General features: G+C 73.9%; 40 protein-coding genes. 23 read left to right on the top strand and 17 right to left on the bottom strand.

The genetic code is table 11. The annotated features are described in order from the left end of the window. Positions 1–156 precede the first annotated feature (156 nt). Together RE027_RS16700 and RE027_RS16695 are read right to left on the bottom strand one after the other, a co-directional pair. Positions 157–1,431 (bottom strand): ABC transporter substrate-binding protein, encoded by a 1,275-nt coding sequence (locus RE027_RS16700; protein WP_368809416.1) that lies wholly within the window; start codon positions 1,429–1,431, stop codon positions 157–159. 157 nt (positions 1,432–1,588) lie between these two features. Next, positions 1,589–2,722: an L-talarate/galactarate dehydratase gene (locus tag RE027_RS16695; protein ID WP_368809414.1), complete on the bottom strand. Its 1,134-nt coding sequence runs from the start codon at positions 2,720–2,722 to the stop codon at positions 1,589–1,591. 186 nt (positions 2,723–2,908) lie between these two features. Between RE027_RS16695 and RE027_RS16690 the strand changes: the two genes are divergently transcribed. Together RE027_RS16690 and purU are read left to right on the top strand one after the other, a co-directional pair. After that, positions 2,909–3,784 (top strand): methylenetetrahydrofolate reductase, encoded by an 876-nt coding sequence (locus RE027_RS16690; RefSeq protein ID WP_368809413.1) that lies wholly within the window; start codon positions 2,909–2,911, stop codon positions 3,782–3,784. Continuing rightward, positions 3,781–4,656, top strand: a complete 876-nt coding sequence (gene purU / locus RE027_RS16685; protein ID WP_368809412.1) for a formyltetrahydrofolate deformylase — start codon at positions 3,781–3,783, stop codon at positions 4,654–4,656. The genes RE027_RS16690 and purU overlap by 4 nt, the downstream gene beginning before the upstream one ends. Before the next feature lie 96 nt (positions 4,657–4,752). Here purU and RE027_RS16680 read toward each other — a convergent pair whose 3' ends face one another. Together RE027_RS16680 and RE027_RS16675 are read right to left on the bottom strand one after the other, a co-directional pair. Further along, complete coding sequence (locus RE027_RS16680) at positions 4,753–6,816, bottom strand: bifunctional anthranilate synthase component I family protein/aminotransferase class IV (RefSeq protein ID WP_368809411.1); 2,064 nt, start codon at positions 6,814–6,816, stop codon at positions 4,753–4,755. Between the two features lie 7 nt (positions 6,817–6,823). After that, on the bottom strand, positions 6,824–7,543 hold the full coding sequence (locus RE027_RS16675; protein WP_368809410.1) for a FadR/GntR family transcriptional regulator: 720 nt from the start codon (positions 7,541–7,543) through the stop codon (positions 6,824–6,826). A 216-nt stretch (positions 7,544–7,759) separates the two neighbouring features. Here RE027_RS16675 and RE027_RS16670 point away from each other — a divergent pair, with 216 nt between their 5' ends. After that, positions 7,760–8,080: a putative quinol monooxygenase gene (locus RE027_RS16670; protein ID WP_368809409.1), complete on the top strand. Its 321-nt coding sequence runs from the start codon at positions 7,760–7,762 to the stop codon at positions 8,078–8,080. An 80-nt stretch (positions 8,081–8,160) separates the two neighbouring features. Next, positions 8,161–8,958 (top strand): IclR family transcriptional regulator, encoded by a 798-nt coding sequence (locus RE027_RS16665; protein ID WP_368809408.1) that lies wholly within the window; start codon positions 8,161–8,163, stop codon positions 8,956–8,958. A gap of 25 nt (positions 8,959–8,983) precedes the next feature. On the opposite strand, the gene RE027_RS16660 is transcribed toward RE027_RS16665, so the two are convergent. After that, on the bottom strand, positions 8,984–10,582 hold the full coding sequence (locus RE027_RS16660) for a GMC family oxidoreductase (protein ID WP_368809407.1): 1,599 nt from the start codon (positions 10,580–10,582) through the stop codon (positions 8,984–8,986). Then, entirely contained in the window at positions 10,579–11,193 is a 615-nt protein-coding gene (locus RE027_RS16655; protein WP_368809406.1) for a hypothetical protein, read from the bottom strand. Before RE027_RS16655 ends, RE027_RS16660 begins: the two co-directional genes overlap by 4 nt. A 109-nt stretch (positions 11,194–11,302) precedes the next feature. On the opposite strand from RE027_RS16655, the gene RE027_RS16650 reads away from it, so the two are divergent. Continuing rightward, positions 11,303–11,764 (top strand): GNAT family acetyltransferase, encoded by a 462-nt coding sequence (locus RE027_RS16650; protein WP_368809405.1) that lies wholly within the window; start codon positions 11,303–11,305, stop codon positions 11,762–11,764. A gap of 14 nt (positions 11,765–11,778) precedes the next feature. Here the strand turns inward: RE027_RS16650 and RE027_RS16645 are convergent, their stop codons facing one another. Further along, positions 11,779–12,705, bottom strand: a complete 927-nt coding sequence (locus RE027_RS16645) for a DUF5996 family protein (RefSeq protein ID WP_368809404.1) — start codon at positions 12,703–12,705, stop codon at positions 11,779–11,781. A gap of 129 nt (positions 12,706–12,834) precedes the next feature. Between RE027_RS16645 and RE027_RS16640 the strand changes: the two genes are divergently transcribed. The 5 genes from RE027_RS16640 to RE027_RS16620 all read left to right on the top strand — a co-directional run bounded on the left by RE027_RS16640 (position 12,835) and on the right by RE027_RS16620 (position 17,674). Beyond that, positions 12,835–13,182, top strand: a complete 348-nt coding sequence (locus RE027_RS16640) for a UBP-type zinc finger domain-containing protein (RefSeq protein WP_368809403.1) — start codon at positions 12,835–12,837, stop codon at positions 13,180–13,182. A gap of 111 nt (positions 13,183–13,293) precedes the next feature. Continuing rightward, on the top strand, positions 13,294–14,799 hold the full coding sequence (locus RE027_RS16635) for an MFS transporter (RefSeq protein ID WP_368809402.1): 1,506 nt from the start codon (positions 13,294–13,296) through the stop codon (positions 14,797–14,799). A gap of 107 nt (positions 14,800–14,906) precedes the next feature. After that, positions 14,907–15,074: a hypothetical protein gene (locus tag RE027_RS16630; RefSeq protein ID WP_368809401.1), complete on the top strand. Its 168-nt coding sequence runs from the start codon at positions 14,907–14,909 to the stop codon at positions 15,072–15,074. After that, complete coding sequence (locus RE027_RS16625; protein ID WP_368809400.1) at positions 15,071–16,240, top strand: PQQ-dependent sugar dehydrogenase; 1,170 nt, start codon at positions 15,071–15,073, stop codon at positions 16,238–16,240. Before RE027_RS16630 ends, RE027_RS16625 begins: the two co-directional genes overlap by 4 nt. A 252-nt stretch (positions 16,241–16,492) precedes the next feature. Beyond that, entirely contained in the window at positions 16,493–17,674 is a 1,182-nt protein-coding gene (locus RE027_RS16620; RefSeq protein WP_368809399.1) for a glycosyl hydrolase family 8, read from the top strand. Positions 17,675–17,713: 39 nt separating this feature from the next. On the opposite strand, the gene RE027_RS16615 is transcribed toward RE027_RS16620, so the two are convergent. Genes RE027_RS16615 through RE027_RS16595 form a run of 5 tightly spaced genes read right to left on the bottom strand, consistent with a single transcriptional unit; the run spans position 17,714 to position 22,949 of the window. Next, positions 17,714–18,763, bottom strand: a complete 1,050-nt coding sequence (locus RE027_RS16615; protein WP_368809398.1) for a siderophore-interacting protein — start codon at positions 18,761–18,763, stop codon at positions 17,714–17,716. After that, positions 18,760–19,686, bottom strand: coding sequence for an ABC transporter ATP-binding protein (locus tag RE027_RS16610; RefSeq protein ID WP_368809397.1), 927 nt, complete (start codon positions 19,684–19,686; stop codon positions 18,760–18,762). Before RE027_RS16610 ends, RE027_RS16615 begins: the two co-directional genes overlap by 4 nt. Then, complete coding sequence (locus RE027_RS16605; protein ID WP_368809396.1) at positions 19,683–20,759, bottom strand: FecCD family ABC transporter permease; 1,077 nt, start codon at positions 20,757–20,759, stop codon at positions 19,683–19,685. Before RE027_RS16605 ends, RE027_RS16610 begins: the two co-directional genes overlap by 4 nt. Then, complete coding sequence (locus RE027_RS16600) at positions 20,756–21,841, bottom strand: FecCD family ABC transporter permease (protein WP_368809395.1); 1,086 nt, start codon at positions 21,839–21,841, stop codon at positions 20,756–20,758. The genes RE027_RS16605 and RE027_RS16600 overlap by 4 nt, the downstream gene beginning before the upstream one ends. Positions 21,842–21,854: 13 nt before the next feature. Beyond that, positions 21,855–22,949 (bottom strand): iron-siderophore ABC transporter substrate-binding protein, encoded by a 1,095-nt coding sequence (locus RE027_RS16595; protein ID WP_368809393.1) that lies wholly within the window; start codon positions 22,947–22,949, stop codon positions 21,855–21,857. 205 nt (positions 22,950–23,154) lie between these two features. On the opposite strand from RE027_RS16595, the gene RE027_RS16590 reads away from it, so the two are divergent. The 3 genes from RE027_RS16590 to RE027_RS16580 are packed head-to-tail and all read left to right on the top strand — an operon-like array spanning position 23,155 to position 28,324. Next, on the top strand, positions 23,155–24,618 hold the full coding sequence (locus RE027_RS16590) for a pyridoxal phosphate-dependent decarboxylase family protein (protein ID WP_368809392.1): 1,464 nt from the start codon (positions 23,155–23,157) through the stop codon (positions 24,616–24,618). Continuing rightward, a complete protein-coding gene (locus tag RE027_RS16585; RefSeq protein WP_368809391.1) occupies positions 24,618–25,922 on the top strand; it encodes a lysine N(6)-hydroxylase/L-ornithine N(5)-oxygenase family protein in 1,305 nt (434 codons plus the stop codon). The genes RE027_RS16590 and RE027_RS16585 overlap by 1 nt, the downstream gene beginning before the upstream one ends. Next, positions 25,919–28,324 (top strand): GNAT family N-acetyltransferase, encoded by a 2,406-nt coding sequence (locus RE027_RS16580; protein WP_368809390.1) that lies wholly within the window; start codon positions 25,919–25,921, stop codon positions 28,322–28,324. The genes RE027_RS16585 and RE027_RS16580 overlap by 4 nt, the downstream gene beginning before the upstream one ends. Here the strand turns inward: RE027_RS16580 and RE027_RS16575 are convergent. Beyond that, entirely contained in the window at positions 28,236–29,252 is a 1,017-nt protein-coding gene (locus RE027_RS16575; RefSeq protein ID WP_368809389.1) for a hypothetical protein, read from the bottom strand. The genes RE027_RS16580 and RE027_RS16575 overlap by 89 nt on opposite strands. Before the next feature lie 88 nt (positions 29,253–29,340). On the opposite strand from RE027_RS16575, the gene RE027_RS16570 reads away from it, so the two are divergent. Next, a complete protein-coding gene (locus RE027_RS16570) occupies positions 29,341–29,988 on the top strand; it encodes a MerR family transcriptional regulator (RefSeq protein WP_368809388.1) in 648 nt (215 codons plus the stop codon). A gap of 46 nt (positions 29,989–30,034) precedes the next feature. Here RE027_RS16570 and RE027_RS16565 read toward each other — a convergent pair whose 3' ends face one another. Next, a complete protein-coding gene (locus RE027_RS16565) occupies positions 30,035–30,433 on the bottom strand; it encodes a helix-turn-helix domain-containing protein (RefSeq protein ID WP_368809387.1) in 399 nt (132 codons plus the stop codon). Between the two features lie 746 nt (positions 30,434–31,179). Here RE027_RS16565 and RE027_RS16560 point away from each other — a divergent pair. Beyond that, positions 31,180–31,869 (top strand): hypothetical protein, encoded by a 690-nt coding sequence (locus RE027_RS16560; protein WP_368809385.1) that lies wholly within the window; start codon positions 31,180–31,182, stop codon positions 31,867–31,869. Positions 31,870–31,916: 47 nt separating this feature from the next. Here RE027_RS16560 and RE027_RS16555 read toward each other — a convergent pair whose 3' ends face one another. Continuing rightward, the gene (locus RE027_RS16555; RefSeq protein ID WP_368809384.1) at positions 31,917–32,894 is read right to left on the bottom strand and encodes an NAD-dependent epimerase/dehydratase family protein; all 978 of its coding nucleotides are present in this window, start codon (positions 32,892–32,894) and stop codon (positions 31,917–31,919) included. Positions 32,895–33,107: 213 nt separating this feature from the next. On the opposite strand from RE027_RS16555, the gene RE027_RS16550 reads away from it, so the two are divergent. The 5 genes from RE027_RS16550 (at position 33,108) to RE027_RS16530 (ending at position 39,011) form a co-directional block, all read left to right on the top strand. Then, positions 33,108–33,875, top strand: coding sequence for an alpha/beta fold hydrolase (locus tag RE027_RS16550; RefSeq protein WP_368809383.1), 768 nt, complete (start codon positions 33,108–33,110; stop codon positions 33,873–33,875). 681 nt (positions 33,876–34,556) lie between these two features. Further along, positions 34,557–36,053: a sensor histidine kinase gene (locus RE027_RS16545; RefSeq protein ID WP_368809382.1), complete on the top strand. Its 1,497-nt coding sequence runs from the start codon at positions 34,557–34,559 to the stop codon at positions 36,051–36,053. Continuing rightward, on the top strand, positions 36,050–36,733 hold the full coding sequence (locus RE027_RS16540; RefSeq protein WP_368809381.1) for a response regulator: 684 nt from the start codon (positions 36,050–36,052) through the stop codon (positions 36,731–36,733). Before RE027_RS16545 ends, RE027_RS16540 begins: the two co-directional genes overlap by 4 nt. Positions 36,734–36,935: 202 nt before the next feature. Beyond that, positions 36,936–38,249 carry a TrkH family potassium uptake protein gene (locus tag RE027_RS16535; protein WP_368809417.1) on the top strand — a complete coding sequence of 438 codons (1,314 nt, stop codon included), beginning with the start codon at positions 36,936–36,938 and terminating at the stop codon, positions 38,247–38,249. A 54-nt stretch (positions 38,250–38,303) separates the two neighbouring features. After that, a complete protein-coding gene (locus tag RE027_RS16530; protein WP_368809380.1) occupies positions 38,304–39,011 on the top strand; it encodes a potassium channel family protein in 708 nt (235 codons plus the stop codon). On the opposite strand, the gene RE027_RS16525 is transcribed toward RE027_RS16530, so the two are convergent. Both RE027_RS16525 and RE027_RS16520 read right to left on the bottom strand, forming a co-directional pair. Next, positions 38,942–39,280 carry a dihydrofolate reductase family protein gene (locus RE027_RS16525; RefSeq protein WP_368809379.1) on the bottom strand — a complete coding sequence of 113 codons (339 nt, stop codon included), beginning with the start codon at positions 39,278–39,280 and terminating at the stop codon, positions 38,942–38,944. The two genes, RE027_RS16530 and RE027_RS16525, sit on opposite strands and share 70 nt — an antisense overlap. A gap of 217 nt (positions 39,281–39,497) precedes the next feature. After that, complete coding sequence (locus tag RE027_RS16520; RefSeq protein ID WP_368809378.1) at positions 39,498–40,247, bottom strand: MerR family transcriptional regulator; 750 nt, start codon at positions 40,245–40,247, stop codon at positions 39,498–39,500. Between the two features lie 171 nt (positions 40,248–40,418). Here RE027_RS16520 and RE027_RS16515 point away from each other — a divergent pair, with 171 nt between their 5' ends. From RE027_RS16515 to RE027_RS16505, 3 genes are all read left to right on the top strand, one after another. Next, a complete protein-coding gene (locus RE027_RS16515) occupies positions 40,419–40,793 on the top strand; it encodes an ArsR/SmtB family transcription factor (protein ID WP_368809376.1) in 375 nt (124 codons plus the stop codon). Next, complete coding sequence (locus RE027_RS16510; protein ID WP_368809375.1) at positions 40,790–41,326, top strand: SRPBCC family protein; 537 nt, start codon at positions 40,790–40,792, stop codon at positions 41,324–41,326. The genes RE027_RS16515 and RE027_RS16510 overlap by 4 nt, the downstream gene beginning before the upstream one ends. 439 nt (positions 41,327–41,765) lie before the next feature. Continuing rightward, positions 41,766–42,218, top strand: coding sequence for a hypothetical protein (locus RE027_RS16505; protein WP_368809374.1), 453 nt, complete (start codon positions 41,766–41,768; stop codon positions 42,216–42,218). Positions 42,219–42,449 lie beyond the last annotated feature (231 nt).

Genomic DNA, 42,449 nt, shown 5'->3' with positions numbered 1-42,449 from the left:
GCATAGCTCACAGCAGACATGGTTCAGGCCTCTTTCCCGGCAGGCACGTGCCGGACGATCCGAAGGAGAAGGGGTGGCGGTGGCCCGCGGGCTGCGGGCCGGGTGGAACCGCGGGCGCCGGACGGTGTGCCGGCCGGCGCCCGCGGAGCGTGCGGGTCAGCTGATCGCCGACTCCATCTCGGAGACCATGCTCCGGGCGGCGTCCTCGGGGCTCGACCGGTCGAAGGCCACGTCCAGCTCGTAGCGGTAGAGGATCTCCTGCAGGGTGCTGAAGCCCAGGGGCGGGACCGGCATGGGGTCGCCGAGCTCGGGCTGGATCTCCTCGATGAAGTCGGCGGCCACGGTGTCCGCCTCGCTGAGCTCGGGGACGACCGCCTCGCGCACCGACTGGTTGGCGGGCAGGCCGCGGTCGGCGAGGTTGAGCTTGCCGGCCTCCTCGCTGTTGACCATGAAGTCGATGAACTTCTTGACCTCCTCCGGGTGGTCGGTCCGGGCGGAGCCGGACATGAACATGGCCGACTTCTGGAAGAGCTGCGCGCCGCCCTCGGAGCCGTCGGTGCTCGGGAAGCGCAGCGGGACGAACTGGTTTCCGGACGCCGAGTTCAGGGCGCTCAGCTGGTTCGTCCACCACATGCTCATGGCGGACTTGTTGGTGCCGGCCAGCGACTGGTCCGGGCCCGGGTTCTGGTCCTCCGTGATCACGGAGGCCGGGGGCAGGGCTCCGTCCTCGACCAGCTGCTTCTGCAGGCTCAGGTACTCCGCCGCGTCGGCCTCCTCGAAGCCGAGCTCGCCCTCCGGGGTGGTCAGCTCCTTGCCCTGCTGGCGCAGCCACATCTGGAACCCGGCCGGCTCGTTCGGCGCGCTCGCGCCGTAGGCGTCCGTCTTCTCGGTGATCTCCGCGGCGGTGTCGGAGAAGTCCTGCCACGTCCACGTGCTGTCGTCCGGCAGCTCGACGCCGGCCTCCTCGAAGAGGGCCGGGTTGGCCATGATCGCCATGATGTTGACGCCGGTGGCCACGCCGAAGAGGCCCTCCTCGGTGCGGCCGCTCTCCACGACGTCCTCGTCGATCTCGCTCACGTCCACGTCGGAGAGGTCCAGCAGCGCGCCGTTGTCCGCGTACTCGCGGATGTACTTGTCGTCCATCTGGATGATGTCCGGGGCGTCGTTGGAGGCCGTCTGGGTGGCGAGCTTGTCCCAGTAGCCGGTGAAGTCGCCGTACTCGCCGGTCACCGTGATCCCGGGGTTCTGCTCCTCGAAGGCGTCGATGATCTCCTGGGTCTGCTGGTGGCGGGTGTCCGAGCCCCACCAGGCGAAGCGGAGTTCGACGTTGCCGTCGTCGGTGGCGCCGTCGGCGCTGCCGCAGCCGGTGAGGGCGAGGGCCGACACTGCGAGGGCCGTGACGGCCTTGGCGAGAGGTCCGGTTCTCTTCATGCTGTTCGTGTCTCCTGGGTCGGGTGCGAGTACTGGAAAGCGTTTTCCAGAGCGTAGCTGTGATACAGCTCACGGGTCAAGGGATGACATGAACTTCTTCGGGCGTGTTGCCGTCCGCGCCCGGACCGCGGGCTCCGGGCGCGGGGGCTGCCCCCCCCTAGGCGCTGCCGAAACCGATGGTCTCGGTGGTCCAGGCGCGGGCCTGCTCGCTCAGCGTGATGCCCAGACCGGGCCGTGCGGGGACCAGCATGCGACCGTCGCGGGTCTCGAGGCGCTCCTCGAAGAGCGGGTCGAGCCAGTCGAAGTGCTCCACCCACGGCTCGCGCGGATAGGCGGCGGCCAGGTGCAGGTGGATCTCCATGGCGAAGTGCGGCGCGAGGTCCAGGCCGCGCTGGTCGGCCAGTGCGGCCAGCCGCAGGAACTGGGTGATCCCGCCCACCCGCGGGGCGTCGGGCTGGATGATGTCGCAGGACCGCGCCTCGATGAGCCGCACGTGCTCGGCGACGGAGGCGAGCATCTCGCCGGTCGCGATCGGCGTGTCGAGCGCCGCGGTGAGCCGGGCGTGGCCCTCGGTGTCGTAGGCGTCCAGCGGCTCCTCGATCCAGGTCAGGCCGAACTCCTCGAGCCGCCGGCCCATGCGCAGGGCGGTCGCGCGGTCCCACTGCTGGTTGGCGTCGACCATCAGGGGCACCCCGGTCCCGATGTGCTCGCGCACCCCGGCCACGCGCCGCAGGTCCTCCGCGGAGTCGGGCAGCCCCACCTTGATCTTGATTCCCCCGATGCCCGCCTCGAGGGAGGCGCTGGCGCGGTCCTTGACCTCCTCCAGGGAGGCGTTCAGGAAGCCGCCGGAGGTGTTGTAGGTGCGCACCGAGTCCCGGTGGGCGCCCAGCAGCTTGGCCAGGGGGAGGCCCGCGCGCTTGGCCTTGAGGTCCCACAGCGCCACGTCGATCGCGGCCAGCGCCTGCGTGGCCACGCCGGAGCGCCCCACGGACGCGCCGGCCCACAGGAGCTTGTCGTGGACGCGGGCGATGTCGTTGGGATCCTCGCCGATCAGTCCCTCGGCCACCTCCTTGGCGTGCGCGTACTGGGCCGGGCCGCCTGCGCGCTTGGAGTAGCTGAAGCCCACCCCGGAGTGCCCCTGCTCGGTGGCGATCTCGGCGAAGAGGAAGACGACCTCGGTCATCGGCCGCTGCCGGCCGGTGAAGACCTTGGCGTCGGAGATCGGGGTGCTCAGCGGCAGCGTCGCGGTGGACAGCTGCACGTGGCGGACGGCGTCCGGGGTGTAGGTCATGGTGGGTCCTCACGGGTCGGGTGCTGGGTGGACAGAATGAATAGTACAAGTAGACAACTTGTATGACTAGAAGGGGGCACGGCCCGGAGGGTCTCTGTGCATACTGGGGGAGACCTGCCGAGCCGGTGCGGGCGCCCCGCCCGCGGGCATCCGGCGGGCGGGGCGCCGTGGAGAGGACGGGGACCGATGCCGATCAGCACGCCCACCGGGAGCCCGGCGGCCGTGGGGCTGCTCACGGGCTTCTCGCTGGAGATGACGGGCCGGGACGTCCCCGCCCTGCGCGAGGCCGCCCCGCAGATCCCCCGGGGCACCCGGATCAACGTCACCTTCCTGGGCCACGAGGACCCGGCGCTGCGCCTGGCCGCCGCCCGGGCGGTGCGCGAGCACGGGTTCGTGCCGGTGCCCCACATCTCCGCGCGGCGGCTGCGCTCCCCGGGGGAGCTCGAGGAGTTCCTGTCGGATCTCGCGGAGGCCGGTGCCGCCGAGCAGGTCCTCGTCGTGGGCGGGGACCCCGGGGCCCCGGAGGGCCCCTACGAGGACTCCCTCGCCGTCATCCGCACCGGGATGCTCCAGCGCCACGGTGTGCGCGGCGTGGGCATCGGCGGTTACCCGGAGGGCCACCCGGCGGTCGACGACGACGTCCTGTGGTCGGCCCTGGTGGCCAAGACGGCCGCCCTGCGCGAGCAGGGCCTCGAGCCCACGGTGATCACCCAGTTCGGCTTCGACATCCGCCCGGTGCTGGCGTGGCTGGCCGAGGCCCGCCGTCGCGGGGTCGACGCCCCGGTGCGGATCGGCGTGCCGGGCCCGGCAGGGGCCAGGCGCCTGCTCGGCTACGCACGCCGCTTCGGCGTGGCGACCTCGGCCGGGATCGTGCAGAAGTACGGCCTCTCCCTCACCCACCTGCTGGGCACCGCGGGCCCCGACCGCTTCCTGTGCGACCTCGCCGAGGGCTACGACGCCGGGGTCCACGGGCCGGTGCTGCTGCACTTCTACACCTTCGGCGGGCTGGGGGCCACGGCCGCGTGGATCCGGGAGTTCGGCGCGCACGGGGCGGCGTCATGAGGCCCGCGCCGCAGTCCATGCTGCTCCCGCACCACGCCAGCCTCGTGGTGCACGGCCGCGACCAGCCGGGCATCGTGGCCGTCGTGACCTCGGTGCTGGCCCGGCACGGGGCGAACATCGTCGCGCTCGACCAGCACTCGGACGACCCCGCGGGGGGCGCGTTCTTCCAGCGCACGGTCTTCCGCCTCGACAACTACGTGGCGTGCCACCCCGCCCTCGAGGCCGACCTCGGGGCGGCCCTCGCCGAGGGCTTCGAGCTGCAGTGGCGGCTCACCGACCTCGCCGTGCCCCGGCGCGTGGCGATCTTCGCCTCGAAGTCCGACCACTGCCTGCTCGACCTCATCTGGCGGCAGCGCCGCGGCGAGCTGCCCATGACCATCTCGATGGTCGTCTCCAACCACCCGGACATGGCCGAGGACGTCCGGGGCTTCGGCATCCCCTTCTTCTACGTGCCCACCGGGGACAGGGCCGCCGCCGAGGCGGAGCACCTGCGCCTCCTGCAGGGCAACGTCGACCTCGTGGTCCTCGCCCGCTACATGCAGATCCTGTCCTCCCCGTTCCTCGCCGGGGTGGGGGTCCCGGTGATCAACATCCACCACTCGTTCCTACCGGCCTTCATCGGCGCCGCGCCCTACCGGAAGGCCAAGGAGCGGGGCGTGAAGCTCATCGGCGCCACCGCCCACTACGTCACCGAGGACCTCGACGAGGGCCCGATCATCGAGCAGGACGTGGTGCGGGTCTCGCACCGGGACTCCGGCCGGGAGCTCGCCCGGCGCGGCGCGGACGTCGAGCGCCAGGTCCTCGCGCGCGCCGTGCTGTGGCACTGCCAGGACCGCGTCATCCGCCACGACCGCCAGACCATCGTCTTCTGAGCCGTTCCCCGGCGAGCCGTTCCCGCGACCGGTGGTCCGTGCCGGTGCTCCGCGCCGGTGGCGCCCGGCAGCAGGCGTCACCGGCCGGGCCGGGGCTCAGCCCAGGAGCCGGCGGAGGGAGTCCAGGACCGGGCCCGGCGCCCACCGGCCGATGCCGTCCACGGACCCGACGGGGTGCACGCCGGCGACCGAGTTGGTCACGAACACCTCCGTGGCGGCGGCGAGCTCCTCGAGGCGCAGCGGGCGCTCGTGCACGTCGGCCCCCGTCCGCCGCAGGGCCTCCAGCGCCCGGGCCCGCACCACCCCGGGCAGGATGCGCCCGTCCGCGGGCGGGGTCAGCACGGTGCCGCCCAGCACCGCGAAGACGTTGGCGCGCCCGGTCTCCAGGACCGTGCCGTCGGCGTCCACGAGCAGCGGATCGCAGCTGCGCGACCACAGCCCCGGCTCCGGTTCGTGGGCGAGCACCCGCCGGTCCGCCCACTTGTGCCCACCCAGGCCGCCGGGCAGCCGGACGGGGACCAGCCGCCACGGGGGCACCGGATCCGGCGGGAGGGCCGTGGCCGTCACCCGCACGTCCAGGGCGCCCTCCGGGGCGGGCACCGCCGTGATCCGCAGCCGGTGGGGACCGGCCAGCCGGGCGGCGTGCTCCCGCACCTCGTCGCGGACGGCCGGCGGCAGCTCCGCGCCGTAGCAGACGAGGCAGCTGGCGCCGAGGCGGCGGAGGTGGGCGTCGAGCTCGACGGGCCTGCCCCCGTCCACGCGCAGGGTGGTGAAGACGCCCTCGGCGGGCAGCGGGGCGTGGGACGGCAGCGCCGGCAGCTCGGGTGTGCCGTGGCGGTCCCAGTCCTGCCGCAGAGCGGCGTCCAGCTGGGCGCCGACGGCCTCGAGCAGCGGCACCGCCTTGACCAGGGTCTCGTGCGCCTCGTCCGCCGGGTCCGAGTCGGCCACGATCCCGCCGCCCACACCGAGGCGGACCCGGCCCCCGGTGAACTCGAACGTGCGGATCGCCACGTTGAGCACGAGCCCGCCCGGCCCGGCGCAGCCGACGGCGCCCGTGTAGACCTCGCGGCCGGCCGGCTCGAGCGCGTTGATGATCTCCATGGCCCGGATCTTGGGCGCGCCCGTGCAGGAGCCGGGCGGGAAGGTGGCCCGCAGCAGGTCGCCGTCGCCGAGGCCGGGGCGCAGCTGTCCCTGGACGTCCGCCACCAGGTGGTGCACCCCGGTGTGGGGCTCGACCCGGGGCACGGCCGGGGCCCGCACGGAGCCGGGCACGCACGCCCGGGAGAGGTCGTTGCGCATCAGGTCCACGATCATCACGTTCTCGGCGCGGTTCTTCGCCGAGGCGTGCAGGTCCGCCGGGTCGCTGGCGGCCGGCGCGGTGCCCTTGATGGGGGAGGTCAGCACGGTGCGCCCGGTGCGGCGCAGGAACAGCTCCGGGGACAGGCTGGCCACCGCACCGCCCGGCAGCCGCAGGAAGGCGGCGAAGCGCGGGGCCAGCCGCTCGTGCCCGGCGCAGAACAGGTCCAGGGGATCGCCCTCGAAACCGGCCTCGAGACCGCGGCAGATGTTGGCCTGGAAGATGTCGCCGTCCCGGATGTGGCCCAGCGCGGCGGCCACCGCAGCGGCGTGCCCGGCCGCGGAGGCGTCCGCGCGGAAGGGACCGCACCGGTAGGGCGCCGGGCCGCCCGGTCCGGCCAGGGCGTGGCGGACGACCTCGCGGGCGGCAGCGGTGCGGGCCGGGTCAGCCCCGGGCCACCGGTCGAGCACCCAGTCCCCGCGGCCGGCCCGGCGGCGCAGCACGTGGTCGTAGAAGCCCAGGTGGTGGTCCGGCAGCCGGGCCGGACGCGGCGGGGCCGCCGGGAGGAGCTCCAGCCGCCGGGACAGCTGGTAGCCCAGGTACCCGATCCAGCCCAGGCCGGTCGTCGGCGCCGCGCCGGAGATCTCCGTCGGCGCCGCGCCGGGCACGCCCGGCGGCACCGTGTCCAGGGCGGCGAAGGGGTCCTCGTCCTGGCTCAGCACGTGCACGGGCCGGAAGCCGATCAGCGCGTGACCGCCGTCCCAGTCCCCGAACAGCGCCACCAGCCCGGGCTGGTCCCGCAGGGCCCGCAGCATCCCGACCGGCGACACGGACGCGCCGGCGACCACCTCGTGCTCGCTCATCCCGCGCTCAGCCTTCGCTCGGGGCGGTCGTGCGGCGCACCGGGCTGCCGGCCTCGGCCTCCAGGCGCCACAGGGAGTTCGCCAGGTGCAGGCGCATGGCGGCCGACGCCGCGAGCGGGTCGCCGGCGCGGATCGCGTCCAGGACCGCCCGGTGCTCGGCCAGCACGCGGGCCGTGCGCCCGCCGCCGGTCCCGGCCGCGCCGTCGAGCCGGCGCGGCGGCATGGTGATCATGGCCGGCCCGAGGCCGGTCAGGGCGTCGACGTAGTAGGGGTTGTGGCTGGCCTCGGCCACGGTCCGGTGGAACTCGAAGTCGTGCTCCAGGGCGGCGGCCGGGTGGTCGGCGTCCTGCTCGGTGCGCAGCAGCGACTCCTCCATCCGCGCGAGCTGCTGCTCGTCCCGGGCGGTGGCGGCCAGGGCCGCGGCCTCGGACTCCACCCCCGTCCGGAACGCGAGCAGGCTGCGGCGGTCCCGGAGCGTCCGCACCGGCCGGCCCGCCGGTGCGGACGCCGCCGGAGGGGTCAGCGCGAAGCTTCCGCTGCCCCGCCGGGTGTGCACGAGACCCTCGGCCTGGAGCCGGGCGACGGCCTCCCGGACCACCGTCCGACTCACCCCGTGCTCGGCGATCAGGCTGCTCTCGCTGGGCAGGCGCTCGCCGGGGGCGATGCGCCCGTCGACGATGCGTGCCCGCAGGTCGTCCACGAGGGCGGCGGTGAGGTTGCGGCTCATGGGTCCATGATCGCATCCGGGCGGCAGTCCCTGCCGACCACGGACCGAACCCCCGGCGCGACCGTCCCGGCCACGCCGGTCCGGGCCCGCGGGACCCCGCCCGGCCACCCCGGTTATCGGTCCGCGATAACCTTCCTTGGCGGGCCGGGCCGCGGACCGCGACACTGGCCAGGAGGACCCCGGGTGCCCGGGGCGTCCGCCGAGAAGGGAGCAGGGATGATCTTCATCGTCGTCAAGTTCAAGGTGAAGCCGGAGTGGTCGGAGCGCTGGATCGACTTCTCGCGGGAGTTCACCGAGGCCACCCGCAACGAGCCGGGCAACCTCTGGTTCGACTGGTCCCGCAGCGTGGAGGACCCGAACGAGTTCGTGCTCGTCGAGGCGTTCCAGGACGACGGCGCCGGGCCGCACGTGAACAGCGAGCACTTCCGCACCTTCACGGCACAAGCGCCCCAGGCGCTCACGGAGACCCCGCAGATCATCAGCGAGCAGATCTCCGCCGAGGGCTGGAACCGGATGGGCGAGATCACGGTCGAGTGAGCCCCCTGCGGCGCCGACGGCCCGGGAGCGGCGCTCCCGGGCCATTGGCATGTGCAACCCCGCACGTGACAATGTGAGGCATGACCACACATGAGGCCGGGCTGGCCTCCGTCCAGAAGGCCTTCGCGCTGCTCGACGTCGTGGCGCGGGACTCCCGGGGCGCGACCGCCAAGGACATCAGCGCCGCGCTCGGGATCCCGCTGCCCTCGGTCTACCGGCTGCTGCAGACGCTCGTCGCCTCCGAGCACGTGGTCCACCTCCGGGACCAGCGCCGGTACGGGCTGGGCTACAAGGTGCACGCCCTCGACACCTCCCTGCGCCAGCAGGTCGGCACGCCCGTCACGGTCCGGCGCGCGGTGCGCGAGCTGCACGCGGCCGCCGACGCCGCCGCCTACTTCGCGGTCTACCGCGGGGACGCCATCGTGGTGGCGCACGTGGTCGACTCCCCGCACCGGCCGCGGCTCGACCCCCTCGACTTCGGGTTCACCGACGCCGCCCACGCCACGGCCTTCGGCAAGATCCTGCTCTCCCGGATGGACCACGACGAGGTGTCGGAGTACCTGGACCGCCACGGCATGCCGGGCCTGACGGAGCGCACGCTCCGCACCCCGGAGGCCCTGCAGCGCGAGCTCCGGCGGGTCCGCGCCGAGGGCATCGCCGTGGAGCGGGAGGAGTTCGTGCCGGGCGCGTCCTGCCTGGCCGCGCCCGTGGTCGACGCCGCGGGCCGCACCCTCGGGTCCGTGGCGGTGTCCCTGCGGCCCCCCGACTTCGAGCGGCGCCACCGGGTGATCGCCCCGGTGCTCCGGGACGCCGCCGACCGCGTCGGCCGGGCCCTGCGCGCGGGCGGGGGCTACCCGGCCGGCCCGGAGGCCGGCTGAGCAGCCCCGCAGCCCGGGGCGGCCGCTACAGGTGGCGGCCCGCCAGCTGCTGCGCGATGTACTCGGCCTGGCGGACGGCCAGCGCCACGATCGTCAGCGTGGGGTTGGCCGCCGCCCCGGTGGTGAACAGCGAGCCGTCCGAGACGAACAGGTTCGGCACGTCGTGGGTCTGGCCGAACGCGTTGGTCACCCCGTCCTCCGGCCGCTCGCTCATCCGGGCCGTGCCCATGTTGTGCGTGGCCGGGTACGGCGGGGTGTGGTGCGTGGAGACCGCGCCCACGGACTCGTAGAGCAGGGAGGCCTGCTGGTAGCCGTGGTTGCGCATCGCGACGTCGTTGGGGTGGTCGTCGAAGTGCACGTTGGGCACGGGCAGGCCCAGGTGGTCCGTGACGGCCGTGTTGAGCGTGACCCGGTTGGTCTCCTGCGGCATGTCCTCGCCCACCACCCACATCCCGGCCGTGTTCTCGTAGCCGTCCAGCAGGGCGGTGAAGTCCGGGCCCCAGGACCCGGGGTCCACGAAGCTCGCGAGGAACGCCGGGCCCAGGGAGATCGTCTCCATGTAGTACCCGCCGGCGAACCCCCGGTCGACGTCGTGCCGGGACTCGTCCGCGACGATCCCGGCCATCGTCTCGCCCCGGTACATGCGCACCGGGCGGTCGAACTGCGCGTAGACCGAGCCGGTGGTGTGCCGCATGTAGTTGCGGCCCAGCTGCCCCGACGAGTTCGCGAGCCCGTCCGGGAACAGCGGGGACCCGGAGAGCATCAGCAGCCGCGGCGTCTCGATCGCGTTGCAGGCCACGGCCACGACCCGGGCCTTCTGCCGCTGCACCTGCCCGTCCCCGTCCACGTAGACCACGCTGTCGACGAGGCCCTGCTCCGTGTGGGTGATCTGCACGGCGTGGCAGTCCGGGCGCAGGTCGAGGTGGCCGGTGCGCAGCGCCTTGGGGATCTCCGAGACGAGCGTCGACCACTTGGACCGGTTCTTGTCGCCCTGGAAGTTGAACCCGTCCTGGATCGAGGCCGGGCGCCCGTCGTACGGTTCCGCGTTCGTCCCGTAGGGGCCGGTCGCGTAGTGCCGGTAGCCGAGCTTCTCCGCGCCCGCCGCGAGCACCTTGTAGTTGTTGTTGGCGGGCAGCGGCGGGCGGCCGTGGCGGTGGGTGCTGCCGATCTTCCGCTCGGCGCGGTCGTAGTACGGGGCCAGGTCCTCCAGCGTGATCGGCCAGTCCAGGAGGTTGGCCCCGTCGACGCGGCCGTAGACGCTGCGCGTGTGGAACTCGTGGGCCTTGAACCGCGGGGTCGCCCCGGACCAGTGCGTGGTGGTCCCGCCGACGGCCTTGACGATCCACGCCGGGAGGTTGGGGAAGTCCCGGGCGATCCGCCAGGACCCGGTGGTGGTCCGGGGGTCCAGCCAGGCCATCTGGTGGAAGGCCTCCCACTCGTCGTTGACCCAGTCCTCGCTGGTCAGGTGCGGCCCGGCCTCGAGCAGCACCACCTTGATGCCCTTCTCGGTCAGCTCGTGAGCCAGTGTCCCGCCGCCGGCGCCGGAGCCGATGACGACGACGGCGGAGTCGTCGTCGAGCTCGATCCGGGCGGAGTGCTGCTGGTCCTGGGGTGCGGCGGTCATGCGGTCTCTCCGGTCTCGACGACGTCCGACCCCTTGAAGAGGTCGCTGAAGGGCTTGTCGGTGGTCTCGGAGGCGCCCTGCTGGTCCAGGTTCCATCCCTCCTTGGGGGCGGCGGTCGTCACCCGGTAGCCGAGGGGCCCGCACTCGGGAAGCTCCTCCTCGGACTCCTCGACGCGCGGGTCCGGCAGCCAGTCGAGGTCGTCGAAGCCGCGGTGCAGGTAGCCGCCCTTCGAGAAGGACTCGCCCTCGTAGCCGAGGGCCTGCCACACCTCGGGGTCGTCGTAGAAGTGCAGCACGGTGGTGCGGCGGACGAAGCCGAAGAACTCGAGGTCGGCGATCCGCCGGAGGACGTTCAGGGCCGCCTCGTCCGGCAGGTCCACGAACGGCTCCTCGCTCAGCGAGTTGAGGGTGAGCAGCCCCTGGGTCAGTGCCATGCGGAACCAGGTGGAGCTCTCGGCCTCGGCCACGATCTTCTCGGTCATCCGTTCGTACGGCCCGTCGGGGAGCTGCGGATGGGGGAACGCGACCCGGATGACGCGCGTCAGGGTGCGCTTGGCCTCGTCCGTCAGGGCGAGAGCGTTCAGGGCGGAGTACTTCGCGGGATAGACCATGGGTCTCCTCCTCGTCGGCGGTGCCGGGTGTCACCAACGAGTGTGAGTCAGATCACCAGCGCGGGCCAGAGGTGTTATCGCGGAGCGAGAACGCGCGCCGCGTGAGAGCATGGGCCCGACGAAGGAGGCCCCCGTGATCGTCGACCGGCTGCCGGAGCACCTGCGCGAGGACGCCGTGTCCCTGTGGCAGGAGGCGGGGCTGACCCGCCCCTGGAACGATCCGCGCGCGGACCTGGACCGTGCCCTGGAGGGGCCCTCGTCCACGGTGCTGGCCGCTCTCGGGGAGGACGGGCTCGTGGGCACCGCCATGGTCGGCCACGACGGGCACCGGGGGTGGGTCTACTACGTGGCCGTCCGGCCCGCCCACCGCGGCCAGGGCCTGGGCCGGGCGCTGATGGCCGCGTGCGAGCAGTGGGTGGCCGGGTGCGGCATCCCCAAGATGCAGCTCATGGTCCGCACCGGCAACGCGGGCACGCGGGCCTTCTACGAGCGGCTCGGCTACGCCGTCCAGGACACCGTGGTGCTCGGCAGGTTCTTCGACGCCGAGCGCCAGGCCCAGCAGAGCGGCTGAGCCCGGCCCGCCGCTCAGACCCGCGGGTCGGTGACCCCGCCCGGGCAGTCGAAGCGCGTGTAGTCCCACGGGCTGCGGCGCGCCCCGGCCCGGTAGGCGCTGTCCCAGAACTCGAGGACGGCGCCGTGCGGGTCGGGCAGCGCCCGGGCGTCGTCGTAGCGCAGGACCGCCAGGTGGCTCCCCCCGCGCTCGGCCCACCGCGCCGCGTCCGGCCGGAGCGGTTCCCCGGAGAGCCCGTCCGGCTCCGGGGCGGTGTAGGAGTAGAAGGCCGGCTCGGGGAAGGCGTCGTCGCCGAACCAGAACCCGGAGCTGATGACCTCCCGGGAGTAGGCCTCCCCGGTGACCGCGTCCGCGCCGGCCGGGACGTCGGCGGAGGTGTCGGCGAAGCGGGTCACCGCGATGTCGAAGGTGTGCCAGAAGTGGTGCACGGGACTGGTCTTGCCGGACCACTCGCCGGCGAACTCCTCGAGCAGCAGGTTCACCTGCCCCAGCACCTGCCAGTACCGGGTGACCGCGGCGGGGTCGTAGGCGGCGTGCTCCGTGTCGTCGGCGAACGGGCGTCCGGAGTCGGGCAGGTCGAAGGGGTAGGGGTGGGCGATGCCGACCTCCACCCCGGCGGCCTCCAGGGCGTGCAGCAGGCGGGCGTGGAACGCGGCCACGGACAGCCCGGGCAGGGAGAAGGAGTGCCGCACGCCGGTGGCCGTGCTCAGGTCGAGGCGGTGGTCGAGGAGGTCGAAGTCGATCGCGAACACCGGGTCCCGCCCCATCGGGCGGGTGGTGAGACCACGGCCGGTGAGGTGGAACGGGACGTTCCACCAGTGGTTGCGGCGGGGGGCGGCCGCGAGCCGCACCTTGCCCACCACCTGGGCGAACCGGTGCAGGGTGTCCCGGGTCTCCCACCAGGACGAGTAGGGCATCTCGGGGAACGCGGCATCGGTCATGAGGGCCTCCTGAGCCCAGTGTGCGAGGAGTTCGTCGTCAGATCCAGGGGTGTTCGCGGACCGGCGGAAGTGCGACAGTGGTGCCGGACGCCGTGGAGCGCGGCGTCCGGCGACACGGGGGTGGTCGGGATGGCCGAGGACGACGTCGACGTGGGCGCCGGGCCGAGCGGCACGGGGTGCGCCGAGTGCCTGGCGGGCGGCGGCTGGTGGGTGCACCTGCGCCGGTGCGCCCGGTGCGGCCACATCGGCTGCTGCGATTCCTCGCCGGCCCAGCACGCCAGCGCCCACCACCGGCAGACGGGCCACCGGTACGTGCGCAGCTTCGAGCCGGGGGAGTCCTGGTACTGGGACTACGCCACCGGATCCTTCGTGCAGGGCCCGGAGCTCTCCCCGCCGCAGCACCGCCCGGAGGAGCAGCCGGTGCCCGGCCCCGAGGGCGCCGTCCCCGTCGACTGGCGCCGGCGCATCCACCGCTGACGTGGTGGCCGGCACCGCCGCGGCCGGTGCCGCGGAGCCGGGCGCCGACCGCGGCGCCGGGGCAGCGGGCGTCCGGCGCTCCCCGTGTCCCCTCCTGCCGGGCACCGTGCCGTGACCGGCCCGGCCGGACCCGGCGGCCCGCCGGAGCTGCTCTCCTGGGGCCGGCCCGGCGCCCGGTGGGTGCTCGCGGCGACCGTCCTCGGCTCCGCGCTGTCCTTCCTCGACGCGACCGTCGTCAACATCGCCCTGCCCTCCCTCGGCGCCGACCTCGGGGCGGGAACGGCCGCGCTCACCTGGGTCGTCAACGCCTACGCCCTGACCCTGGCCGCGCTCGTGCTCCTGGGCGGCGCCCTGGGGGACCGGTACGGCCGGCGCAGGATCTACCTGCTGGGGGTGACGGTCTTCGCGGCGTCGTCGGCGCTGTGCGGCCTGGCCCCGGACGTCACGGTCCTCGTGCTCGCGCGGGCGGCACAGGGCGTGGGCGGCGCGCTGCTGACCCCCGCCGGGCTGGCGATCCTGCAGGCCTCGTTCGCGCCCGAGGACCGGGCCCGGGCGATCGGCGCCTGGTCCGGCCTCACCGGGGTCGCCGCGGCGGTCGGGCCGTTCGTCGGCGGGTGGCTGGTCCAGGTCGCGAGCTGGCGCTGGGTGTTCCTGATCAACCTGCCGCTCGCGCTGGCGGTCGTCGTCATCAGCCGGCGCTGCGTGCCCGAGTCGCGGGGCTCCGGGACCGGTGCGCGGCCGGACGTGCCCGGCTCCGCGCTGCTGGTGCTGGCGCTCGGCGCGCTGACCTGCGGGCTCACCGCGGCGGCCGAGGCCGGTCCCGGCGCTCCCGTCCCCGTGGGCCTGCTCGCCGGGGGCCTCCTGCTGCTCGCCGGGTTCCTGCTGTGGGAACGCCGCGCGCCCGCTCCGGTGCTGCCGCCCGCGCTCCTCGGGGAGCGCCTGTTCGTCGTCGTCAACCTCGCCACTTTTTTGGTCTACGCGGCCCTCGGCGCCCTGTTCTTCGCCCTGGTCGTCACCCTGCAGGTCGTCGCCGGGTTCTCCCCTCCGGCGGCGGGGCTGGCCCTGCTGCCGGTCACGGTCCTGATGCTCCTGTTCTCGTCCCGGGTGGGTGCGCTGATGCGCCGGACGGGCCCCCGGGCCCTGCTGACGGCCGGTCCGGTGCTCGCCGCGGCGGGCGCCGCGCTGCTCGGCCGGCTGGGCCCCGGGGCCGGCTACGTGCTCGACGTCCTGGTGCCGGTCACGGTCTTCGGGGCCGGGCTGACCCTGCTCGTCACGCCCCTGACGGCCACGGTCCTCGCCGCCCTGCCCGAGGGGCGGGCCGGGCTGGCCAGCGGGGTGAACAACGCCGTCGCCCGGACCGGGGGCCTGCTGGCCGTCGCCGCCGTTCCGTTGGTCGGCGGGCTGGAGGGCGGCGGACTCACCGATCCCCAGCGGGTCGGGGAGGCGTTCGCGGTGGTCGCCCCGGTCTGCGCGGGACTGCTGCTCGCGGCGGGCCTGCTCTCCGCGCTGCTGGTGCGCTCGCCCGGCACAGAGAGCGGGCCGGCACGAGGTGGTCCCGCACCGGCCCAGCCACCAGGGAAATCAGGAAGATCCGGTGGCTCCGGCCCATCCTACTGAGCAGCCGGTAACGGTTCACCACTTGATTTTTCCGGCAGGACGTGGCCGCCGCGGGGTACCGCCGAGGTCCCGGGTGGAGGATGCTGGGCGGTGGAGAGGAGCACACCGTGGGGAACCGGGACGCGCGGGGGCAGTGGGGCGTGGTGGAAGCCGTGCCCCGGGACGCCGTCAGCGGCGTCACCGGGGAGGCCCGCACCGCCAAGGACGGCGCCGGCCCGCTCGTGCCCGCCGCCGGCAGGACCCGTCCGGAGCACCGGAACGGGCGGCGCCCATGAGCCCCCGCCGGGCCGCGGGGGCCACGGCGTGCGCCGCGGTGCTGCTGCTGAGCGCCTGCACCGTGGGGGACGCCGGTCCGGTCGACGAGCAGCTGGGCAGCCCGGCGGCCGCCCCGGACCTGCAGGTGCAGGTCGTCGTCGACGGTCTGCGCCACCCGTGGGACGTGGCCCTCACCCCGGACGGCACCGCTCTCGTCACGGAGCGCGGGGGCCGGCTGCTCGCCCACGACGAGCGGGGCACCCGGGAGGTCGAGGCCGACCTGGATGACCTCTTCGTGGGCAGCGAGGCGGGGCTGATGGGGGTGGCGGTGTCCCCGGACTTCGGGCGGACCCGGGAGATCGCCCTGTGCCACGCGACGCAGACGGACGACGGCAGGCCCCGGGACGTCGGGGTCACCCGCTGGCGGCTCGACGAGACCGCCGGGGCGGCCGAGCGGACCGGGACGGTGGTCGACGGGCTGCCCCTCAGCTCCGGCCGGCACAGCGGCTGCCGGCTGCGCTTCGCCCCGGACGGCACCCTGCGCGTGGGCACCGGGGACGCCGCCGAGGGGGAGAACCCGCAGGACCTCGGCTCCCTGGGCGGCAAGACCCTGCGGCTCGGCCTCGACGGCACGGTCCCCGAGGACAACCCGTTCGCCGACCGGCCGGGGAGCGCGGCCGCCGTGTACACCCTGGGCCACCGCAACGTGCAGGGCCTCGCGGTGCAGCCCGGCACGGACACGATGTGGTCCGCGGAGCACGGCCCCGGCCGGGACGACGAGATCAACGTCCTGCGCCCCGGCGGCAACTACGGGTGGGACCCGGCGCCCGGCTACGACGAGTCCGTCCCGATGACCGACCGGGAACAGTTCCCGGACGCGGTCGAGGCGGCGTGGTCCTCCGGACGCCCGACCGTCGCCGTCAGCGGCGCCGCCTTCCTGGAGGGTCCGCAGTGGGGGGCGTGGGACGGGGCGCTCGCCGTGGCGGAGCTGAAGAACACCGGCGTGGGGGTCCACCGCGTGGAGGGCTCCGAGATCACGGGCACCACGCGGATGGAGGAGCTGGAGGACGACTACGGACGCCTGCGCTCCCTGACCCTCGACGACGACGGCGCGCTGTGGGCGACCACCGCCAACGGCGACGACGACGCCGTCCTGCGCATCACCGCCCGGGCCGCGGGGAGCTGAGCGGCCACCGCGTTGTGCCGCGATCCGCCACGGCGACCCTCCGTGTCGGCCCGGGGCCCGGCGGCGCGCCGTGGCGCGTCCGTGCCGTTCCCGGCGCGCCGGCTCCTGTTGACTGGCTCCCGGCAGTGTCCCCCCATCTGCCCACACCGCCCACCGCGCTCCGTGGGCCGGAACCGACCTCGTCGGCGCGACCGGCAGGGTGCCTCCAGCGCCCCGCAGCCGTTGCGCCGTACTGTGAGCAGAGAGCCCCCCATGCACCGTCGTACCCTTCTCGCGCTGGGCGCCGCCCTCGTGACCGCCCCGGCCGTCGTGCCGATCACCCCTGCAGCGGGAGCCGCCGTGCTGAGACCGACCGCCACCACGCAGCGGCAGATGGACGCCTCCGTCCGCGCCCTGTGGCACAGCTGGACGACGCTGCTGCGCCCCGACCCGGCCCGCGGCTGGTGGGCCGTCCGCGCCGACGCCCAGAACGGTGCCAACGCCTACGTCGCCGAGGGGCAGGGCTACGGGCTGATGCTCTGCGCCCAGCTGGCCCCCGCGGACCCGCGGGCGCGCGCCTACTTCGACGGGATCACCCGCTACGTCCTGGACCACCCCTCCCGGATCGACCCGGGCCTGCACGCCGCCGAGCAGAACGACCGGATGGTCTCCCACCACGGCGGGGACAGCGCCACCGACGGGGACCTGGACATCGCCATGGGCTGGCTGATGGGCCACCGGCGGTGGGGGTCCACCGGCACCCACGACTACCTCCGGCTGGCCAGGGAGCGCATCGCCGCCGTCAAGCGCTCCCTGATCTCTCCCACCACCGGGCTCCTCGAGCTCGGCGACTGGTCGAACGGGGCGTGGGAGTCCGTCTCGCGCCCGAGCGACTGGATGATCGGGCACTTCGGGGCGTTCCACCGCGCCACCGGGGACGCGAGCTGGGGCGCCGTCCGGCACCGCCACCTGGCGGCGATCCGGCGGCTGCAGTCCGTGCACGCGCCCCGGACGGGTCTGCTGCCCGACTTCACGATCGGTCCGCCCTCGACGATCGCACCTGCTCCGGCCCACACCCTGGAGTCCGCCCACGACGGGCACTGCTACTACAACTCCTGCCGCGTGCCGCTGCGGCTGGGCGCGTCCCGGCACCCCGAGGCCCGCGCCGCCGCGGCGCGCATCTCCGGGTGGGCGAGGACGAAGTGCGGGGGCGATCCCGCCCGGCTGCCCACCGGCTACACCCTGGGCGGGGCGACCCTGCCCGGCGGGTCCTACCAGGACCTGGCCTTCATCGCCCCCCTGGCCGTCGGCGCCCGCTGGGGCGGCGACCAGGCGTGGCTCGACGCCCTGTGGCGCCACCTCGCCGCCCGCACCGAGCTCACCGGCTACTACCCCAGCTCCCTCCAGCTGCTGTCCATGGTGAACGTCTCCGACACCTACGCCCTGAACCCCTGACACCCACGGCGACCGGGCGGGCGGTGCCCGGCACCGGGCTCAGGACTCCGCCTGGCCCTGCCGCCAGTAGCCCATGAAGGAGACGTGGTCCTTGGGGATGCCCGCGGCGTCCACGCACAGCCGGCGCAGCGCCTTGACCGTGCCGGACTCCCCGGCCAGGAAGACGTAGGGGACGTCGGCGCGCCCGGGGGCCGCCACCGACCAGGCGCGGGGCTCCTCGGGCCGCTCGCTCGCCCGCAGCGGCGCCGGGGCGTGCTGCCCGCGCTGCGGGCGCCGGCCCGCCAGGACGTCGTCCACGGCCCCGCCCGGGAGCTCCAGCAGGCGGGCCAGCCGCGCGGCGGCGCGGTGCCCGTGCCCCACGGGCGCCCCGCCCCCGGCGCGGGGGAGGACGTGCAGGCGCACGTCGGGCAGCTCGGCGGGCAGGCGGTGGACGGCGACGTCGTCGCGGTGCGGCACCTCGAGCACCACGTCGAGGCGGGGGCGGGTCCCGTCCGCGGCGGTCTCGTGGGGCGCGTCCGCGAACTCCTCCGCGACGGACATGAGGGCCGGGGCCGCGGTCTCGTCCCCGACGGCGAGCACGTGCTGCGCGCCGCCGTGGTCCCAGGCCGCCCACGGCCGCTCCTGCGGTCCGGGTCCCAGCAGGTACACGCGCTCGCCGGGGGCCACGGCGGCCGCCCACCGGCTGCCGGGCCCGTCCTGGCCGTGCCCGCTGTGCACCACGACGTCGATCACCAGCTCCGGCACCACGATCCCGCAGAAGGTGGTGCGCCGGACGCCGCGCACGGTGTAGGTGCGCATCCAGCCGCGCTCCTCGGCGGGGCGGGCGAACCAGCCCTCCCGCAGGCCCAGGGAGAGGTCCGCCCGCTGGGGCTCCCGGCCGGGCGGCGGGACGAGCAGCTTGATGTAGGCGTCCCGGCACCGGGTCAGGTCCCCGGCCCCGAGCAGGGCGGGGGAGAGGCCGCCCAGTTCCGGTCCCGCCAGGGTGATGCGGCGGAAGGACGGGCACAGCTGCGTCACGGACGTCACGGCGGCCTCCACGCAGAGCACGGGGGCGGCCGGGGTGGTCTCGGGGGTGCGGGTGACGGTCACGGCAGGTTCCTCACGGTCTCGGCGGGAAGGAGCCCCGGTGCGGGGTCCAGGGCCACGGGGTCGGCGGGCGGTGCGGGGTGCGAGCCCTCCCGGGCCCGCCCGCGGGGCAGGACGACGGGCCGCCCGCCCACGGGGTCCCGGGCGACGTCGGCGCGCAGCCCGAACACCTCGGTCAGCAGCTCCGGGGTCAGCACCTCGGCGGGGGAGCCCACGGCCACGATCCGCCCCGCGGCCATCGCCACGAGCCGGTCCGCGACGCGGGCGGCCAGGTTCAGCTCGTGCAGCACGGCCACGACGGTGGCCCGGCCCGGCCCGTCCGGGTGCTCGAGCCCGCGCAGCATGTCCAGCAGGTCCACCTGGTGGGCCAGGTCCAGGTAGGACGTGGGCTCGTCGAGCAGCATCGTCCGCGCCCGCTGGGCCAGGGACAGGGCGATCCAGACCCGCTGGCGCTGCCCGCCGGAGAGCTCCTCGACGGGGCGCCCGGCCAGGGCGGTGAGCTCGGTGAGCTCCATGGCCCGCGCCACGGCCGCGTCGTCGTCGGGGGAGGGTGCGCCCCACCAGCGGCGGTGCGGGTGCCGCCCGCGCTCCACGAGCTCCGCGACGGTCAGCCCCTCCGGCACCACCGGGGACTGCGGCAGGAGGCTGACCGAGCGGGCGTACGGGCGGGCGTGCCACTCGCGCACGCCGCGGCCGTCGGCCTCGAGCGTCCCGGCGAGCGGCTTGAGCTGCCGGGACAGGCCCTTGAGCAGCGTCGTCTTGCCGCACCCGTTGGCGCCGATGAGCACGGTGGTGCCGCCGTGCGGGATGTCCAGGTCGACCTCCCGCACCACGGCGCGGTCGCCGTAGCCCAGGGACAGCCCGCGCATCCGGAACGCCGGGGCGTCGGCCGCGGGATCCGCCACGGCGTGCAGCTCGGGACTCATGCCGCTGCTCCTCTCCGCTGCCGCACGAGCAGCCACAGCATCACGGGCGCGCCCACGGCCCCGGTGACCACGCCGGCGGGCAGCTGCGTCCCGGTCAGCAGGTCCGAGCCCACGGAGTCGGCGGCCACCACGACGACCGCGCCCACGAGGGCGCACGCCAGGATCGAGGTCCGTCCGCGGGTCAGGGCGGTCGCCACCGGGGTGGACATCAGGGCCACGAAGGCCAGCGGGCCGGTCGCGGCCGTCGCCGCGGCGGCGAGCAGCACGCCCACCCCCAGCGCGAGGGCCCGGCTGCGGCCCGGGTGCGCTCCCAGCCCCGCCGCCAGCTCGGGGCCGAGCTCGGCAGGCTCGAGCGCCCGGTGCACGGCCACGGCTGCGGGCACCGCCAGCAGCAGGCAGGCGCCCAGCACGGTGATCCGCTCCCACGTGGCCGCGCTCAGGGAGCCCGCGGTCCACACCGCGGCGTCCTGCGCGGAGTTCAGGGCCAGCCGCGTCAGCATGGCGGCGGTGACGGCCTGGGCCAGGGCGGCCACGCCGATGCCGGCGAGCAGGAACCGCTCGCCCACGATCCCGCCGCCGCGCAGGCGCACCGAGGCGGTGGCGATGAGGGCCGCGGCCAGCAGCGCACCGGCCAGGGCGGCCCAGGACACGGCAGTGCCCCGCAGGCCCCACAGCGCGGTGCCGGCCACGGCTCCCGCCGCGGCCCCGTAGGTGATGCCCAGGATGTCCGGGCTGGCCAGGGGATTGCGCAGCACGCGGCGGAACAGCGCCCCGGAGCAGCCCAGGGCGAGCCCGGCGAGGACGCCCAGCACCGCGCGCGGCAGCTTCTCCTGCAGGACGATGAAGCTCGCCCCGGGGATGCGCTCGCCCGCCAGGATCGCGAAGAAGTCGGGGATCGTCACGGTGTAGCGCCCGAGCAGCACGCGCACGGTCAGGGCCGCGAGCAGCGCGAGGGCGAGCAGGGCCACGGCCCGGCGGGTGCGCCGGGCGCGGGCGCGGCGCAGCTCCCGGAGCGCGTCGGCGGCGCCGGTGTCCTCCGGGGCGGCCGCGGGGGCGAGCAGGGTGCCGGTCACAGGGTCACGCTCCGTCCCCGGCGCAGCAGCACCAGCAGCACGGGCACGCCGAGGACCACCGTGGTCACGCCCACGTGGATCTCCTGCGGCGGGGTGAGCACGCGCCCCAGGACGTCGGCCAGCAGGAGCAGCACGGGCCCGAGGACCGTGCTGAACAGCACGATCCAGCGGTAGTCGCCGCCGAGGAAGCGGCGCACCGCGTGGGGGACGAGCAGGCCCACGAAGGCGATGGGTCCGGCCAGGGCGGTCGCGGAGCCGGAGAGCAGGACCACGCCCACGAAGACCAGCACGCGCTGCAGGCCGAGGTCCACGCCGAGCCCGTGCGCGAGCTCGTCGCCCAGGGCCATGGCGTTGAGCCCCGAGGAGCCGCCCAGCACGAGGAGCACGCCGAGGAGCACGAGCGGGGCCACGGCGGCGAGGTCGGTGCTCTCGGCGCGGGCGACCGAGCCGATGCTCCAGAACCGGAAGCGGTCCAGCACCGCGGGCAGGGACAGCACCACGGAGGTGGTCAGCGCGGTGAAGCCGGCGTTGACGGCGGCGCCGGACAGGACGAGGCCCGCCGGGGTGGGGGAGCCCCCGCCGAGCAGGGAGGAGCCGAAGACGAGGACGGCGGCCACGGCGGAGCCGGCGAGGGCGAGCGCGGTCAGCTGCCAGGTCGCCACCACGCCGAGCCAGCCGATGCCGAGCACCACGGCGCACGAGGCGCCGGCGGTCAGGCCCAGGAGGCCCGGGTCACCCAGGGGGTTGCGGCTGACGCCCTGCATCCCGGCGCCGGCCACGGCGAGGCCCGCTCCGACGAGCACGGCGGTCAGGGTCCGCGGGATCCGGCTCTGCACCACGGCGGCGTCGATGCCCAGGCCGGCGGAGAGCTGGGACCAGCCCCCGTCCAGCAGGGCGGCGGGCAGCCCGGTGAGCACCGAGACCACCGTGGCCGGGTCCACCGGACGGGCGCCCCAGAACAGGGACGCCGCCGCGGAGAGCCCCAGGAACGCGAGGGCGGCGAGCAGGGCGGGGCCCCGGCGCCGCACGGGGGCGCCGGGGACCGGAGGAGCGGCCGGGGCGGCCGTGCTCGTGCTGCTCACCGGGACCGGGACCTCACCGGCCGCCGGCGGAGGCCGCGGCGATGTCCGGGAGCACGTTCTCCAGGGCCCACGGGATGCTCAGCGGGGAGGCCGCCGAGACCGAGAGCACCTCCTGCTGGTCGCTCTGGAGCACCAGGGCGTCGTCGGCGACCGCGGGGACGCGGCTGAGCAGGGGGTCGTTCTCGATGGCCTCGCGCACGCCCTCGTCCTCGGCCCAGCTGACGAAGACGTCGGAGGTCAGCTCGTCGGCCCGCTCCGGGGACCAGGTGATGTAGAACTCGTCCTCCTTGCCCTCGGCGGCCTCCGCGACCGCCTCGGACTGCTCCATGCCGAGGGACTCGAGGAACTTGGGGCGGTTGTCCACCGCGGTGTAGGCGAAGATCTGGTCGGCCGCGGACGGGTCGAGCGTGCCGTACACGAAGGACGTGCCCTCCAGCTCCGGGTGCTCGGCGGCGGCGTCCGCGAGCTGCTGCTCGACGTCCGCCACGACCTCCGCCGCCCGCTCCTCCCGGCCGAGGGCCTGGCCGATGAGCTCCGTGGAGTCCTGCCAGGACGTCCCGTAGGCCACGGCGTCCTCGGGGTAGGCGACGACGGGGGCGATCTCGGAGAGCTTGTCGTAGTCCTCCTGCGTCATCCCGGAGTAGGCGCCCAGGATGACGTCGGGCTCCAGCGCGGCGATCGCCTCGAAGTTGATGCCGTCCGTCTCGGAGTAGGTCTCCGGGGCCTCGGCGCCGCACTCCTCCAGCGCGGCGTCGAACCAGTCGGTGGACCCGTTCTCGTTGGCGCCGAAGTCCAGGGCGGGCATCCCGACCGGGACGACGCCCAGGGCGGTCGCGACCTCGTGGTTCGCCCAGGACACCGTGGCCACCCGTTCGGGGGCCTGCTCGATCGTGGTCTCGCCGAACTCGTGCTGCACGGTGCGGGGGAACTCGCCGGTGGCCTCCTCCGAGCACGTGGTGCCGGCCTCGGCGGCGGTCCCGCCCGTGGCCCCGGTGGAGCACCCGGTGAGCAGCAGGGCCCCGGTGGTGAGCAGGGCGGCCGGTGCGAGGGCGCGGCGGGCGGGGAGCAGGGGGTGCGGAGCGCGGAGAAGCAGAGAGGCCACGGCCACCCTTTCGGACGTCGACGGCCGGGCCGTCGGTGCGGAAGCGGGTTAGGCAAGGGTTGCCTAACCACAAGACACGGCTCACCCTAGGGCGTGACCCGAGGAATACGCAACACGGGCATGATGTAATCGCCGCGACGATGTGGTTAGGTAAGCCTTGCCTCAGTTCGAGGCAGGTCCCCCGGCCCCACCGACCCCCTGCGAGGAGCCCATGAACGACTTCCTGTTCACCCGCCGAAGCCCGGCCCAGTACGCCCGTGCCCTGCACGGCGCCGTCGACACGGTGGCCGTCCACCTGGCCGGCACGGACCGCCCGCGCTCCACCGCCACGCCCGAGGAGCTCGAGGGCCTCGTCGGGGCGGTCGACCTCGACCGGCCCCTGGAGGACCTCGACGCCGTGCTCGAGGAGACCCGCCGGCTCTACCTCGACCACGCGGTGCACTTCCACGACCCCGGCTACATGGCCCACCTCAACTGCCCGGTGGCCATCCCCGCGGTGGCCGCCGACGCCCTCACCGCGGCCGTGAACACCGCGGTCGAGACCTGGGACCAGAGCACCACCGCCACCCTGGTCGAGCAGCGGCTCGTGGACTGGACCGCCGCCCGGATCGGCTTCCCCGCAGCGGGCGAGGCGGACGGGGTGTTCACCTCCGGCGGCACCCAGTCGAACTTCCAGGCCCTCTTCACCGCCCGCGAGGACCGGCTCTCCCGCCCGCACCCCGCCTCCCGGCAGGAGCGCCTCGGGCGTCTGCGGATCGTGGCGGGCGAGCACGCGCACTTCAGCGTGGCCAAGGCCGCCCACCTGCTCGGGCTGTCCCCGGACGCGGTCGTGTCCGTGCCGGCCGACCGGGGCGGGGCGCTGGACGCCGTCGCCCTCGAGCGGGTCCTGCGCGACGTCGCCGCGTCCGGCGGGGAGGTCGCCGCCGTCGTGGCTACCGCCGGGAGCACGGACCTCGGCGTGATCGACCCGCTGCCCGCCGTGGCGGACGCGTGCCGCGGCCACGACGTGTGGCTGCACGTGGACGCCGCGTACGGCGGGGGCCTGCTCGTCTCGCCCACCCGGCGGCACCTGCTCGACGGGATCGAGCGGGCGGACTCCGTGAGCGTGGACTTCCACAAGTCCTGGTTCCAGCCGGTCGCGGCGTCCGCGCTGATGCTGCGCCGGGGGCGGAACCTGCGCTTCTCCACCTGGAGCGCCGAGTACCTCAACCCCCGCCACGCGGTGCGGCCCAACCTCGTGGACAAGTCCTTGCAGACCACCCGGCGCTTCGACGCGCTCAAGCTGTGGATGACCCTGCGCACCGTCGGGGCCCCGGAGCTCGGCCGCGCCCTGGACCGGGTCCTGGACCTCGCGCAGGAGGCCGGCCGGATCGTGGCCGACGCCCCCGACATGGAGCTCGTGGCCCGGCCCGTGCTCTCCACCGTCCTGTTCCGGCACCGGCCCCCGGGGATCGACGACGCCGAGGCGGACCGGCTCGTCGAGACGGTCCGGACCGCGCTCTTCGACTCGGGACGCGCGGTCGTGGCCTCGACCGTCGTCGGCGGCCGCCGGTGCCTGAAGCTCACGTTCCTCAACCCGGTGACCACGGCGGCCGACGTCCAGCGGGTGCTCGACCTGGTCCGGGCCGCCGCGCGGGACGTCCTGCCGGTGACCGCCGCGGCCGGAGCCCGCTGATGGCTGCCGCGACCGACCGTGTCCACGACCTGCTGGGCATCGGGGTCGGCCCCTTCAATCTGGGCCTGGCCTGCCTCGCCGCGCCCCTCGAGGACCTCGACGCGGTCTTCCTCGACGCCCGCGACGGCTTCGACTGGCACCCCGGGCTGATGCTCGAGGACGCCACCATCCAGGTCCCGTTCCTCGCCGACCTCGTCACGCTGGCCGACCCCACCTCCCCCTGGTCCTTCCTGAACTACCTCAAGCGGACCGGACGGCTCTACCCCTTCTACATCCGGGAGGACTTCAATCCGCTGCGCGCCGAGTACAGCGCCTACTGCCGGTGGGCGAGCGAGCAGCTCGGCAGCCTGCACTGGGGCCGGGAGGTCGTCGCCGTCGAGCGCGACCCCGCCCGGGACGCCTACACGGTCACCGCCCGGACCCGGACCGGGACGGAGCAGTGGCGGACCCGGCGCCTGGTCCTCGGCGTGGGCACCGTGCCGTGGGTCCCGGAGGGCGTCGAGCTCGGCACGGGTCCCGTCCTGCACGCCGGCGACTACCTGTCCCGGCGCGAGGAGCTGCTGGCGCAGGACGGCGTCACCGTGCTCGGCAGCGGCCAGTCCGCCGCGGAGGTCTACCGGGACCTGCTCGAGCGCGCCGGGGCGGACGGCCCCCGGGTGGACTGGATCACCCGCTCCCCGCGGTTCTTCCCGATGGAGTACACCAAGCTCACGCTCGAGATGACCTCCCCCGAGTACGTCGACCACTTCCACGGCCTCGACATGCACCGGCGCGACCGGCTCAACCGCGAGCACGCGAGCCTGTACAAGGGGATCAGCGGGGAACTGGTGAACGAGATCCACGACCTGCTCTACCGCCGCTCGGTGCACGGGCGCCCGGCGGGGTTGCTCACCACGAACACCACCCTGACCGGCGCCCGGTGGAACGCCCCGGCCCGGACGGTGGAGCTGGAGCTGCGCGACGACGAGCTCGAGCGCCCCTGGCAGCACACGACGGGCGCCCTGGTGCTGGCCACCGGCTACCGCGCCGAGGTCCCCGCCTTCCTCGACCCGGTGCGCGACGAGATCGCCTGGGACGCCGCCGGCCGCTACGACGTCTCCCGCGACTACGCGGTCGACCACGGGCGCTCGCGGATCTGGGTGCAGAACGCCGAGGTGCACACCCACGGGCTGACCGCCCCCGACCTCGGCATGGGCGCCTACCGCAACAGCGTCATCCTCCGGGCCGTGACGGGCCGGGAGGTCTACCCGGTCGAGCCCGCCATCGCCTTCCAGACCTTCGGCATCCCCCAGGAGACCGCATGAGCACCCCGCGCCCCGCCCCCACCGACCGCTTCGGCGCCGCCCGCTTCGCCACCCCCGGCGGCGTCCTCACCCTCGAGCCGCTGCCGCTCGACGGGCCCACCGTCGAGCTGCTCCACGCGTGGCTGACCCACCCCCGGTCCCGCTTCTGGGGCATGCTCGGCGCCGACCCCGGCGCCGTGCGGCGCGCCTTCGAGGCCGTCGCCGCCCACCCCCGCTGCGAGGCCCTGCTGGCCCGGCTGGACGGCGTCCCCCTCGGCGTCGTGGAGACCTACGACCCCGCCGAGGTCCTCCTGGCCGGCCGCTACGCCCACCGGACCGGCGACGTGGGGATACACCTGCTCCTCGCCCCGGCCCGGACCCCCGTGCCCGGGACGAGCGCGGCCCTCATGGCGGCCACGCTCCGCCGGCTGTTCGAGCGGACCGGGACCCGCCGCGTCGTCGTCGAGCCCGACGTCCGGAACGAGGCCGTCCACCGGCTCAACGCCCGGGCGGGCTTCACGGTCCACGGGCCGCTGGCCCTGCCCGGCAAGACGGCGCTGCTCAGCACCTGCACCCGCGAGCAGTTCGAGGCCTCGGAGCTCGCGGGCACCGCCCATCCGGTCCCGCCCGCCGGCGAGCTCTCCGGCGCGCCCGCCCACCTGGGCCTGCACCCGATGCGGATCGCCCACCGTCACCTCAGCTGCAAGGCCCTCGCCGAGTTCGCCCACGAGCGGCTGCTCCGCCCCGAGCCGGTGGGCGACGGCGTCTTCGAGGTCCGGGCCGGCCGCGCCCGCTACCGGTTCCGGGCCCGGCGCACCGAGCTGGAGCACTGGGTGCTCGACGAGGGGTCGCTGCGCCGGACGGTGGACGGCACCGACGCCGAGCTCGACGCCCAGGCCCTCGTCACCGAGCTCGCCCCGGTCCTCGGCATCCCCCCGCACCTGCTGGCCACGTACCTGGAGGAGGTCGCGAGCACCCTCGCCTCCGCGGCGTACAAGCTGGTGCACCGCACCCGGCCCGCCGCGGCCCTGGCGCACGCGGGCTTCCAGGAGGTCGAGGCCGCCATGACCGAGGGCCACCCCGGCTTCGTGGCCAACAACGGCCGGATCGGCCTCGGCGTCACCGAGCACGACCGGTACGCCCCCGAGGCGGCCCGGCCCGTGCGCCTGGTCTGGGTGGCCGCGCGCCGGGCGCTCAGCCGGTTCGACGCCGGGCGCGGTCTCGACGAGGACGCGCTGTACGCGGGCGAGCTGGACCCGGAGGACCTCGAGCGGTTCCGGGCCCGGCTGACCGGGCTGGGCCTGGACCCGCAGGACTACCGGTTCCTGCCGGTGCACCCCCACCAGTGGGAGCACCGCGTCACCGTGACCTTCGCCCCCGACCTCGCCCGCCGGGACCTCGTGCTGCTGGGGGAGACCTACGACGAGCACCGGGCCCAGCAGTCCGTGCGCACCTTCTTCAACACGACCCGCCCCGAGCGGCACTACGTGAAGACGGCCCTGGCCGTGCAGAACATGGGCTTCCTGCGCGGGCTCTCCCCCCGGTACATGCGGGACACCCCGGCGATCAACGACTGGGTGGCCGACCTCGTCGCCGCCGACCCGGCGCTGGCCGAGGCCGGGTTCTCGGTCCTGCGGGAGGTCGCGGCCGTCGGCTACACCGGGGACGCCTACCACCGCGCGGCGGCCTCGGGGCACGGGGAGGAGGGCCCGCACACCAAGATGCTCGCCGCCCTGTGGCGGGAGAGCCCTGTGGCGCGCACCGGGCCGGGGGAACGGCTGGCGACCCTCGCGTCCCTGCTGCACGTCGACGCCCTCGGCACCCCGCTGGTCTCCGTGCACGTGCGGGAGTCCGGGCTGAGCGCCGAGGACTGGGTGCGGCGGCTGCTCGACGCCTACCTCGCCCCGGTCGCCCGGTGCCTGCTCGCCCACGACCTCGTGTTCATGCCCCACGGCGAGAACGTGGTCCTGGTGCTGCACGAGCACGTCCCGCGGCGGGTGATCATGAAGGACATCGGCGAGGAGGTCGCCGTCGTCACCGACCGGCCCCTGCCCGAGGGCCTCGAACGGATCCGCCACGTCGTGGACCCTGCCACGGCCGCCCTGTCCGTGCACACCGACGTCTTCGACGGCGTGCTGCGCCACCTCGCCGGTCTGCTCGAGACCGACGGGCTGCTCGCGGCCGGCACGTTCTGGGGGCTCGCGGCGCAGTGCCTCCGGGCCGTGGCCGACGCCGACCCGGCCGGCGCGCAGCGGGTGCCCCTCTTCGCGCCCCGCTTCGAGCACTCCTGCCTCAACCGGCTGCAGCTGCTCAACACCCTGCAGATGGTCGACCTCACGGACCAGGCCTCGTCCCTGCAGTACGCCGGGACGCTGGAGAACCCGGTGTCCACCCGGGTGCCCGTCCGTCTGCCCGCCCGGTGAGCACCACGACGCGGCCCGCCGCGACGGCCGCCGCGACGACGAGCACGGCCCCGGCGGCGAGGACGGCGCCGCTCGGGCGCAGGAGCGGCTGCCCCGCCAGGGCCTGCACGGTGAGCAGGGCGAGCACGCCGAGGTAGAGGGCGGCGCCCACCCGGAGGAGGCCCGCCCGCGTCGACTCCCGGCGCAGGGCGGGCACCCGCCGTGCGGCCAGCTCCAGGAGCAGTGCGGTCAGGGGGAGGACCTGCAGCGCGTGCATCCCCACGAAGTGCGGGGTGCGCAGGTCGCCGCCCTCGGTGCTCCAGCCCACCAGGGGCAGACCCGGCCCGCCGTCGGTCGCGCCCACGGTGTGGGCCCCGGCGACGCCCTCGAACCCGGCGAGCTGCTGGTCGGTGGGGATCGTCATGAGGAATCCGAGCGCCATGCCCAGCAGGGCGATGAGCAGGCCCGCCCGGATGGCGAGCGTGCGCCCGCGGTCGCCGAGGCGGGCGCGGAACAGCAGGGCCGCGACCAGCAGGGCGGCCACCCAGGCGCCGGCGATGGAGGTGCCCATCGCGCTCCACAGCGCCGTCGCGAGCGGGGAGGAGACGTTGAAGTGGCTGCGCACCCCGGCGGCCGCGGTGCCGACGATGATCACCATCTCGACGCCCAGCAGGACCGCGGTCGCCGTGCCCGCCCACCAGGCGGGCCGGCGTCCCCGCTCCAGCAGGGGCAGCAGCCAGGCCAGCGACACCGCGTAGATCAGCACGGACAGGGAGAACTTCAGGGGCTTCGCCCACACGGGCGCCCCGAGCAGCTCCCGGGGGTCCAGGAGGACGCCGACGGTGCTGACCAGGGCGAGCACGGCCATGGCGAGGGCCAGGGCCAGCAGCGGACCGTGGCGCCGGGCGCGCACGTCGGTCTGGGCGGAGGGGTGGGTGGTCGTGTGCATGGTGGCTCCTCGACGGGACGACCGGCTAGTATTGGATAGCTATGGTGTCCATTATTGGATACCAGGACTATCCGATCAAGGGGTCACCGTGCGCATCTCTTCCCTCGCCGAGCGGTCGGGCGTTCCGCTCGCGACCGTGAAGTACTACCTCCGGGAGGGGCTGCTGCCGCCGGGGCGGGCCACCAGCGCCACCCAGGCGCAGTACGACGAGGGCCATCTGCACCGGCTGGCCCTCATCCGCGCGCTGACCGACGTCGTGGGGCTGAGCGTGGCGCGGACCAGGACGGTCCTCGACCTGATCGACTCCTCGCCCGACGACCTCTTCGCCACCCTCGGCCAGGCCGTGGCGGCCCTGCCGCCCTACGTGGAGGAGTGCGAGGAGGGGCACCCGCGGGCGCGTGCGGCGATCGAGGCGCTGGGCTGGGTCTACGACCCCCACTACCCGGCGGTCGCCCAGCTCGAGCGGGCCCTCGCCGCCGCGGAGTCGGTGGGCATGCCGATCGAGGAGCAGCGGCTGCTCGGCTACGGCGAGCACGTGCGCGCCATCGCGCGGATCGACATCGCCGGGGTCCCGAGGGACGACCCGGGCGCGGCGGTGGAGCACGCGGTGCTCGGCACCGCGATCGTCGAGCCGGTGCTGGCGGCGCTGCGGCGGCTGGCGCACCAGGACGTCAGCAGCGTCGAGCTCGGCCACCGGCAGGGACCGCCGTCCGGCGGCGGCGACGCCGGACGGTAGCGGCCGGCCGGTCCGCCTGCGCCCTTCCCGGCGCTCGATCCAGGAGTCAGGGGTTGCGCTGGGGGTGCGGCTCCGCTTCGAGGGCGCCGGCAGGCACCGGGCACGTCGGTGCGGGCAGCGCCGCCGTCAGGTGCGGAGCGGTCCGGGCCAGTCGCGCGAGATAGCCGCGGTCGGCCAGTTCCTGCAGGGCGGCGGGGATCCGGGTCTTGGGCGTGCTGCTGCGGGCGGCGAGATCCGCGAGAGCCAGGGTGTTTCCGGGCTTGGTGCGGGCCACGGCGCGCAGGATGCGGCGGGCGTCGGGGCTGAGGCGGACATCGGCGTCGGCCTCGCCGACGAGCGTGTCCAGGACGGGGAGCAGGACGGCGAACGCGGCCTCACGGGCGAGGGGGTCCAGGATGGACGCGGCGCGGGCCGTGTCCGCGCCGGCGGGGTGGGTGCCGTCCATGTCGATGCTCCTGCGTGGTCGTGGTGTGACGAGCGGACTTCTGCACCGTTGCGGTGGCACGCGCGGGGGCAGGCGCTCTCTGCACGGCCGCTGGCGCCGGCCCTGCTGTCGGGTCGGGCGAGGTCGCCGGTGGCGACCCTGGACACCCGGTCCTGCGAGCAGGGCGATCAGGCAGGGCCTTCGGCGGGCGCACGACCGGATCGAGGATGGTGTGAGGGCCGCCGCCCTGGTGGCAGAGGAGTCGCCCCCCGACGACGGGCCGGATGCCCCCGTGTCCTCTGCCGCCAGGGCGGCGGCAATCCGACCGATGTCGAGCGGCTGAGCCCCCCGGCCGAGCGCTCCGACATGGTCCACGCTCGGCGACTCAGCCCCCCGGCTGGTCACCTCGCGTGATGAACCGACCGTACCGCGCGGTAGAGAAACGATCCAGATTCATCTTGTCCCCTCTTCCGTGCGCAGTGCTCCGGTCTGGGTGCGGCCCGGCGTCCGTCACGTCGTGCCGCACGAGCCGAGGACCGTGAGAAGCGGGAGTGGCGAGACGTGGTGCAGCAGGACGTCGCCCCGATGATGGTGGGGAGCAGGTGGTGCCGTCCGTGCCGATGGTCGGCGCACAGGAGGTTCGCAGGAACTCGAGACCTCGGGGGTCTTCTGTCCTGGCCGCTGCGCGGGGGAGGATCAGCTCACGGCCTGCCCGTGCTCCGTGCAGGTGCCCCCCCGCCTGTTGGACCGTGTTCTCGGAGGAGATCATGAACGACCTTCTCGGCCTCGGCCCCGACGATTTTCCCGCCGCACCCAGTCCGTTGGACGCGGTGGTGGCCCCGGTGGAGCAGCGCGCTTTCCTGGGCGGGCGGCGCCGGCCCATTGCGTGCACGGGGTGTTCGGGGACGGCGCTGAACCCCCGGTTGCACCGGCTGGTGAGCGCCGGTGGCTATGAGGTCCTGCTGGGTTTCCTGGCCCACTACGTGGCGTTGGTGCTGCCGGATCCGGTGGCGACCGAGGGCACCTTCTGGGCGGTGGAGACGGTCGTCGACTCCGAGGTCCCGGTGGGGGAGCCGCAGCAGCTGCTGCGGCTGCGGGTGCACGGGGTGGTGGTGGCCACCGTGGTAGAGGACCCGGAGGGGGACGGACAGGAACCTCTGGTGTGCCTGGCGCTGGCCCCGGCACCGGCGGTGGGCCGGGTCTACTCCCCGCAGTCGTGCTACCTGGATGTGGAGGGCGTCCCGGTGCCCGCCCAGCACGCCGAGGGCCCGGCCGGGGAGATGGGCGGGTGGTTGCTGGCGGATCCGCAGCTGCTGGCGGCGGCACGCCGGGCCGTGGTCGGGCTGATGCGCCTGGGGCCCACCGGAGCCGCCCGGCACGAGCGGGTCCTCGCCGATGCCGTGTTCACCACCATCACCACCACGGAGGGCCTCGCCCACCCGCGCGCCTGCGTGTAGGCCCTGGTCCTGGTCCGCCGATGGTTTCCCGCTCGGGATGTGCGGGCTCAGGCAGTTCGCAGGGCGCTCTCGTCGGTGCGCTTGTCCTCGTCCGTCCACACGCTCCGTGGTGGGTGCGCCAGGTGCCAGCGCACGGACTCCGCCACTCGCTCCTCCGGATCCGCCGGGGCCCACCCGAGCACGGTCTGTGCCCGGTGCACGGAGGTCAGCAGGTGCTGGGCGGGGGCACCGGTCAGGACCAGCTCGTCCGGCAGGGCCTGCTCGGGAACCCGGACGAGGTCCAGGGAGACACCCGCGGCGTGGACGATCTGGTGGAACCAGTCGATGATCGGCACGGTGGACGCTTCGCCCAGGTTGACGGCAAGCCCGTCCGCTTCCCGGACGTCCAGGGCGGTCAGGGCGCCGGTGGCGATGTCCTCGACGTGGCACCGGGCCCACAGCAGGTTGCCAGCCCCCACGGGCATGCGGTCCCGTCCGGCACGGATCCGTCGCAGCACCGGGTCCTCCCGGCGTTGTGGGTCGTGGGGCCCGTAGACCATGGGCAGGCGCAGGACCACGGCGCCCCTGTGGGACCAGGCCTGCTCGACGTCGAGCTTCTCGTAGTCATCGGGCACGCCGGCCAGGCCGGCGCCACGACAGGGATAACGGTCCCGGCGCAGTTCGGACTGCTCGTCGATCGGCACGGGGGATTCGCACCGACCGGCCCGCATCCCGGCGTAGGCCTGGTAGACGTCCTGGCTGGAGAGCACCACGGTCGGAACCTCCGGCAGCACGCCCAGGACGGCGGTGACGTCCCCCCGGGTGAGGGCATAGGTGTCGACGACCGCGGTCGGCCCGAAATCCCGGATCCGGTCACGGTGGCCGGACAGCTCGCCTCGGTCCGTGTGCAGGTGCGCCACCGGCACCCAGGACGCCGGATCGTGGTGGCCGCGGTGGACGACCAGCACCTGATCGCCGCGCTCGTGCAGACGTTCGACCACGCGTCGACCGATGAACGTCGTCCCGCCCAGCACCAGCACTCTCATGGCTTCTTCTCCTCGCGCTCCGTGGATCCGTGCCACCGGTCACCATCCAAGCGCTCGCTGGGATGAAGAGCCAGGAACTCCTCCTCGGTGACAGCGCCACCCTCATCGGGAGGGCCCGCGGTGCGTCTGGACCTTGCCGCGGACCGGCACCCTCTCCCGCGCAGCTGAGCGGAGGGCTGCTGCGGTGTCCTCGGCCGTGAGGATACTGATGCCATGGAGAACGAGACGACCGACCCAGCCGTGGCGCTGTGGTTCACCGCCCAGGGGAAGGGGCGCCCCTTCGTGCTGCTGCACCCCGGCGGCACGGACTCCCGGGCCCTGGGACCGCTGGTCGACGAACTGGCCGGCCGGTACCGGGTGCTGACCCCTGACCAGCGCGCCCACGGACACACCCCCGACCAACAGGGACCGCTGTCCTACGCGGTGATGGCCGAGGACACCATCGCCTTCCTCGAGAAAGAGGCAGAAACCCCGGTGCATCTGCTGGGCTACAGCGACGGGGCCGTGATCGCCCTGACCGTGGCGATCAAGCGACCCGACCTGGTCCGAGACCTCGTGGTGGTGGCCGGGGTCTACCACCACGACGGGTGGGAGCCGGGAGTCCCCGAGAGCGAAGCGCAGGTGCCGGAGTTCATGGCCGAGGCCTACGCGGAGGTCTCACCCGATGGCCGCGAGCACTACGGCCAGGTGGTGGCCAAACTGGACCGGATGCACGCGGCGGAACCAGCCTTCACCGACGCGGATCTGGCAGGTCTGGAGGTCCCCGTGCTCGTCCTCGTGGGCGACGACGACGAGGTCCGCCTCGAGCACGCCGTGGCCATGTACCGGGCCCTGCCCCACGGGGAGCTGGCCGTCGTCCCGCACGCCTCCCACGGTGTGCTGGTCGAGAAACCCGGCCTGTGCGCGCGGCTGATCACCGACTTCCACGTCACCGACAAGCCCGGGACCTTCGCCCCGATACGCCGCCGCCCCGGGCCCTGACCGAGGCGACCCCCCTGACGCCTACACCGACCACATCCCCAGGGCGTGGCCCTCGGTGAGGATGCACGGCAGCGGTCCGGTACCCGGGCCTCCCCTCCGAGCCGGACTTCGCTGATCCGTGGGGGCCGGCCGACACCGCGTGCTGGTGTGAAGGAGGTGCTAAGAGACGCCCCCATGCCGTTAAGGCGGCATTAAGAACTGCTGGGCGGTCGGAGCAGGGGTGTGGACTGTGATCGCTGTGATCGCTGTGATCGCTGTGGTCGGCCCGGTGCGGGGTCGTCGGTCGAGGAGGGAGTCGTCGTGGAGCTGCGTGCTGTTGCCGTCGGGCCTCCGCCGGACCTGTGGCCCCTGGCCCCTCGGCATCCTGCCTCCCGGCGGGCTGGATCCCTGGGCCCGTCCATGGGGATCCGGCGGCACCGGTCCGCGGAGAATGGGGAGCCGAGGAGGACCGACCCGGATCCTCGTATCGGCCCCCAGCCCGGTCGTTCCCGACCGGGACGATGGGCCGGTGCCGCCGGCGCGGACCAGAAGGAGGCCGAGATCCCCGTGGATCCTCGCAGTGAGCAGCGGTCGAACGGGTTTTTCCCGGTGCCGTCCGGAGGGCGCCGCGGCACCCGGGTGCCTGGAAGCACAGCAGCCCTCGACGGTGCGAGTGACCACGGGGCGCAGGCCCCCCGCGCCGTGGACGGCCGACGGTTCCGGGCGCGCGGGTCCGTGCCGCTGAGCGGTTCCCGCCGTGCGGCGGGCTGGTTGCTGGCGGTGTGCGGCTCGGTGGTGCTGACCGCCGGGTTCCTCCGGATGGGGTCCGGCCCGGAGGCGGTGACCTTGAACTTCTTGTGCCACCTCACCCTGGTGGTCTTCGTGGCCCTCGTGGGTGGGTGGTGGCCGGCGGTGGTGGCGGCCCTGATGGGCACGATGCTCATCAACTGGTTCTTCACCCCGCCCACCGGGATGCTGATCATCCACGAGCCGCTGAACATCTGGGCGCTGGTGCTGTTCCTGCTGGTGGCCGCGGGGGTCGCCCGGGTCGTGGACATCGAGGCGCGTCGCACGGCAGAGGCCCGGGCGGCCCGTCACCAGGCGGCAGTGCTGTTCGAGCTGGCCGGCGGGGTCATCAAGGAGGGCCGCAGCGTCCAGGCCCTGCTGGACCGGCTCCGGGCCAGCTACGCCCTGGGCGGGGTCGCCCTGGCCCGACGTCCGGCCGGCTCCACAGAGCCGGGCCGGTGGACGGTTCTGCTGAGCTCGGGCCGGCGGCCGGTGCACCCCACCGCGTGGGACACCGTCGTGGCCGTCGACGATCGCCACGTCCTGCTGGTCGAGGGCTTCTCCGCCGACGGCGTCGACTGGGGCATCGTGGAGGCCTTCGCCGGGCGCATCGGTGCCGTGCTGCAGCAACAGGCCCTGGACGAGGCCCGGTTGCAGGCCCAGGAGCTGGCCGCCGGCAACGCCATGCGCACCGCGCTGCTGGCCGCGGTCTCCCACGACCTGCGCACCCCCTTGGCCGGGATCAAGGTCTCGGTGTCGAGCCTGCGGATGCAGGACATCGTGCTCAACGAGCACGACATCGCCGAGCTGCTGGCCAACATCGAGGAGTCCGCCGATCAGCTGACGGAGCGGATCGACGACCTGCTGGACATGAGCCGCATCGAGGCGGGGCACCTCGTCGTCCACCAGGTGCCCCTGGAGCTGGCGGATCTGACCACCAGCGCCGCCCGCAGCGCCCGCGGACCCGAGCACACGGACCGGATCAGCATCGACATCCCCCCGGACACCCCGGTGGTGCTGGGCGACCACGGCCTGCTCGTCCGCATCATCGCCAACCTGGTGGAGAACGCGCTCAAGCACGGCGGCACCACCCCGGTCGCCCTGCGAGCCTGCGCCGAGGAAGGCGTCGTCGAGCTGCGCGTGGTCGATCACGGACCCGGGGTCCCCGCCCAGGACAGGGAGCGGATCTTCCGGCCGTTCCAGCGTCTGGGGGACCGGGACAACACCACCGGTGTGGGGCTCGGCCTGGCGGTGGCGCGCGGGCTGGCCGAAGGGGTCGGTGGACGGGTGCGGGCCGAGGACACCCCCGGGGGCGGACTGACCATGGTCCTCACACTGCAGGCCGCCCCGCCACGAGCCACCAGGAGTGTGCTCCCGGAGGCGCACCACATCGATCGGAAGGGACCGGAATGACCACCAGCGTGCTCGTCGTCGAGGACGACCCCCACATCACCCGGGCGCTGCGCGTGAACCTCAACGCCCGCGGCTACCGCACCCACCAGGCCGCCACCGGACGGGCAGCCCTGGAGATGGCCGCCCACGAGCACCCCGACATCGTCCTGCTGGACCTGGGTCTGCCGGACATGGAGGGGAGGGACGTGATCGAAGGGATCCGGGGATGGTCCCAGGTGCCGATCATCGTGGTCTCGGCCCGCAGCGAGTCCCACAGCAAGGTCGACGCCCTGGACCGCGGGGCCGACGACTACGTCACCAAGCCCTTCGCCATGGACGAGCTGCTCGCCCGGCTGCGGGCGTCCCTGCGCCGGGCCCAGCCCGACCCGGGGGACGCGGTGGTGGTCACCTCCGAGGACCGGGTCCGGATCGACCTGGCCCAGAAGACCGTCACCGTCGCCGGGGAACCGGTGCGGCTGACCAAGCTGGAATGGCGCCTGCTGGAGGTCCTCGCCCGCAACCCGCACCGGCTCATCGGGCGCACCGAGCTGCTCACCACGGTGTGGGGGCCTGCGTACGGGGAAGAGGCCAATTACCTGCGGGTCTACATGTCCCAACTGCGCGCCAAGCTCGAACCCGACCCCGCCCACCCCCGGTACTTCCTCACCGAGCTGGGCATGGGCTATCGCTTCACCCCGTGACGACCACGATCGCCGGCGCCGCAGGACACCACTCCACCAGAACGACCGGAAGCTGTTCACCGTGCCCTTAGAAGAGGCCCTGTACCGGGCCCAGGTCCGGCGCCTGACCAAGGTGGCCGCACCCCGGTCCTCGCACCAGCGCACCCCCAGGCCCCATGCGCCCCGGCGCACCACCGACCCGCAGCAGACCGGCCCGGCCCGGATCGCCCAGATCATCATCGGCGCCTTCGCCGCCGCCCTGCTCATCGGCACCGCCCTGCTCGTGCTGCCCATCGCCAGGGCCGGGGAGGGCGGGGCGAGCTTCCTCCAGGCCCTGTTCACCGCCACCTCCGCGCTGTGCGTGACCGGGCTCGTGGTGGTGGACACGCCCACCTTCTGGACCCCGTTCGGCCACGCCGTGATCCTGGGCCTGATCCAGATCGGCGGATTCGGCGTCATGTCCTTCACCACCATGCTGGGTGTCCTGCTCGCCCGGAAGTTCGGGCTCGCCTCACGGGTCCTGGCCTCGGCCGAGACCAAGAACAACGGCTACGGCGACATGCGACGGGTGCTGCTGCGCATCCTGGCCACCTCCCTGGTCATCGAGGCGGCTGTGGCCGTGCTGCTGTTCGTGCGTTTCGTCACCGGCTACGGCTACCCGCCCGGCCAGGCCCTGTGGCACGGGGTGTTCCACGCCGTCTCGGCGTTCAACAACGCCGGCTTCGCGCTCTACTCCCTGTCCCTGATGGACTTCGTCGGCGATCCGTGGATCATCCTGCCCATCGCCGCCGCGGTGATCCTGGGCGGACTCGGCTTCCCGGTGCTCTACGAACTGCGCCGGCAGTGGCGGCTCCCACGGAAGTGGTCGATGAACACCCGCATCGTGCTGCTGGCCACCCCGGTGCTCCTGGCTCTCGGCACGGTGTTCCTGTGCGCCGTCGAGTGGGCCAACCCGAACACCCTGGGGCCGCTGGGGACGGGACAGAAGCTGCTGGCCGGGTTCTTCCAGTCCACCATCGCCCGCACCGCCGGGTTCAACAGCGTCGACGTCGCGGCCATGAACCCGGTCTCCTGGCTCGGCCTGGACCTGCTGATGCTCATCGGCGGCGGGCCCGCCGGCACCGCCGGAGGCCTGAAAGTCACCACCTTCGCCGTGCTCGGCTTCATCGCCTACACCGAGATCAGCGGCGGCACTGCCGTCAACGTGATGGGCAAACGACTCTCGAGGGCCGTCCACCGCCAAGCCATCACCCTGGTCGTCCTGGCCGTCGGCGCGGTCATCACCGCCACCATGCTCCTGATGCTCCTGCACCAGGACATCGGACTGGACCGGCTGCTCTTCGAGGCCGTCTCGGCCTTCGCCACCGTGGGCCTGTCCACCGGGATCACCCCGACCCTGTCGGCCCCGGCTCAGTACGTGCTCATCGCCCTGATGTTCCTGGGCCGGCTCGGTCCCACCACGGTGGCCACCGCCATCGCCGCCCGCTCCCGGCCCGTGCTCTACGAACTGCCCAAGGAACGCCCCCTGATCGGCTGATCCTTCCCGAACCGGCCCGACCCCCTCGAACCTCTTCCCCGTAAGGACCTCGCAATGTTCTCCACCCGACGTCACGACACCACCGACCGTCCCCGCGAGCGCCGGCACTCCGACCCGGACGCGGTGGCCGTGATCGGGCTGGGCCGCTTCGGCTCCGCCCTGGCCCTGGAACTGATCCGCAACGGCGCCGAGGTCCTGGGCATCGACGACAGCGAGAGCACCGTCCAGGAGCTCAACGGCCGGCTCACCACCGTGGCCCGGGCCGACGCCACCCGGGAGGAAGCACTGCGCCAGCTCGGGGTGGACGAGTTCGACAAGGTCGTCGTGGGCATCGGCACCGACATCCAGGCCTCCATCCTGGTCGCCTCCCGGCTGCTGAAGTTCGGCCGCCCCGAGATCTGGGCCAAGGCCATCACCGAACCCCACGCCGAGATCCTCGACCAGCTCGGCGTCCACCACGTCATCCGCCCCGAGCACGACATGGGAGTGCGCGCGGCCCACCTGATCCGGGGCCGCGTCCTGGACTTCGCCCAGATCGACGAGGGATTCGCCCTGGTCCGCTGCACCGTCCCCGAGCAGGTCCAGCAACGCCCCCTGGACACCCTGGGGCTGCGCACCTGTTACGGGGTCTCGATCGTGGCCGTGCGCCGCCCGGGGGAGAGCTGGGCCCCCACCGAACCGTCCACGGTGCTCTACGAGGACGACCAGGTCCTCGTCACCGGACCGACCGACAAGGCCGAAGCCTTCAGCAACCGCATCTGAGAGCACCACCCCGTACCGGACCCGGCATCGCGTTCGAGCACCCCGGCGCGCCGTCCCGGCTCGCACCGGCGCGGGGCGAACTCCTCGTAGCTGATCCGGCCCATCAGCATCGCCGTGGCCTCCTGCTGCTCCCGGTCCTTGATCTCGTAGGCGGCTTCGTCGAAGGCCACGTGCCGGAACGTCCACCCGGCGTGGGGGTGCGGACCGCCGCCGGGGGAGTCGACGACGCCGTCGAGGGTGATGAACTCGGTGATGATCAGCCGGTCCATGAGGTTCTCCTGTCGGCGGGGTGGCTCGAGCCCGTGCGGTTCCCGCTCTGGCGTCGAAGGGATCGGCGGTAAAGAACCCGCCGGACACCCACATGGTGCGAGGGCACGGGCGTTCAGCGGAAGGGACCGATGGGGAACGGGCGTGACCGGGTCCGCAGCCCCGGCCACGGGTCGTCCCTGGTGGCGGCGCCGACGGTGTCGAGCGTCGGCGCCGTGCCTACAGGTGGCGGTCGGCGTAGACCTTCAGCGCGTCTCGCACGAAGCCCGCCTTCTCCTCGCCGCCGTAGGTGGCGGCGAAACGGGGGTCGGACACGTACATCTCACCGAGTCCGAGGACGTACTCCTTCCCCGGGCCGGTGCGCTCGGTGCCGGAAACGGTGCCGAGCCACTGGACGTGGCGCCGGGCGAGATCCTGTGCATCCTCGCTGTCGGGTGCCAGGCCCCGGCCCGCCGCCGCGGTCCAGTCCGCGATCAGCTGCCGGCTGCGGTCCTGGAAGACCCGACGGTCCTCGGGGCTCAGAGCGCGCCACCAGCGATCGCCGGCGGCGTAGGCATCCTGACCCCAGCGGGCCTCGACCTCGTCCCTGTACTGCGTGTGGTCGAAACCGTCGAACATCTCCTCTGCCATGAGCTGTTCACCTCCTTCCTTCTTCTCGATCGTGCGCCGGACCGAGGCGATCTGGCGCTGCACCCGATCCTGTTCCTGTTCCAGCAGGGCCAGGTGCGTGCGCAGGGCGTCGGAGACGTCCCGCGCACCGGCGAGCACATCGGCGATCGCGGGCAGCGAGAGCCCGAGCCGGCGCAGCAGCAGGATCCGCTGCAGACGCACCAGCGCGTCCTCGTCGTAGTACCGCAGACCGCCGTGTCCGGTGCGGGAGGGCTCCAGCAGCCCGATGTGTCCGTAGTGGCGCAACGTGCGGCTGGTGGTGCCCGTGAACCGGGTGACCTCGTGGATGGACCACTCCATCTCGCCTCCGTCCCGTCGTCGGCAGTACCCAGCATCGCAGTTGACGCAACGTCAAGTGCAAGGGGAGAGGGTCACGGTTTCCGGGTGCTGACTCCGTCATGCCGTGCATCATGAGTGGTTTCGCCGACGACCCCTGGACGAATTGGTAACCGCTTAATTACCATTGGTGTCGTGGACGTGTTCGTAGCTCTGGGTGACCCGGTGCGTCGGGCCCTGCTGCGGCGGCTTGCCGAGGGGTCCGCCCGGGTGGTCGACCTCGCGGCCGATCACGACATCAGCCGCCCGGCGGTCAGCAGGCACCTAAGAGTGCTCGGCGACGCAGGCCTGGTCGCCGGAGTCACGCAGGGCCGTGAACGCCACTACACGCTGGTTCCCTCAGCCCTGGAACCGGTGGCCGCCCTGCTCGAGGAGCTCAGCGGCCGGACACCACGGATCCCGGAGCACGTCCTGGACGGACTGGACCTCGAGGTCCGCCGCACCACCCGCGAGCGCGCCGCTGGCCGGCATGCCGTGCGGGCCCGCACCGAGAGGAAGGACGCAGGATGACGACACCACAGGCCACCGGCCGGCCGGAGTCCCGCCAGGACGGTGACTGGATCGTGCTCACCCGCCACTTCGACGCTCCCATCGAGGACGTGTGGGCCGCCGTCACGGACTCCGAGCGCCTCGGGCGCTGGATCGGGACCTGGACCGGTGACCCGGCCTCCGGCAGCGTCACCTTCCGGATGACCGCGGAGGACGGCATGCCGGAGGAGGTGCACCACATCGAGGCCTGCGAGCCCCCGCGGCTGCTGCGCACGCGAGCACGCAGTGAGGGGCTGGACGGTGAGGACCACGACTGGAGAGTGGAGATCCGGCTCACCGAGGACGACGGCGGCACCACGCTGCACTTCGGCCAGATCCTGCCGGAACCGGAGTGGGCGCACAACATCGGACCCGGCTGGGACTACTACCTGGACCGCTTGGTGGCGGCCGAGACGGGCGGAGACGTCGCCGCGATCGACTTCGAGCGCGACTACTACCCCGCTCTGCTCCCCGCCTACCAGGAACGCTTCCCGGCGACACCCGCGGAGCGGTGACAACCCGGCCGCGGCCACGGCGCCGGGCTCACTCGCTCCGGCCGCCCGCCGGTTCCGTGATGGGAGTCGGTGGGAAATGAGGCCGATGCACGGCCGGACATCATCCGATCGTGGATCATCCTCAGGGGGCTCGCATGGGGTCGCGGTGGCGTGGGTGGAGGATGAGCTGGACGAGGGCGGCAACCGCTCCGTCGGCGACGGCGGGCCCTGGGGGTCGTCGGTGTGACCGTCGTGGCCGTCGGTGGCGGTGTCGCACTGGTCGGTGCGGTGACGTCCCAGCCGGTGGCGGCCCGTCGAGCCGCCACCCCCTGAGTCGCTCATGGGTGCCCGGTGCACGAGTGGCGCGGCGTCCTCTGATTGGGACAGGGTCGCGTCCTGCCACGTCTCGGTCGGTCCGGTGCGTACGGTGGCATTTCCCCCAGCCGAGAGGCCATGTCCAGTGAGACGAGCTCTGCGCGTGCATCCGCTGCGGATCTATCTGGTGTTCCAGGGACTGACCGCGGTGGTGGCCCTGGGCTACGCAAGCATCCTGTCGGTGGACGGCATCGGCTGGGTGAACTGGCTGGCGTTCTGGTCGGCACTGGGAGCGGTGGGCCTGGTGTGGACCCAGTTGGCGTGGGGCCCGTGCTGGGGCGCCGGGGCCGACTGCGGCCTGACCGCGGGCGTCCGCATCGCCCTGATGGCGGCAGCCGGTGGAGCGCTGCTGCTGCCGTTCCTGGTGCTGAACGTGGTCCTCGATGCGGTGTGGTTCCTCTACGGCCTGTTCCTGGCTCCCTGCGGACTGACCACGGGGCTGCTGGGCGGGACGGTCCTCGCCATCTGCGAGCGCAAGGACAGGCCCGCCCCTCATGAGAAAAGGACCCGGAAGGGGATCGATCCGCAGCGAGGCTGACGGCCACACGGTCGCGGACCCGTCCTCTCTCGGCGCCGCGCGGTCGGGGTTCCTCGGCGGCCGCCTGGGATGTTCGTCGTGGTTCGGGCGCCGTGGGCGGGCCCGGTTCGTCGGTGTGGTCGTAGGTGTCGCCCGTCACAGCGGATCCGGGCCGGACCGCGTACAGTGGAGTCCAGTTGTTGAAGTTTCGTTTTTCGCATTTCAAGCAGTTCGCCCGATCCGGGCGCAGCA

This window comes from Kocuria sabuli (assembly GCF_040981185.1).
GTDB classification, from domain to species: Bacteria; Actinomycetota; Actinomycetes; order Actinomycetales; family Micrococcaceae; genus Kocuria; species Kocuria sabuli.
The sequence above is the reverse complement of the archived record's forward strand: the minus strand, read 5'-3'. Positions and strand labels throughout refer to the sequence as shown.

Coding starts and splice junctions, on each gene's coding strand:
- RE027_RS16700 (WP_368809416.1), bottom strand. CDS start 1,431: ATGAAGAGAACCGGACCTCTCGCCAAGGCCGTCACGGCCCTCGCAGTG.
- RE027_RS16695 (WP_368809414.1), bottom strand. CDS start 2,722: ATGACCTACACCCCGGACGCCGTCCGCCACGTGCAGCTGTCCACCGCG.
- RE027_RS16690 (WP_368809413.1), top strand. CDS start 2,909: ATGCCGATCAGCACGCCCACCGGGAGCCCGGCGGCCGTGGGGCTGCTC.
- purU (WP_368809412.1), top strand. CDS start 3,781: ATGAGGCCCGCGCCGCAGTCCATGCTGCTCCCGCACCACGCCAGCCTC.
- RE027_RS16680 (WP_368809411.1), bottom strand. CDS start 6,816: ATGAGCGAGCACGAGGTGGTCGCCGGCGCGTCCGTGTCGCCGGTCGGG.
- RE027_RS16675 (WP_368809410.1), bottom strand. CDS start 7,543: ATGAGCCGCAACCTCACCGCCGCCCTCGTGGACGACCTGCGGGCACGC.
- RE027_RS16670 (WP_368809409.1), top strand. CDS start 7,760: ATGATCTTCATCGTCGTCAAGTTCAAGGTGAAGCCGGAGTGGTCGGAG.
- RE027_RS16665 (WP_368809408.1), top strand. CDS start 8,161: ATGACCACACATGAGGCCGGGCTGGCCTCCGTCCAGAAGGCCTTCGCG.
- RE027_RS16660 (WP_368809407.1), bottom strand. CDS start 10,582: ATGACCGCCGCACCCCAGGACCAGCAGCACTCCGCCCGGATCGAGCTC.
- RE027_RS16655 (WP_368809406.1), bottom strand. CDS start 11,193: ATGGTCTATCCCGCGAAGTACTCCGCCCTGAACGCTCTCGCCCTGACG.
- RE027_RS16650 (WP_368809405.1), top strand. CDS start 11,303: ATGGGCCCGACGAAGGAGGCCCCCGTGATCGTCGACCGGCTGCCGGAG.
- RE027_RS16645 (WP_368809404.1), bottom strand. CDS start 12,705: ATGACCGATGCCGCGTTCCCCGAGATGCCCTACTCGTCCTGGTGGGAG.
- RE027_RS16640 (WP_368809403.1), top strand. CDS start 12,835: ATGGCCGAGGACGACGTCGACGTGGGCGCCGGGCCGAGCGGCACGGGG.
- RE027_RS16625 (WP_368809400.1), top strand. CDS start 15,071: ATGAGCCCCCGCCGGGCCGCGGGGGCCACGGCGTGCGCCGCGGTGCTG.
- RE027_RS16620 (WP_368809399.1), top strand. CDS start 16,493: ATGCACCGTCGTACCCTTCTCGCGCTGGGCGCCGCCCTCGTGACCGCC.
- RE027_RS16610 (WP_368809397.1), bottom strand. CDS start 19,686: ATGAGTCCCGAGCTGCACGCCGTGGCGGATCCCGCGGCCGACGCCCCG.
- RE027_RS16590 (WP_368809392.1), top strand. CDS start 23,155: ATGAACGACTTCCTGTTCACCCGCCGAAGCCCGGCCCAGTACGCCCGT.
- RE027_RS16585 (WP_368809391.1), top strand. CDS start 24,618: ATGGCTGCCGCGACCGACCGTGTCCACGACCTGCTGGGCATCGGGGTC.
- RE027_RS16580 (WP_368809390.1), top strand. CDS start 25,919: ATGAGCACCCCGCGCCCCGCCCCCACCGACCGCTTCGGCGCCGCCCGC.
- RE027_RS16575 (WP_368809389.1), bottom strand. CDS start 29,252: ATGCACACGACCACCCACCCCTCCGCCCAGACCGACGTGCGCGCCCGG.
- RE027_RS16565 (WP_368809387.1), bottom strand. CDS start 30,433: ATGGACGGCACCCACCCCGCCGGCGCGGACACGGCCCGCGCCGCGTCC.
- RE027_RS16560 (WP_368809385.1), top strand. CDS start 31,180: ATGAACGACCTTCTCGGCCTCGGCCCCGACGATTTTCCCGCCGCACCC.
- RE027_RS16555 (WP_368809384.1), bottom strand. CDS start 32,894: ATGAGAGTGCTGGTGCTGGGCGGGACGACGTTCATCGGTCGACGCGTG.
- RE027_RS16550 (WP_368809383.1), top strand. CDS start 33,108: ATGGAGAACGAGACGACCGACCCAGCCGTGGCGCTGTGGTTCACCGCC.
- RE027_RS16540 (WP_368809381.1), top strand. CDS start 36,050: ATGACCACCAGCGTGCTCGTCGTCGAGGACGACCCCCACATCACCCGG.
- RE027_RS16530 (WP_368809380.1), top strand. CDS start 38,304: ATGTTCTCCACCCGACGTCACGACACCACCGACCGTCCCCGCGAGCGC.
- RE027_RS16525 (WP_368809379.1), bottom strand. CDS start 39,280: ATGGACCGGCTGATCATCACCGAGTTCATCACCCTCGACGGCGTCGTC.
- RE027_RS16520 (WP_368809378.1), bottom strand. CDS start 40,247: ATGGAGTGGTCCATCCACGAGGTCACCCGGTTCACGGGCACCACCAGC.
- RE027_RS16510 (WP_368809375.1), top strand. CDS start 40,790: ATGACGACACCACAGGCCACCGGCCGGCCGGAGTCCCGCCAGGACGGT.